Here is a 54,197-nt window from a genome sequence, read left to right on the forward strand (position 1 = left end):
GCGGGATCTACTCGCGGCAGAACCGCTTGTCAACCCCAGTCACCAGCCAATCACTCACCGTTCGCCGTTCAGCAGCGCCAACCGGCGGCGTGGAGGGGCTTATATGGGCGGGAGATACACCCGTCAAACCCCTTTTTGCGACTTTCCGTCCTCGAGACGAAACTCCGCCCCCGCCGCCCGCGTTATGCGCCCCTCCCGATCAGCTGTCGGCGCGGATGTCGTTCTCGCGGATCACCTTCCCCCATTTGGTGATCTCCGCCTGGATGAAGGCGCCGCATTCCTCGGGCGAGCTGGCGGCGACATCCGCCCCCTGCTCCTCGATCTTCCGCCGCACCGCGGGGTCGGACAGCGCCTTCACCAGCGCCGCATGCATCTTGTCGACGATCGGCTTCGGCGTGCCGGCGCGCCCCAGCACCGCCCACCAGGTCGGCGCCTCGAAATTCCCCACCCCCTGCTGGGCGAAGCTCTGCACCCCCGGCACATGGCGCGTCTCGCCCCGGGTGGTGACCCCGAGCGGCCGCAGCATCCCGGATTTGATGTGCTGGTTGATCACCACCACATTGGACATGAACAGCGGCACATGGCCGGCGACCGCGTCCTGGGTGGCAGGCCCGCCGCCGCGATAGGGCACGTGGACGATGCGGAAGCCGCCCTCGGACTGCAGCAGGGTGGTCGCCACATGCGCCAGCCCGCCGACGCCGCTGGTCGCGTAGTTCAGCGTGTCGGGCGACTTCTTGGCCGCCGCCACCACATCGGCATAGTTGCGGTAGGGCGTGCTCTGATGCGCCACCAGCGCCAGCGGCCCGGTGCCCACCAGGCAGACCGGGTCGAAGGCCTCCATGGTCTTGAAGGGCAGGCGCATCACGCTCTCGTTGGTCGCCTGGGTGTCATAGACCAGCAGCCAGGTATAGCCGTCCGGATCGGCGCGCGCCGCCTCGCCGGCGCCGATCGCCCCCGAGGCGCCGCCCCTGTTCTCGATCACCACCGGCCGGCCCAGGATCTCCTGCAGCTTCGGCTGGAAGATGCGGCCCACCGTGTCGGTGCTGCCGCCCGGCGGCCAGGGCACGATCAGCCGGATCGGCCGTTCCGGCCAGGAGAGCTGGCCGCGCGCCACATTGGGCATCGCCAGGGTGCCCAGGGCTCCCCCGAGCGTGCCGGCGGCCACGAGGCCGCGGCGTCGAATGATCATGGTTCGTCCACCCTTCCCTGCAGAAGGAGGATCGGCGGAACGCCCTCCCCCTTTCTTTACGGGAAGGTAAGCATCCGTGCCCTGGCCGGGGCAAGCCTTGCGTCACGCCTGAAGCGGCAGCCCCCCGGGTTCGTGACGGAAGCTGTCGACGATATGCTGTCCCAGCGCCCGGGCGGCCGGGGTCTCGGCCCGCTGCGCCAGGGCGATCTCGAATTCCCGCAGGCGAGGCAGGCCATCCGCCTCGCCCAGCACCCGCAGCCCGGGCGGCAGCGGCCCGGCCAGGCTGACGGTGATGGCCAGCCCGGCCAGCACCACGGCATAGGTGCCCATCTGCGCGCTGGAACTGTAGGTGACGCGCCAGGGCAGCCCGGCCTGGTCCAGCGCCCCAGTCGCCGCCCCGCGCCAGATGCAGCCCGGCTGGCCGAGCGACAGCCGCAGCGGCGTCTGCCGGTGCACCGCATGCGCCACCGGCCCCACCCATTGCAGCGGGCCCCGCCACAGCGGCAGGCCGACCACCCCCGGCCGCTCATGCCCGGCGGAGAAGATGGTCAGGTCCAGCTCGTCCTTTTCCATCCGGTCCAGCAGCTCGTGCGAGGGGGCGCAGATCACCTCGAGCTCCGCCGCCGGGTGGCTTTCGGCGAAACGCGCCAGGATCTCCGGCAGCCAGAGCATCACATAGTCGTCCGGCGTCCCCAGCCGCACCGGGCCGGAAATGTCGGGCATGCGGAAATTGGCGATGATCTCGTCATGCATGGTCAGCCAGGGCCGCGCCCGGTCCAGCAGCCAGGCGCCCTGCGGCGTCAGCGAGAAGCCTTTCGGCGCCCGCACCAGCAGCGGATGACCCAGGATCTCCTCCAGCCGCCGCATCTGCATCGAGACGGCCGACTGGGTGCGGCCGACCCGCTGGGCGGCGCGGGTGACGCTGTCGCCCTCGGCGATCAGCACGAAGGAGCGCAGCAGGTCCGGATCGAGGCCGGGCGGCAAAGCGAGCATGCGGCCATCATCAATGCCGTTGATGCCCTCCGTCAAAACAATTCGTTTTCCTTATTCCGAGGCCGGACGCAGTCTGCCGCCTGTCGACGCCTGGTCGACACTCCGCTGCACCCTCCCTTGCCCGAAAGGCCCCGCTCCGATGTCCGCCCAGCTCGGCTCCGCCTGCTCCGCCCCCGCCGTCCAGCGCGCTGCCGCGCCTGTCGCGCGCCAGGCCGGCTGGATCGCCGTCCTGGGCCATTGCCTGCGGATGATGCGAACCCGCCAGCACCTGGCCGAGCTGGACGCGCATCTGCTGCGCGACATCGGCCTCTCCCGCCCGGAGGCGGAGGCCGAGCTGCGCCGCGCCCCCTGGGACGCCGCACGCCGCCCCTGAGCGCCGCCCCCGGCCCATAAAAAAAGCCCCGCGCGAGCGGGGCTTTTCCATGCCGGAAGGCCGGAACCTTGCCGCTCAGGCGGCCCAGCGCAGCGCCGGCTGGCTGCGCAGCACGGCGGCGGCCCAGCGCGGGCCTTCCTCGATCAGCTGGTCGATCTGCCGCGGCGTCAGCGTCTCGACATGCTCGCGCGCCGTCACCACGCCGCGCTGCCAGCCGACCATGGCTTCCGGCACCGGCAGCTCGCCATCCGCCATCTCCAGCGCATGGCGCGCGGTGCCCAGCACGCGGGCGGCGGCCTCCAGGCGCAGCCGCTCGGCCAGGCCGCCCTGGGCCAGCTCGGTCAGCGCGTCCATCGTCACCCGCCGGCGCAGGCCCGGCGGCAGTTCCATCTTCTCGACAGCCATGGTGGGAATCTCCGGATGCATTCCCCGCTCTTCTTGACCTGATTCGGTGGGGGCGGGGCGTCTGCCCGCGACATGGACCCGGCCGCCGGGAACGACAAGGACAAACGCGGCCTTTGCCCCCCGCCCGCCGCATGGCGCCATGCGCGATCTGCGTGACCTCGGCCCAGCCATGCATTTTCTGCTTGAAAGCCGCCTGCTGGAAGGCCGGCGGCGGGCCGGGGCCTCCCCCTTCACGCGCCGCGCCCGCCGGGTCCCGGCGGTCCGCCCGGCGGACACCCCTGGCGCAAACGCGGAACACGCTTGACGGTTTGGCACTTCCCGAAACGGCCCGGCAGGGGCATTTGACCAGCCATGTCGCACACGCTGTCGAACCAACGCATCTCGCTCCCCAAGGACCGGATCCGCATCCTGCTGCTGGAGGGCGTGGCCGACAGTGCCGTGTCGCTCCTCGGCGCCGCCGGCTACACCAACATCCAGCGCGAGACCAAGGCGCTGGAAGGCGAGGCGCTGAAGGCCGCGCTGCAGGGGGTCCACCTGCTCGGCATCCGCTCCCGCACCCAGGTGACCGCCGAGGTGCTGGCCGCCGCCGACCGGCTGATCGCCATCGGCTGCTTCTGCATCGGCACCAACCAGGTCGACCTGGCCCAGGCCAAGCAGCTCGGCATCCCGGTGTTCAACGCCCCCTTCTCCAACACCCGCAGCGTGGCGGAGCTGGTGATGGGCGAGATCGTCATGCTGCTGCGCCGCATCCCCGACCGCTCGCGCTCGGCGCATGACGGCGGCTGGGACAAGTCGGCCACCCATTCGCGGGAAGTCCGCGGCAAGACGCTGGGCATCGTCGGCTACGGCAATATCGGCAGCCAGCTCTCGGTCCTGGCCGAGGCCTTCGGCATGCGCGTCATCTATTACGACACCATCCCCAAGCTGCCGCACGGCAACGCGGTGGCCGCCGCCAGCCTGCCCGACCTGCTCTCCGCCGCCGACGTGGTCAGCATCCACGTCCCCGAGACGGCCGAGACCACCAACATGATCGGCGCCGCCCAGATCGCCGCCATGCGGCCGGGCGCCATCCTGATCAACAATGCCCGCGGCCGCGTCGTCGACCTCGACGCCCTGGCCGCGGCGATCCGCGACGGCCATGTGCTGGGCGCCGCCGCCGACGTCTTCCCGGACGAGCCGAAGCGCAACGGCGAGCGCTTCACCTCCCCGCTGCAGGGCCTGCCCAACGTCATCCTGACGCCGCATATCGGCGGCAGCACCGAGGAGGCCCAGGACCGCATCGGCGAGGAGACGGCGCGCAAGCTCTCCGACTATTCCGACACCGGGGCGACCCTCGGCGCGGTGAACTTCCCGGAAGTCACCCTGCCGGCCAAGCCGCACGGCACCCGCTTCATGCATGTCCACCACAACGTGCCGGGCGTGCTCGCCTCGATGAACGAGGTGTTCAGCCGCTTCAGCCTGAACATCTCGGCCCAGTTCCTGCAGACCGATCCGCAGATCGGCTACGTCGTCGTCGATGCCGACGGGGTCGCCGATCCCGAGGGCGTCCTCGCGGCGCTCAAGGAGATCCCTGGCACGATGCGGGCGCGGCTGCTCTACGAGCGCCATTAAAGGAAGAAAGGCCAGGGGAATGAATTCCCCTGGACCCCTTCTTTTTTCTGTCAGTTAAGAAGAGGAGCCTGGCCGTGTCCCAGCCCAACGCCATCGTTGAATGCGGTCAGGTCCGCTTCGGCAACAGCCTGCCGCTCGCCATCATCGCCGGGCCCTGCCAGCTCGAAAGCCGCGACCACGCGCTCGAAATGGCCTCGGCACTGAAGGAGATCGCCACCCGGCAGGGCTTCGGCCTGATCTACAAGACCAGCTTCGACAAGGCCAACCGCACCAGCGCCCGCGCGCAGCGCGGCCTCGGCCTGGAAAAGTCCCTGCCGATCTTCGCCGAGATCCGCGAAAGCCTTGGCCTGCCCGTGCTCACCGACGTCCACAACGCCGAGCAATGCGCCCCCGTGGCCGAGGCCGTGGACATCCTGCAGATCCCGGCCTTCCTCTGCCGCCAGACCGACCTGCTGCTGGCCGCCGCCGCCACCGGCCGCGCGGTCAACGTCAAGAAGGGCCAGTTCCTGGCGCCCTGGGACATGGCCAATGTGGTCGACAAGCTGACCGGCGCCGGCAACCCCAATGTCCTGCTGACCGACCGCGGCACCAGCTTCGGCTACAACACCCTGGTCAGCGACTTCCGCGGCCTGCCGATCATGGCCCGCACCGGCGCCCCGGTGATCTTCGATGCCACCCATTCGGTGCAGCAGCCGGGCGGCCTCGGCGGCAGCTCGGGCGGCCAGCGCGAATTCGTCCCGGTCCTGGCGCGCGCCGCCGTCGCCGTCGGCGTCGCCGGCCTGTTCATCGAGACGCATGAGGACCCCGACCGCGCTCCCTCCGACGGCCCCAACATGGTGCCGCTGCGCGAATTCGAGGGGCTGCTGCGCGACCTGGTCGCGCTCGACCGGCTGGTGAAGGGCCAGGCCTCGGCCCAGGGCGCCGTGGCGGTGGGCGAGGTCGCGGCATGAAGCCGGTCCTGCTGATCCCCTCCCGCCTGGCCGCCACCCGCCTGCCCAACAAGCCGCTGGCCGATATCCATGGCGAGCCGATGATCGTCGCCGTCTGGCGCCGCGCCATGGAGGCCGACATCGCGCCGGTCTGGATCGCCACCGACACCCCCGCCATCGCCGACGCCGTGCGCGCTGTCGGCGGCCAGGCGGTGCTGACCCAGCCCGACCACCCCTCCGGCTCCGACCGCGTCTTCGAGGCGCTGGGCCGGATCGACCCCGACCACAAGTATGATGTGGTGATCAACGTCCAGGGCGACCTGCCGACGGTGACACCGGCCACCATCCGCGCCGCCGCCACCCCCCTGGCCGATGCCGAGGTCGCCATCGGCACCGCCGTCGCGCCGATCCTGCGCGCCGAGGAGCGCGAGGCCAGCTCCGTGGTGAAGATGGTCGGCACCCCGCTCGGCGGCGGCCGCTTCCGCGCGCTCTACTTCACCCGTGCCCAGGCGCCCTGGGGCGAGGGGCCGCTCTACCACCATATCGGCCTCTATGCCTGGCGCACCGCGGCGCTGGCCCGCTTCGTCGCCATGCCCCCCTCGCCGCTCGAGCAGCGCGAGAAGCTCGAGCAGCTGCGCGCGCTCGAGGCCGGCATGCGCATCGATGCCATGGAGGTGGCGGAGGTGCCGCTCGGCGTCGACACGCCGGAGGATCTGGAGCGCGCCCGCGTCATGCTGGCCAACAAGGTCGCCGCCGCGCACTGAACCATCGCCTCGGCAGGGAAGCCGATGCCGAGGCAACCTATGCTAAGGAATGGCGTTTTCCCTGCAAGACCGTCGCATGACGCGACGGCCCGGACGGGCGATCCCGCTCGCCGAGGACGAAAGGCAGGAACACATGGACAAGGACCGCATCGAGGGCGCCGCCAAGCAGGCCAAGGGCGCCATCAAGGAAGCCGCGGGCAAGGTGACCGGCAGCACCAGCACCGAGCTCGAGGGCAAGGCGGACAAGGTCGAGGGCAAGACCCAGGCGGCCGTCGGCAAGGCCAAGGACACCGCGCGGGACGCGGTCAAGAGCTGAGGAACCAGGCCATGGCGATCAACACCGACACGATCGAGGGCGGCGCCCGCAAGGTGGTGGGTCAGGCCCAGGAAGGCCTCGGCCGCTTCACCAATGACGAGGACCAGCGCGCCGAGGGTCTGGCCCGCCAGGTCAGCGGCAGGGCGCAGGAAGTCTATGGCGAGGCGCGTGAATACGCCCAGCATGCCGGCGAGCGCGTTGTCCGCGTCGTCGAGCAGCAGCCGGTGACCTCGCTGCTGGTGGTGGGCGCCATCGGCTATGTGCTGGGACTGCTGACCGCGCGCCGCTGAGCCGCCGTCAGTCTGCCCCGGTATCGCCGGAACGAACCGCGGGGCCCCTGGGCCCCGCGGTTTTCTTTTGCCTTCACCCCTTCTCGGCGGCCAGGGTCTCGGCGGCGTGGCGCAGCCGCTCCTGCCCGGCGGCATCCAGCGTCGGGTAGCGCGGGTCGATCGCCTCCAGCGCCTCGACCACGGCTTCCACCACCACCAGGCGGGTCAGCCATTTGCGGTCGGCCGGCACCACGTACCAGGGCGCCTGCGGCGTGGCGGTGGCGCGGATCGCCGCCTCATAGGCTTCCTGATAGGCATCCCAGTAGGGCCGCTCGGCCAGGTCGCCGGCATCCAGCTTCCAGTTCTTCGCCGGCTCCTCGATGCGGGCCAGGAAGCGCTTGCGCTGCTCGTCGCGGCTGAGATGCAGGAAGAACTTCAGCACCACATAGCCCTGCCGCGCGAGATAGCGCTCGAAGGCGGAGATGTCCTCGAGGCGCTGCTCCCAGATCTTCGGCCCGACCACCTCCTGCGGCAGGCGCTGGCGGGCCAGCACGCTGGAATGGACGCGGGCGATCAGCACCTCCTCGTACCAGGAGCGGTTGTGGATGCCGATCTGCCCGCGCGCCGGCAGCCGGGCGACGTGGCGGCGCAGGAAATCCTGGTCGAGCTCCTCCGGCCCCGGCGCCTTGAAGGCATGCACCGAGCAGCCCTGCGGGTTCAGCCCGGAGAAGACGTGCTTGATGGCGCCGTCCTTGCCGGCCGCGTCCATCGCCTGGAAGATGATGAAGACCGCGTGGCGGTCCTGTGCCGAGAGCCGGCCCTGCAGATCGGCCAGGCGCTCCACCCCCTGGCGCAGCAGCCCCTCGGCCTCGTCCCGCGTCGGCACCCGCTTCGGGCCGCGGGTTGAATGGCTGGCCAGCCGGAAGCCGCCGCCCTCGGTGACGCGGCATCCCGCCGCCAGCTGCCGGGCCATCGCGCGCGCCATGCCTGCGCTTCCTCTCTCGCTGCTCATCCGGGGGTGACGCGACAGGGGGCGGCGGGTTGCGCCGCCCCCTGCCCGGTCACTCGGGCTTGGACGGGGTCTCGGCCGGCGGGGCTTCCGCCGGCGCGGCCTGCGGCGCCGGGGCCGGTGCCACCGGCGGCGCCACCGGTGGCGTGCCCGGCGGCACCACGGCAGGCGCGCTGTTGCCCGGCACGGCATTGCCCGGAGTCTGCGGCGTCGGGGTCTGCGGCGCTGGGGTCTGCGGCGCGGGCGGCGGCGACGGGGGCGGTGCCGGGGGACGCTCGCGCGGCGCCTCGGCGGGCGGCGGCGGCTTCGGCGTCTCGGCCGGGCGCGGCGGCGCCGGCGGCGGGCTCACTGCTGCCGGCGGCGGGACGGAGGGCCGGCCCGGCGGCGTCACGGCGGGCGGGGTGACGCTCGGCGGCACTGGCGGGGTCACGACCGGCGGGGTCGGCGCCGGCACCGCCGGGGAGCGCGGCGCCTCGCCGCCCGGGCGGCGCTGCGGCGCCGGCTGGGCGGGCGGCGGCGGCGCGTCCACGGCGGCGGGCAGCACGACGATGGTCACGCTGCGCGCCTCGCGGTTCGGCGTGCGGCTGCTGAAGCCCGGATTGCGCGCCTCGGCGCGGATGCGGTCGCGCTCGATGCCCTGGCCGACCGAGAGCAGCTCCGACACCTCGCGCGCCCGGCGGGCGGCGAGCTGGGTGCTGGTCGCCTGCCCGCCCTCGCGCACCGCATGGCCGAGCACGCAGAGATTGCGCGCCGGATTCGCCTTGGCCAGCGCCGCGGCGGCGGCGACCGGGGTGCGCGCGGCCTCGGAGGGCCGGGCGCTGCGCGGCGCGAAGGGGATCTCGAAGACATCGTCCTCGAGCCGCTCGGCGCCGATGCAGTTGAAGGGCCGCGGCTGGGCCTGGGCCTCGCCGCCCGGCAGCGCCACCGCCAGCAGCGGCGCCAGAAGGAGGAGGTGCTTCATACGGCGACGAGCAGGCCGGACTCGGCCAGCCGCTGCAGCAGCGCCGCCGCATCCACCGCCGGATGCGCCTGGCGCAGCTCGGCCTCGGTGCCGTCGGGACGGGCCAGCAGCCAGTTCGCCGCCTCGGCCTCGGCCGGCTGCAGCGACAGCGCGCCGGCCGGCGCCTTGACCACCCATTCGGCGCCGCGCCGCACCGCCTTGGTGCCGGGCGCGACGATGCGGAAGGCGGCGCCCTCGGCCTCGCCCGCCTCGCCAATGGACGGCGCGGCCAGGCCGCGCGCCGCCAGCAGGTCGTTGCCGCCGCGGCGATAGCGATAATCGGCCACGAACTTGGCCAGCACTTCCATGACCTTGGGATCCCGCGTCAGCTCGGACAGGCGCTGCCCGAGCTGGGCGGCGCGGCTGGTCAACGCGAAGCGGGCGGCGGCGGTTCCATCCTGGCGCGGCAGCGGCTTGCGGAACTCGGTCTCGTAGAGCACCCGCTCGACCAGCATGTTCAGCAGGTCCATGCCCATCGGCGCATGCACGCCATAGGCGATGTGGACGGAGGCCGGCGCCTCGGCCAGGGCGTCATGGTACCAGCCGCGCGGCAGGTAGAGCAGGTCGCCCGGCTTCAGGGTGACCTTGCCGCGCAGCTTGCCCTTGGCCTGGTCATGATGCGCCTGGCCCAGGCTGCGGAACACCGGATGCGGGATCGGCCAGTCGGCGCGGCCCTCCCAGATGTTCCAGGTCTTCTCGCCCTCGACCTGCACCGCCCAGACGTCATGCGTGTCGAAATGGCTGGGGAAGGCCTTGTGGCTCTGCCAGGAGATGTAGACATTCGCCTGCGCCTTGCCGAGCCCGGCCTCCTCCAGCGCGTCCGAGACCGCGGCCAGGCCGGGCGTCAGGCTGTCGACGTCGTTCATCACGATCGAGGCGCCGCGCGCCACCCACTGGCTGACCATCCGCGCCTCGGGCTGCAGGGTCTGCGCGTTGTCGCGGCTGGTGGCGCGGCTGCAGTACTGCTCCGGCGGCACGGCATTGCCGTCCATCACCAGCTTCAGCGACTGGCTGGACCAGATATGCGTCTGGTCGAGCAGGCGGTTGATCTGCCGCCACGACAGCACCGAGGCGAACTTCGCCGCCCCGCCCTGCAGGTGCAGCGGCTGCTTGTCGTGATACTCGGCAAAGAACTGCTCCGGCGTCATCGGAGCGAGGAGGTCAGCGAGCGTGCGGATCATGCGCGCAGCTTAGCCATGCCTGCGCGCCGCGGTCATCAGGGGAAACGGCGCGGCCGGCGAAAGCGGCCAAATGATGGCCAGCTGACGCTGAATTTTTATGCAAATTGCACCGCTTATCGGCACGTCCCCGCTTGCGCCGGCCCCGTGGCGGACCGATTTTCCGGCCACCTGCCAGTCAGGACGATGGAGGAGAAAGTCATGCCCGAAGGCCAGATCCGCGAAGGAGGCCTGCGCGCCGAGTTGCTGCGCGCCGCCGCGGATGCCCTGCAGCGTCAGGCGCCGGGGCTGCCGCCCGCCGCCGCCACCCTGCTGCAGCAGCTGGCCGAGGGCCTGCCCGCCACCGAGCTCGCCGCCGAGCCGCCGGAGCGCCTGGCCGCCGCCGCCGCCAGCCTCTTCTCGCTGGCCGAGAACCGCGTCCCCGGGCAGGCGAGCATCCGCCTCCGCCCGCCCGGCCCCGGCCGCGGCGCCGGGGCGGTGGCGGAGATCGTCACCGACGACATGCCCTTCCTGGTCGACAGCGTGCTGGCGGCGCTGACCCTGTCCGGCCGCACGCCGCGCCGGCTGCTGCATCCGGTGGTGCGGGTGCGGCGCGATGCCGCCGGCCGCCTCGAGGGCTTCGACCCGGCGGGCGCCGCCGAAAGCATGATGCATGTGGAGATCGCCCCCTCCAGCGTCCGGCTGCTGGCCGAGGCCGCCGGCGGCACCGAGAGCTGGGCGGCGACCGAGGCGGCGCTGCAGCGCGCCATGGTCGAGGTGCGGCTGGCCGTCGCCGACTTCCCCGCCGTGCTCGACCGGCTGCACCAGGCCGAGGCCGAGATCGCCGCCGGCCCGAATGGCGGCGCCGATGTCGAGGCCGGCCAGGCCTTCCTGCGCTGGATGGCGGAGGAGAACTTCGTCTTCCTCGGCCACCGGGTGATCCGCTTCGCCGAGGGCGCCGCCCCGGGTGCTGCCCCCGGTTCCGCCACGGGTTCCGATTGGGCGGAAGACGGGCTCGGCCTGCTGCGCGACGAGGCTGTGCCGGTCTTCGACGCGCTGCGCGACCTCGCCGCCATCCCGGCCAATGTGCGGCAGTCGCTGCAGGGCGGCGGCGTGCTCTCCATCGCCAAGGCGAACATGCGCGCCCGGGTGCACCGGCCGCAGCATGCCGATGTGGTGGCCACCAAGATCTATGCCGCCGATGGCAGCGTCGCCGGCGTGCGGCTCTTCGTCGGCCTCTTCGCGGCGACCGCCTACAACCGCAACCCGCGCAGCATCCCCTGGCTCTCGGCCAAGGTCGCCCGCATGCTGGACCGCGACGGCGTGGCGCCCGACAGCCATGACGGCCGCGCGCTGCGCAACATCATCGACACCTGGCCGCGCGACGAGCTGTTCCAGGCCGACGAGGACGCCATCCTGGCCGGCGCCCGCCGCGCGCTCGACCTGTTCATCCGGCCGCGCCCGGCGCTCTACATCCGCCGCGATCCCTTCGAGCGCTTCGTCTCCGCCATCGCCTGGCTGCCGCGCGACAGCTTCGACACGAGGCTGCGCGAGAAGCTGGGCGGCATGCTGGCCCGCGCCTTCAACGGCCGGCTCTCGGCCTTCCACATCGCGCTGGGCGACACGCCGCTGGCCCGCGTCCACTACATCATCGGCACCGTCCCCGGCGCCGTGGGCGATGTCGATGACGACGCGCTGGAGGCCGCCCTCGCCCAGGCCGCCCGCCCCTTCGCCGACCGGCTGGGCGAGGCGCTGACCGCCGAGATGGGCGAGGCCCGCGCCGCCGCCGCCCTGGCCCGCTGGGCCGATGCCTTCCCCGCCGCCTATGCCGAACAGAGCAGCGCCGGCACCGCCGTGGCCGACCTGCAGCTGGTCGAGCAGGCGCTCTCCGCCGGCCGCCCGGCCGCGCGCCTGGAGCGCGCCCCCGGCGCCGCCCGCACCGCGCTGACCCTGCGCCTGGCGCATGCCGGCGGGCCGCTGCCGCTGGCCGATGCCCTGCCGCTGTTCGAAAGCCTGGATCTCCGCGCCATCGAGGAGCAGCCCTTCCGCCTGAAGGAAGTCACCGGCGGCACCCGCGCGGTCCTGCATATCTACACGCTGGAAGCCGGCAGCGACCTGGAGGAGGCCCGCTTCCCCGCGCTGCTCGAGGCGCTGGAGGCGCTGCAGGCCGGCCGCGCCGAGGTCGACGGCTTCAACCGCCTGGTGCCGCGGGCCGGCCTGACCTGGCGCGAGGCCTGGCTGCTGCGCGCGCTGTTCCGCTGGCTGAAGCAGGTCGGCTTCCCCTTCGCCCAGGGCTCGGTCGAGGCGGCGCTGACCGGCCAGCCGCAGGCCGCCCGCCTGCTGGTCGACCTGTTCAATGCCCGCTTCGACCCGGCCGCCGCCAGCGGCGCCGGCGTGGTCGCGGCGGAGAAGCTGGAGGCCGACTGGGCCGCGCTGATGGACGCGGTGGAGGACCCGGATGCCGACCGCATCCTGGCGCGCCTGCGCACCGCGCTCGATGCCCTGCTGCGCACCAACTTCTTCCAGGACAAGCCCTATCTCTCGCTGAAGTTCGAGAGCGCGCGGGCCGGCGAGATGCCGCAGCCCCGCCCCTGGCGGGAGATCTTCGTGCATGCCCCGCACATGGAAGGCTGCCATCTGCGCGCCGGCCCGGTGGCGCGCGGCGGCATCCGCTGGTCCGACCGCAAGGAGGATTTCCGCACCGAGATCCTCGGCCTGATGAAGGCGCAGCGGCTGAAGAACGTCGTCATCGTGCCGACCGGCGCCAAGGGCGGCTTCGTCCTCAAGGGCGCCGTGCCGCCGGCCACCGACCGCGAGGCCTTCATGGCCACCGGCATCGCCGCCTACAAGACGCTGATCCGCGGCATGCTGGACATCACCGACAACCTGCAGGGCGAGACGGTGCTGCCGCCCGCCCATGTCGTCCGCCGCGACGGCGATGATCCCTATATCGTCGCCGCCGCCGACAAGGGCACCGCCACCTTCAGCGACATCGCCAACGGGCTGGCGAAGGAATACGGCTTCTGGCTGGACGACGCCTTCGCCTCGGGCGGCAGCCAGGGCTATGACCACAAGGCCATGGGCATCACCGCCAAGGGTGCCTGGGTGATGATCGCCCGGCATTTCTCGGAGACCGGCCACGACATCCAGGCCGAGCCCTTCACCATGGTCGGCGTCGGCGACATGTCGGGCGACGTCTTCGGCAACGGCCTGCTGGTGTCGAAGCAGACCAAACTGCTGGCGGCCTTCGACCACCGCCACATCTTCATCGACCCGACGCCCGACCCGGCCGCCTCCTATGCCGAGCGCGCCCGGGTCTTCGCCCTGCCCCGCTCCTCCTGGCTCGATTACGATGCGTCGCTGATCAGCCAGGGTGGCGGCGTCTATCCGCGCAACGCCCGCACCATCCCGCTCTCGGCGGAAGCGCGCGCCCTGCTCGGCATCGAGGCGGAGAAGCCGGACCCGGCGACGGTGATGAAGGCGATCCTGCGCGCCAGGGTCGACCTGCTCTATTTCGGCGGCATCGGCACCTACATCAAAGCCTCGACCGAATCCCAGGCCGAGGCCGGCGACCGCGCCAATGACGCCATCCGCGTCGACGGCCGCGAGATCCGCGCCCGCATCATCGGCGAGGGCGCCAATCTGGGCGTCACCCAGGCCGGCCGCATCGAGGCGGCGCGGCTCGGCGCCGAGGGCGCCGGCGTGCGCCTCAACACCGATGCGCTGGACAACTCCGCCGGCGTCTCGACCTCCGACCATGAGGTGAACATCAAGATCCTGCTGGCCGACGCCATGGTCAGCGGCGCGCTGACCGAGCGCCAGCGCGACGGGCTGCTGCGCGAGATGACCGAGGAGGTCGGCGCCCTCGTCCTCCGCGACAATACCGAGCAGTCGCTCGCCGTGTCGCTGGAGGCCGAATCCGGCGCCGAGGCCCTGCCGGCCCAGGCCGCGCTGATGGTGCGGCTGGAGGCCAGCGGCCTGCTGGACCGCGCCGTCGCCGGCCTGCCCGATGCCGAGGGCATGGCCAGCCGCATCGCCGCGCAGCAGAAGCTGACCCGGCCGGAACTGACCGCGCTGCTGCCCTTCGCCAAGCTGTGGCTGGCGGAAGCCATCGAGCACAGCAGCCTGCCCGACGACCCGGCGCTGCTGCCGCTGCTGGAAGCCTATTTCCCCAGCCAGCTGCAGCGCGACTACGCGCCCTTCATCGCCCGCCACCGCCTGCGGCGCGAGCTGCTGGCGACCATCCTGGCGAATGAGGTGGCCAACCGCCTCGGCCCGGCCGGGCTGGCGCGCCTGGCCGCCGGGTCGGAGCCCGCGGATGCGGCCCGCGCCACCATCCTGGCCGACCGGCTGCTGAACCTCGGCGCCGCCATGGAAGCCGCCGACCGCGCCACCGCACCGGTCGAGGCCCGCCATGCCGCGCTGATGGCGCTGCGCCAGCTGCTGGGCGCCACCGCCCGCGAGCTGCTGGCCATGCCGGAGACCGCCCGCCCGCTGGACGAGGCGCTGGCCACGCTGCGCCCCGGCATCGAGGCGCTGCTGGCGACCGAGACCGCCGCCGCCACCCCGCCGCAGAACGGGTTGCCGGAGCCGGTGGCCCGGCTGGTCGCGGCCGCCCCGGCGCTGGAAGCCGCCCCCGCCATCGTGCGCCTGGCGGCCTCGGCCGCTGTGCCGCCGGCGGAAGCGGCCCATGCCTGGCGCGCGGTCGGCGACAGCTTCCACCTGGCCGAGCTGCGCCAGGCGACGGGCCTCGCCCCGGCCACCGGGCCCTTCGGCACCCGCGCCAAGGCGGCCCTGCTGGACGACCTGGCCGGGCTGCAGACCCGCCTGGCCCAGGCCGCCCTGCGCGGCGCCCTGCCGGAGGCGGAAGCGGCGCGCCGCACCGCGGCCGACGCGGCATCCCGCCCGGATCTGGCGGCGGTCACGGTGGCGGTGCGGGAGCTTTCCAAGGCGGTTTGATAGAGAAGACAGGAATAAGGCTGGGGGAATGAATTCCCCCAGGCCCCCATCTTCTTTCTGATCATCGGCCGTTGAGAGACCAGCGCCCCGTCGGATGCCTTACCAGGGCATCACGGCGGGGCGCTTTTTTGTCCCGCCTCGCCGCCTGCGCGCGGCAGCACTGACAGAAAAAAGAAGGGGTCCAGGGGAATTCATTCCCCTGGCCTACCCCCTGCCCTTTCCCTGTTCTTCCCTTCCAAGGCACTCTCCGCGCCATGAATGCCATCATGTCGCGGAAAGCCTGGGCCTGGGCCCTGTATGACTGGGCCAACAGCGCCTTTCCCACGGTCGTCTCCACCTTCGTCATCGCCGCCTATTTCACCCAGGGCATTGCCGCCGACGCCGCCACCGGCCAGGCGCAATGGGGCTGGATGCAGACCCTGGCGGGGGTCGCCATCGCGCTGCTGTCGCCGGTGCTGGGCGCCGTCGCCGATGCCGGCGGGCGGCGGCGGATGATGCTGCTGCTGTGTACCGTGGTCACCTCGGTGGCCACCGGGCTGATCTGGTATGCGACGCCGCATCCGGACTCCGCGCTCTGGGCGCTGGCCTGCGTCGGGATTGCCACCGTCGGCTTCGAGCTCGGCACCGTCTTCTACAATTCCATGCTGCCGCAGGTGGCGCCGCCGGAGCGGCTGGGGCGCATCTCCGGCCTGGCCTGGGGGCTGGGCTATGCCGGGGGCCTGGCCTGCCTGCTGGTCTGCCTGATGCTGCTGGTGCAGCCGAATCCTTCTCTGTTCGGGCTGGACCGGGCGGAGGCCGAGCATGTCCGCGCCAGCGCCCTGCTGGTCGCGGTCTGGATGCTGGGTTTCGGCTGGCCGGTGCTGCTGGCCCTGCCCGACCCGCCGCCGCCGCGGCCGGGCTGGGGGGAGTCGGTGCGGCACGGGCTGGCCGAGATCTGGGGCGTGCTGAAGCGCCTGCCGCATAACCCGGTGATGGGCCGCTTCCTGCTGGCGCGGCTGTTCTACACCGACGGGCTGAACACGCTCTTCGCCTTCGGCGCCATCTATGCCGCCGGCAGCTTCGGCATGGGCTTCGAGGAAATCTTGATGTTCGGCATCGCGCTGAACGTCACGGCGGGGCTCGGCGCCGCCGGCTTCGGGCTGATCGAGGACCGGCTGGGCGCGCGGGAGACGGTGCTGGTCTCGCTGGGCGCGCTGCTGCTGCTGGGCAGCGGCGTGGTGCTGACCGACGACAAGACGGTGTTCTGGGGGCTGGCCATGGCGCTCGGCCTGTTCCTCGGCCCGGCGCAATCGGCCAGCCGCAGCCTGATGGCGCATCTGGCCCCGCCGGAGGAGGTCTCGGCGCATTTCGGGCTGTTCGCGCTGTCGGGGCGGATCACCGGCTTCCTCGGGCCGGCGGTGCTGGCGCTCGTCACCACCGCCACCGCCAGCCAGCGGGCCGGGATGGCGACGGTGCTGGGCTTCATCGCGCTGGGCGCGGTGATCCTGGCGACGGTGAAGATCCCGAAGCGTTAAGCCGGAGAACCTTCAACGCCTTCGCTGCCGGCGCGCCAGCGGTGGGTGGAGGCGCCGAAGGCCACCATCTTGCCGGCCGCGTCGAAGACCTCGGTGCGGGCGAAGAAGATGTTGCGGCCGCGCGAGATCACCTGGCCGATCGCCACGATCTCGCCGCCGGCGACCTGGCCGGTGAAGCGGCAATCCAGGTCGATGGTCACCGCCTTGCGGATATTTCCTTCAATGCTGCACCAGAGGCCGGCGAAGGCGCCGGCCTGGTCGATCAGCGACAGGATGACGCCGCCATGGACGATGCCGCTGCGGTTCAGGTGGCCGGCGCCGCTGTCGCAGACGACGCGGGCATAGCCGTCCCTCCATTCGGTCAGGCGGATGCCGAGCAGCTCGTGATAGGGCGGGGGCGGCGAGGCGAGATCGGTCTTGGACATGGCACGCTGGTGCCTGCTGCGCCGCGGCAGGTCAAGCCAGCGCCAGCCGCGCCGCCAGCGCCTCGCTCAATCCGCTGCTGGGTGTCCGGCCCAGCGCCGCGGGCGTCGGGCCGGGCGGCGTCGGGATCGCGCCGGCGGCCCCGCGCAGCAGGCAGTCGAGGCTGTCCAGCACCGGCGCGTCGACCAGGGGCTGCAGGGCGGGGGCCAGCCCGGCGAGGCCGGCGCCGCCCAGCACCACGGCCTCGGCGCCCTCCGCCAGCGCGGCGGTCGCGGCCTCGGCCAGCAGGGACAGGGCGCGCTCCGGCTCGCGGGCGATCATGTCGCCGGTGGGGGCGACGGCGCGCACCAGCACCCGCTCGGCCGGCCAGCCGCGGGACAGGGAGAATTCCTCGAGCATCGGCACCCAGGCGGCGCCGCCGGTCAGCAGGGCGACGCGGCGATGCGCGGCCAGCGCCTGGCGCAGCGAGGCATCGGCCATCCCCGCCACCGGCAGGCCGGACAGTTCGCGCGCGGCATCGAGCGCGGGATCGCCGAAGCAGGCGATGGCGATGGCATCGACCTGGCCCGCCGCCTCGGCGACCCGCTCCAGCACCGCATGGCCGGCGATGGCGGCGGCGCTGCGGCTGGCGATGTAGCGGGCGCCGAAGCGTGCCGTCGCGGTGGACAGCCTGACATGGGCCAGGCCCAGCCGCGGCAGGGCCTGGCTGGCGAGCGCCGCCATGCGCGTGGTCATGGCGGCATCGGTATTGCCGTTCAGCAGCAGGATGCGCATGGCGCGCAGCCTGGGCCGGGTCGCGCCCGGCGGCAAGCTCAGTTCTGCCGGGGTACCGAAGGCGGGCGGGCGGGGGATGGCGGGGCGGATGGCGGGCCGGGCGGCGCGGTCTGCAGCCGCGCGGTCAGCCGGGCGACATCCTGCTGGCGCAGCCCGCCGGGCGCGTCGCGCAGGGCGCGGTGCGCGGCCATCAGGGCGACGAGGTTGGCGGTGCCGCAGGAGCGGTGATGGAACATGCGGGTCTCTCCTCCTGCCGGGGATGGCGGGGTGATGGCCGGCATCTAATCGATAATAAGAATAACTCGCAACTAGAAAGCGGGTCGTGCGGTGTCTCACCGGAGCACTGCCGCGAGTCGCGCCCAGGCCGCCTCGTCCGGCGGCAGGCCGAAGCGCAGCCAGCGTGGCTGCTGCGCGAAAGGCCGGGTCAGGATCCCGGCGCGGCCGAGCCGCTGGTGCCAGCCGGCGGCATCGCCCTCGGCCAGGCGGAACAGCCGGGTGCCGCCGAGGACACGCAGCCCCGCCGCCTCCAGCAGCGCGTCGAGCCGCGCGGCCTCGGCGGCCAGGCGCGCCGCCTCACCCGCCCGCCAGGGGGCATCGGCCAGGGCGGCGGTGCCGATCGCCAGGGCCGGGCCGGCGACCGCCCAGGGGCCGAGCCAGCCGCGGATCGCCGCCGCGCCGGCCGCCGACGCCAGGGCGAAGCCGAGCCGCAGCCCGGCCAGCCCATAGGTCTTGCCGAAGGAGCGCAGCACGACCAGCGCCGGATGCGGCAGCAGGGTGGCGGCGGAAACCAGCTCCGGCTCCAGATCGGCGAAGGCCTCGTCCACCACCAGCAGCCCGCCGCGCGCCGCCATGGCATCGGCCAGGGCATGCAGCGCGCGCAGGCCGACCCGCCGCCCGTCCGGGTTGTTCGGGTGGCAGAGCAGCGCGGCGGGGGCGTCGAACAGCGCCGCGAACCGCTCCACCTCGGCCACCGCGGTGCCGGCCGCGCGCCAGCAGGCGGCATGTTCGGCATAGGTCGGGCCGAGCACGGCGAGCCCGGCCTGGGGGAAGATCCGCGGCAGCAGCTGGATCAGCAGCTGGGTGCCCGGCGCGGCGGCGACCATGTCCGGCGTCGCCGCCCCGTAGGCGGCGGCGGCGGCGACGCGCAGGGCGAGTTCCGCCTCGGGTTCCGGCAGCCGCCCCCAGGAATCGGGGTCGAGCGGCGGCACCGGCCAGGGTCGCGGGTTGATGCCGGTGGAGAGGTCGATGAAGGGTTCCGGCGCCCCGGCGAAGGCCCGGCGCGCGGCGCCCAGCCGGCCGCCATGTTCCAACCCGTCCTGCGCCATGCTAGCCGACACGCCTTCCACCCCTCCCGGGATCCTCGCCCTGACCGACCTGCTGCTGATCCTCGCCGGGGCGCTGCTGATCGAGGCCGCCTTCGGCTACCCCAAAGCGCTCTTCGCCGCCATCCGCCATCCGGTGGTCTGGATGGGGACGTTTCTTTCAGCGCTGGAGCAGCGGCTGAACGATCCGGCCCGATCCGGCCGCTTCCGGCGCGGCGCCGGGGTGGTGACGCTGGCCGCGCTGCTGCTGGCGGTGGGGCTGCCCACGGCGCTGCTGCAGGCGGCCCTGACCGGCAGCCTGCCGGGGATGCTGCTGCTGGCGCTGCTGCTCGCCAGCCTGCCGGCGCAGCGCAGCCTGCATGAGCATGTCGCCGCGGTGGCCGAGGGGCTGGAGCGGGAGGGCCTTGCCGGCGGGCGGCGGGCGGTCGCCATGATCGTCGGCCGCAACCCGGAAAGCCTCGACGAGGCCGGCGTCGCCCGCGCCGCCATCGAGAGCCTGGCCGAGAATTTCTCCGACGGCATCGTCGCCCCGGCCTTCTGGGCCGCGATCGCCGGGCTGCCGGGGGCGGCGCTCTACAAGGCGGCCAATACGGCGGACAGCATGATCGGCCATCGCTCCGACCGCTACCGCGATTTCGGCTGGGCGGCGGCGCGCTTCGACGACCTGGTGAACCTGCCGGCCTCGCGGCTGGCGGCGCTCTGGCTGGTCGCCGCCGCCGCGCTGCTGCCCGGCGGCTCCGCCGCCGCCGCGGCGCGCGCCGTGGCGCGGGATGCGCGGCACCACCGCTCGCCCAATGCCGGCTGGCCGGAGGCGGCGATGGCCGGCGCGCTCGGCCTGCGGCTGGCCGGGCCGCGCGTCTATGGCGCCGAGCGGGTGGAGGATGCCTGGATGGGCGAGGGCCGCGCCGAGGCCACGGCCGCCGATCTGCGCCGCGCGCTGCGCCTCTACCGCCTGGCCTGCGCGCTGCAGCTGGGGGCGGTGCTGGCGCTGGCCGGGCTGTTCCTGGCCGCCGGCTGAGGCACCGCTGCGCGCGCATGTGATACCGCGCCGCTTGAAGCCGGGCTTGCCGGCGGCGCAAGCTTTTCCCGGTCCACGCACTGCCACAGGGAATCGCGATGCGCCGCGCCGTCGCCCTGCTGTCGCTCCTGCCGCTGCTGCCCGCCGGCGCCGCGGCCCAGGTCCTGGCGGATGCCCAGGGGATCGACAGTCGAATCGACGGCCGCACCGACAGCGGCCCCGCCCCCAGCGCCACCGAGCGCCTGGCCCGCCGCCTGCCGGCCGAGCTGCTGGGCTATCGCCGCATGGGCGAGGCGGAGTCGCTGCGCCAGGGCAGCGCGGTGCGCTACGCCCCCGCCGATGGCGAGCGCATCCTGGTCTCGGTCATGGTCTATGCCAGCGAGGACAGCGGCACGCCGGAGGAGGCGCTGCAGCGCGCCAGCGCCGAGACCGAGGCGCTGGCCGGCACCGGCCGCTACCGCGCCGTCACCGCCCAGGCGCTGCCGCCCGCCGCCACCCCGGCCCTGGCCGAGGCCGCGCCGGGGCTGCGCTGCACCAGCTTCACGCTGCAGCCGCAGCAGGGTCGGGCCAGTGCCGACGGGCTCTGCGTCGCGCTGCAATCGGGGCATCTGGTGAAGGTGCGGGTGAACAGCCTGTCGCAGGCCGATGCCGGCCGTGCCGGCCGCATGGCCGCCGAGATGGCGGAAGCCGTTGGCCAGGTCTTCGCCACCGCCCGCTGAGATTTTTTCTTCGCCATTGCTTGCTACGGCCAGGCTGACGCCGGGTTGAACGGCGCCGTCCCGAAGCGCCCCGCTTTCGCCTGAGGCGCGATGCCCACGCGATTCCGGCCCAGGTCCACCCCCGGCCAGGCGCGGCCGGCACAGCGGAGCCGAAAATCCCCGCGACAATCGTTTTTTCTTCCGCCAGCATCCCTGAATATATGCCATCAAGAAATCGGAAAAACTGATTATTCTTCATGAAGCATAGAGAGAAATATACTTTTCTTGCCGCATTTCGGTCACATTCTGGACTTGAATTTTGCGGCGCAGCAACGCAGCTTAGCCCCTCCATAACCTTCAGCGAGCATATCCGCCGCGGCCTCCTGCCGCCCATCACCTGAATCCAGCGGCCCGCGGCCGCCAAAGACGGAGGGCCCTTCCGTGCGCCACACCGGATCCGCCACCCCGAATGCCGACTTCCACGAACCCGCCCCCTATGGCCGTGTCGCCATCATCGGCGGCGGCGCCTGGGGCACCGCCCTGGCCCTGGCCGCCGAACGCGCCGGGCGCCGCACCAGCCTCTGGCTGCGCGAGGCCGAGGCGGCGGCGCAGATCGCCCGCACCCGCCACAACCCCTTCCTGCCCGGCCACCGCCTGCCCGAGTCGATCGCCGCCACCACCGACCTGGCGGCCGCGCTGCGCGGCGCCGAGCTCGCCGTGCTGGTGGTGCCCTCGCAGCATCTGCGCGGCATCGCCACCCGGGTCGAGGCGCTGCTGCCCGAAGGCGTCCCCGTCACCCTCTGCGCCAAGGGGATCGAGGCCGATACCGGCGCGCTGATGACCCAGGTCATCGCCGAGGAGATGCCGGGCCGGCCGCAGGCGGTGCTGTCCGGCCCCTCCTTCGCTGCGGAAGTCGCCGAGGATCAGCCGACCGCCGTCACCATCGCCGCCCCCGCCGGGCCGGACGGGATCTTCGCCGAGGGCCATCCGGCCGCGCGCATCGCGGTGACCTTCGCCAGCCGGCATTTCCGCCCCTATCTCTCCGACGACCCGGTCGGCGTCGAGGTCAGCGGCGCGGTGAAGAATGTCCTCGCCGTGGCCTCTGGCATCATCGACGGGCGCGGCATGGGCGCGAATCCGCGCGCCGCCCTGCTGGCGCGGGGCCTGGCCGAGATCAGCCGGCTGTCGGTGGCGCTCGGCGGCCGCGCCGAGACGGTGCTGGGCCTGTCGGGCGCCGGCGACGTGATCCTGACCTGCTCCTCGACGAAATCGCGGAACTTCTCCTTCGGCCAGGCGATCGGCGCCGGGCGCGCGCCGGACACCGCCCGCGGCGCGGTGGTGGAAGGCGTGGTGAATGCGCGTTCCGTCCTGGCGCTGGCCCAGAAGCGCGGCGTCGCCATGCCGATCTGCGAGGCGGTGGACCGCGTCGTGCATCACGGCCTGCCGGTGGAGCGCGCCATCGCCGCCCTGCTGACCGGCCCGCTGCGCGCCGAGCCGCGCGCCCTGGAGCACCGCGCCAGCATCGCCCATCCGGCGACGGAAGCGCCGCGCCAGGAAAGGGTCTTCGCATGAAGGGCCCGCTGAACCTGGTGCTGGCCACCGACCTGGACGGCACCTTCCTGGGCGGCAGCGAGGCCGAGCGCCGCGCGCTCTACCGGGAGCTCGAGGCCCGCGACGACGTGCTGCTGATCTTCGTCACCGGCCGCGACCGCGACTTCATCCGCCAGCTGGTCGAGACCCCCGGCATGCCGCGGCCGCGCTACATCATCGGCGATGTCGGCACCTCGGTCTTCGACGGCGAGACTTTCCTGCCGATTCCGACGCTGGAGGCCGAGATCGTTTCACGCTGGAACGATGCCGGCGCCCGGGTGCGGGAGATGCTGTCGGCGGAGCCCGGGCTGCGCCCGCAGCCCACCCCCTTCCGCCACCGCGTCAGCTACTACTACGACCCGGAGCAGCTGCAGCCACGCACCGTCGCGCGCATCGAGGCGGCCGGCTTCGACTGCGTCCTCTCGGCCGACACCTATCTCGACGTGCTGCCGCGCGGCATCGCCAAGGGCCCGACCCTGCTGCGGCTGGTGCATGCCCTGGGCCTGCCGGCCGACCGCGTGCTGACCGCCGGCGACACCATGAACGACCTGTCGCTGTTCCAGACCGGGCTGAAGGGCGTCGCCGTCGGCAATGCCGAGCCGCGGCTGCTCGCCGCGCTGGACGCCCTGCCGCCCGACCAGGCGCGGCTGGTCCACCGCCCCCGCGCGGATGGCGCCGCCGGCATCGCCGACGCCATCCGTCATTTTTCCCTGCTGCCGGAGGCCGTGGCATGAGCAACGCCGTCCCGAACAAGTCGTCCCTGGTCATCGTCTATCACCGCCAGCCCTATGAGGAGGTGGTGGAGAACGGCCAGACCGTGTTCCGCCCGAACCGCAGCCCGAACGGCATCGTGCCGACGCTGAAATCCTTCTTCCGCCGCACCGCCCCGGGCGCCGGCGCCTGGGTCGCCTGGAAGCTGGCCAGGCCCGGCGAGAGCTTCGAGCGCGCCGTGCATATCGACGACGTCAATGGCGGCTACACCGTCTCCCGCCTCGGGCTGACGGCGGAGGAGGTCGAGAGCTTCTACCACGTCACCTCGAAGGAGGCGCTGTGGCCGGTGCTGCATTCCTTCCCCTCGCTGTTCCACTACGACAACGCCGATTGGGATACCTTCCGCGCAGTGAACCGCAAGTTTGCGGAAGCGGCGGCGGCCCAGGCCGAGGACGACGCGGTCATCTGGGTGCATGACTACAATCTCTGGCTGGTGCCGGCCTATCTGCGCCAGCTGAAGCCGCGGGCGCGCATCGCCTTCTTCCACCACACGCCCTTCCCGGCGGCGGATGTCTTCAACATCCTGCCCTGGCGGCGCGAGATCCTGGACAGCCTGCTGGCCTGCGACCTGGTCGGCTTCCACATCCCGCGCTACGCCCGCAACTTCGCCGAGCTGGCGCGCGCCCTCGCCGGCGCCGAGATCGCCGAGACCCGGCCCGTCGACCCGGCCTTCGCCGCCCCCGGCCAGGCCCTGTCCGAGCCGGACATGCCGACGCTGCTGCGCCAGGGCGGCCGCCGCATCCGCCTGGACAGCGCCCCCGTCGGCACCGATGCCGCGCTGATCGGCAGCGTCGTCGAGCGCCCTGCGAGCCGCGCCCAGCAGCAGGAGATCCGCGAGGGGCTGTCCGGCCGCCGCATGATCATGGCGGTCGGCCGCACCGACTACACCAAGGGGATGATCGAGGCGCTGCAGGGCTTCGAGCGCCTGCTGGAACGCCGCCCCGCGCTGATCGGCGAGGTGAAGCTGGTGGCGACCTCGGTGCGCGCCGCGGCGCAGATGAAGGTCTACGAGGACACCCAGCGCGACATCGAGGCGCTGGCCGGCCGCATCAACGGCCGCTTCTCCAAGCTGGACTGGACGCCGGTGGTGCTGTTCAGCAACTCGATCCCCTTCGAGACCCTGCTGTCCTACTACAACGTCGCCGATATCTGCCTGACCACGCCGCTGCGCGACGGGCTGAACCTGGTAGCCAAGGAATTCGTCGCCGCCAAGCGCGGCAGCCCCGGCTCGCTGATCCTGTCGGAATTCGCCGGCTGCGCGGTGGAGCTGCCGCAGGCGGTGCTGACCAACCCTTACTCCAAGCGCAATCTGGACCGCGCGCTGGACGAGGCGCTGGACATGCCCGCCGCCGAGGCCGCCGCCCGCATGCAGGCGATGGAGAAGGCCGTCCACGACTGCGACATCGCCTGCTGGGCGGATCACATCTTTGGCGAGTTCGAGGCGATCGGGTTCGAGAGCCGCTCGGCGGCGGTGGCTGCCTGAAGGCAGGAACAGGCTGGGGGAATGAATTCCCCCAGACCCCCTTCTTTCTTCTGAGATGACTGCCGTGTCCAGGTGGCGACGGCAGGCGAAATGGCCAGTCGACAGCGCGACCTGCAGGGGCGCGCTGTTGTCATGTTCTGCCTTCAGGCTTTCGCGACGCTCCGGGGGAAGCGCCGGTCAGCCAGGGGCCGTTCCCTGGCCCAGCTACCGCCCTTCCTTCGCCAGCCGCAGGCATTGCACCAGCCGGGGCGCCCCGCCGCGGAGGCGCTCCTCGCGGTAGAGGCGGGCGGTGCGCTCGGCGAGGCTTTCGGGGCGCGCCAGGTTCTTCAGGCTTTGCATCAGCAGGGTCATGGCCGGGGGTCCATCGGGTTGCGCTGATGGAGAAACGCCGCGGCGGGGCTCGCAGTTTGCTGCTCCCGCAACCGTCATCTCGCTTTGGAAAGAGCCAGCAGCGAGTCGATCTTCAGATGCTGCTCGAAGTGCGCGGCCAGGGCATCGAGGGTGGCCTCGATCTCCGCCTCGTGCCGGCGCGGGGCAGCACGGGCGCCGAGTCGCGCCAGCCAGGCGGCGCGCTGGGCGTCATCGGCGAAGAAGCCGTGGACATAGGTGCCGGCGACCCGGCCATCGGCCGAACCCGCGCCATCCAGCCGGCCATCCTCGAGGCGCAGCAGCGGGCGGGCCGTGTCGGGGCCGGTGGTGCGGCCGATATGCATCTCGTAGCCGGCGAAGGGCAGATTGTCGGCGAGGCTCTGCCCGCGCGCCGGGGAGAGCTGCTTCCGGCCGGCCAGCACCGTCTCGACCTGCAGCAGGCCGAGGCCGGGGACGCTGCCCGGCGGCCCCTCGGCGCCCTCCGGGTCGTCGATGCGGGTGCCGAGCATCTGGTAGCCGCCGCAGATGCCCAGGATCCGGCCGCCACGGCGGTGATGCGCCAGGATGTCGATATCCCAGCCCTCGGCCCGCAGCGCCGCCAGGTCGGCGATGGTGGCCTTGGAGCCCGGCAGGATCACCAGGTCGGTATCACCCGGCAGCGGCATGCCGGGGCGCAGCATGATCAGCTCGACGCCCGGCTCGGCGGCCAGCGGGTCGAGGTCGTCGAAATTGGCGATTCGCGGCAGCAGGGGGACGGCGATGCGGCAACCACCCCCCGCCCGCCGTGGCAGATGGTCCAGCAGGTCCTGCGCGTCCTCGGCCGGCAGGCGGCGGGCGGCGTCGAAGAAGGGCACCAGCCCGCAATCGAGCCAGCCGGTGGCCTGGGCGATGGTCGCCATGCCCTCCGCGAACAGGCTGGCATCGCCGCGCATCCGGTTGACGATGAAGCCACGGATCAGCGCGGCATCCTCGGGCGCGACGACATGCTTCGTCCCCACCAGCGCGGCGATCACCCCGCCGCGGTCGATATCACCGACCAGCACCACCGGCGTCCCCGTCGCCCGGGCAAAGCCCATATTGGCGATGTCGCCGGCACGGAGGTTGACCTCCGACGCACTGCCGGCGCCCTCCACCAGGACGATGTCGGCCTCCGCCTGGAGCCGGGAAAAACTCTCCAGCACGAAGGGCATCAGCGACGGCTTCATCGCCTGGTAGTCGCGGGCGCGGGCCGTCGCATGCACGCGGCCCTGCACCACCACCTGGCTGCCGGTCTCGCTCTGCGGCTTCAGCAGCACCGGGTTCATGTGGACGCTGGGCGCCACGCCGGCAGCCCGCGCCTGCAGCGCCTGGGCGCGGCCGATCTCGCCGCCATCGGCGGTGACGGCGGCGTTGTTCGACATGTTCTGCGGCTTGAACGGCCGCACCACCAGCCCGCGCCGGGTCAGCGCGCGCGCCAGCCCGGCCACCAGCAGCGACTTCCCCACCGAGGAGCCGGTGCCCTGGAACATCAGCGCCGCGCCGCGCATGGTCAGAACTCGATGCCTTCCTGCGCCTTCACCCCGGCGGCGAAATGGTGCTTGCGCGGCAGCATCTCGGTGACCAGGTCGGCCGCCTCCATCAGCGCCGTCGGCGCGTTGCGGCCGGTGACCACGACATGCAGCATCGGCGGCCGGTCCATCAGCCCGTCGATCACCTCCTGCAAAGGCAGGTAGTCGTAGCGCAGCGCGATGCAGAGCTCGTCCAGCACCAGCAGGCCAAGCCCCGCCTCGGCCTTCAGAGCCATCGCCTTGTCCCAGGCGCGGCGGCAGGCGGCGACGTCGCGCGCGCGGTCCTGGGTCTCCCAGGTGAAGCCCTCGCCCATGCTGTGCCATTCGAGGCCCGGCATGGCCTCCAGCAGCGGCCGCTCGCCGGTGCTCCAGGCGCCCTTGATGAACTGCACCACGCCGACCCGGCGGCCGCGCCCCAGCATGCGCAGCGCCAGGCCGAAGGCGGCGGTCGACTTGCCCTTGCCGGCGCCGGTATGGACCATCAGCAGGCCCTTCTCGACCGTCTTGGACGCGACCTCGGCATCCTGCACGGCCTTGCGCTTCGCCATCTTGTCGCGATGGCGGTCGGCCTCCTCGGTCATGCTTCCCCCTTCATCACCAGCGGCAAGCCGGCCGCCACGAAATGCACCTGCGCCGCCCGGGCCGCCAGCCGCTGGTTCAGCAGCCCGGCCTGGTCGCGGAAGGCGCGGGCCAGCTTGTTGTCGGGCACGATGCCCAGCCCCACCTCGTTGGCCACCAGCACGGTGGGCGCGGCGCGGCGGTCCAGCGCCGCCTCCAGGGCGGCGGTCGCGGCGGCGACGTCATGCTCGCCCAGCATCAGGTTGGTCAGCCAGAGCGTCAGGCAATCCACCAGCGCCGGCCGGTCCGCCGCCTGCTCCAGGGCGCCCGGCAGGTCCAGCGGCGCGCCGATCGTCGCCCAGCGCGCATCCCGCCGCGCCTGGTGCTGCGCGATGCGCTCGCGCATCTCACCGTCCCAGGCCTCGGCGGTGGCGATATAGGCCCAGGGGGCCGGATGCCGCGCCAGCAGCGCCTCCGCATGGCGGGACTTTCCGGAACGGGCGCCGCCGAGGATCAGGGTGAAAGCCATGCGGCCGGGGTAGAAGGTCGCAAAGGCAAGCGGAAGGCCAGGGGGAACGAATTCCCCCTGGACCCCCTTCTTTTTTCTGCGGTGACTGCCGTGTCCAGGTGGCGACGAGGGGCGAAACGGCCCGGTCGCAGCGCAACCTTCGAGGATGCGCCATGGCGCCCCGCCGGGACGCCATGGTGTCGCCTGGGGTGAGGTGCTGCCGGCCAAACGGCCAACAGAACAGAAAAATCCCGGGGAATCATTCCCCTGGCCTTCAGACCGCCTTGCGCGCCTGCCCCATGAACACGCCCACCTCGGCGCTGAGGCGCTCGGCCTCCCCCGACAGCCCCACCGCCGAGTCGCGCATCTCCGTCGCGGCCCGGTCGGTCTGGCTGGCGGCGAGCCGCACCGCCTCGATGTTGCGGGCCACTTCCGCGGTGCCCTCGGCCGATTGCTGGACGCTGCGGGCGATCTCGGCGGTGGCGGCGCTCTGCTGCTCCACCGCGGCGGCGATGGCGGTGGCGACCTCGTCGGTCTCGCGCACCGTCGCGCCGATGTTGTTGATCGCCTCGATCGCCTCGGCCAGCGCCTGCTGCATGGCGCCGATCTGCTGGGTGATCTGGTCGGTCGCGCGCGCCGTCTGGTTGGCCAGGCTCTTCACCTCGCCGGCGACCACGGCGAAGCCCTTGCCCGCTTCGCCCGCACGGGCGGCTTCAATCGTGGCGTTCAGCGCCAGCAGGTTGGTCTGCGCGGCGATGCCGTTGATCAGCTGCACCACCTCGCCGACCTGCTGGGCGGCGCCGTTCAGCCCGGCCACCGTGCCATTGGTCTGCTCCACCGCGCCCACCGCCGAGCGGGCGATCTGCGAGGCGCGGCCGACCTGGCGGGTGATCTCCGCCACCGAGGAGGAGAGCTGGCGGGCGGCCACCGCCACGTTCTGCGAGCTGGCCTCGGCCTGGTGGGTGGCGGCGGCGGCGGCCTCGGCGCGGGCGCTGGTCTGCTCGGCGGTGCCCGACATCGCCTCGGCATTGCCGCGCAGCGTGGTCGCCGCCGTCGCGACATTGGCGATGACGCCGCCGACCCCGCGCTCGAAACCGTCGGCGAAGGTGCCGAACTCGGCCGCCTTGGCCTCCATCAGCCCGGCGCCGGCATTCAGGTCGCGCGCGGCGGTGCGGAAGCTGCCCGGCAGGCCGCGCAGCAGCACCTTGCGGTAGTAGCGGCCGGAGGTGGCCGCGCGCATGGCGCCGGCGGATTCGCGGACGAAGGCGTCGGTGATGTCCAGCATGGCGTTCACCGCGCCCTGCAGCCGGCCCAGCGGGCCCGGTGCGCGCAGCTCCAGCACCCGCGCCTCGAGCTCGCCCAGGGCGGCCGCCTCGCAGACCGCGGCGGCGCGCAGCATGGCCGCCTGCTGGCGCGCCAGCGCGAGGCCGGTCCAGCCGGTGGCGGCGAGCGTGGCGAGCGCGGGGGCGAGCGCCACCCAGCCGCCCTCGCCCAGGGTCAGGCCGGCCAGGGTCGCGCCGGCGCCGAGCGCGGTCGCGCCCAGCGGCAGCCGGGGATCAGAGAGAAAAGACGAAGCGTTCATAGCTCACCCCCTGCTGGGCCAGGAGCTGCTGCAGCGCCGTGCCGCCCTGCTGCATGCCCTGCTTGCGGTCGGGGCTCGCGGCCTCGGCGCGCAGCAGCTGCTGGTAGATCGGCTGGATGCGGGCCACCTGCGCCGGGTCCGGCCTGCGGCGGTTGGAATGGTAGCCGATGACGGTGCCACGGGCGTCGCGGGTCGGCGTCGCATGGGCGAAGACCCAGTAGTGGTCGCCATCCGCCGCCAGGTTCAGCACGTAGCCGAAAAATTCCTCGCCCTTCAGCAGCGTGTCCCAGAACAGCTTGAAGACGCAGCGCGGCATGTCGGGGTGGCGCACCAGGCTGTGCGGCGCCCCGATCACTTCCCGCGGCGTATATTTGGAAACACGCATAAAGACGTCGTTGGCGTAGAGGATGCGGCCCTTGGGGTCCGTCTTGGTGACGATCAGTTCTTCCTCGCCCAGCGGGGCTTCCCGACCGGTCGGGGTCACTTTTTTTCTGGACATCTGCCTGGGATGCTTTCGCGTCGTCTTTGATCTGCCGGGCGGACCATAGGCGAAGAATTGTTAACCATTTCCTAGACGGATCTTTGGCGGAGGCCCGCCCGCCGGCGGCCGGGCGGCGCGTTTGACACCCGGGCGCGCCGCCGCCTAGGACAGGATCGATGGTCCTTCCGAAGGGAAGGTGAAAAGGGAACGCGGTTCCCGGGGTGGCCCGCCAGGGCGGCTCTGCAATCCGCGGCTGCCCCCGCAACTGTGTGCGGAGAGCGCCTGGCCGACATGCCACTGGGGGTTTCCCTGGGAAGGCCGGCCCGGCGCGTTCGATCCGTGAGCCAGGAGACCTGCCATCGCCAGCGGATCGTGCCACCGGGCGGGGTGCCTCGGGACGGCAGCGGGATGCCGGGAGCGAATCCCGGCATGTCGACCCGGCTCGTCATGGCCCGGGCGGTCGATGCACCTCATGCGGTCCCCTGCGGGCCGCCGCGACAGGTGCCCGATGCGCGACGTCCCGCCGCTCCTTCCTGCCCGCTCCGCCCCGCCGGTCCGCCGGAATCGCGGCCCTGCAACCCGCAGCCGGGGCTTGGCGTTAGCGCCGGCGATGTGGCCTGCGCACGAGGTCGTGAGGGGACCGGGCGCGCGGGTCGGCTTTGGCGGGGGGATTCCGCATGGGCGGGACCATACGATTCGCGGCGGTGCTGCTGGCCGCCCTGCTGCTGGCCGGCGGCGGGCGCTGGTATGCCTATGTGACCAACAGCAGCAGCCCCTACGACGAGGTGGGCACGGCGCTGAACGGCTACATGCCGGCGCCGCTGCGCGGCTGGGGCTGCGGCAGGCTGCGCGCCAGCTTTCCGGGCGCCAACATGCCCCCGCTGGGCTGCCAGCGGCCCGACCAGCCGAACAGCTGGCGGGACGTCTGATCCTTCGGTCCGTGCTGCGCGGCGGTGCCGCGCATGGCTGACCTCCCCGTCCTGACCGCCCTCCCTGTCCTCACCGTCTGCACCAGCTGCCGCGCCGGCCAGACCCTGGCCGAGGGCCAGACGCCGCCCGGCCGGCTGCTGCACGACGCCCTGGCCGAGGCGCTGGGCGCGCATCCCGCGCCGCCGCTGGCGCTGCGCGGCGTCGCCTGCATGGCCGCCTGCAGCCGCGGCTGCACCGCCGCCATCGCCGCGCCGGGCAAGTGGACCTATCTGCTGGGCGGGCTCGGCCAGGACCAGGTGGACGACCTGCTGACCTATGCCGCCGCCTATGCCGCGCATGCCAGCGGGGCGCTGCTGCCCTCCCGCCGGCCCGAATCGCTGCGCGGCGCGGTGATCGCGCGGCTGCCCGACCTGACCGAACCCCCCGCCAAGGACACCGCCGCATGAGCGACCTGCAGAAGATCCCGGCCACCATCGTCACCGGCTTCCTCGGCGCCGGGAAGACCACCCTGGTGCGCCACCTGATGCAGCATGCCGGCGGCCGCCGCATCGCCATCATCGTCAACGAGTTCGGCAGCCTCGGCATCGACGGCGACACGCTGAAGAATTGCGGCATCCCCGGCTGCGAGGAGGAGAACATCGTCGAGCTGGCGAATGGCTGCCTCTGCTGCACCGTCGCCGACGACTTCCTGCCCACCATGCAGGCGCTGATCGAGCGGCCGAACCCGCCCGAGCACATCCTGATCGAGACCTCGGGCCTGGCCCTGCCGAAGCCGCTGATCAAGGCCTTCAACTGGCCCGGCATCCGCTCCCGCGTCACCGTCGACGGGGTGGTCACCGTGGTCGACGGCCCGGCGGTGGCCGAGGGCCGCTTCGCCGACGACCCGGAGGCGGTGGCGGCGCAGCGCGCCGAGGACCCCTCGCTCGACCACGACAACCCGCTGGCCGAGGTCTATGAGGACCAGATCAATGCCGCCGACCTGGTGGTGGTGAACAAGGCCGACCTGCTGGATGCGGCGGCGCTGGCGGCGCTGCGCCAGGAGATCGCCGCCCGGCTGCCGCGCGCGGTGAAGGTGGTGGCGACGCGCGAAGGCGCGCTGGAGCCGGCGGTGCTGCTCGGCCTCAACGCCGCCGCCGAGGACGACCTGGCCGCCCGCCCCTCGCACCACGATGCCGAGGATGGCGCGCACGAGCATGACGATTTCGATTCCATGCTGCTGGTGATGCCGGAGTTCCCCTCCCCCGAGGCGCTGATGGCCCGCCTGCAGGCGGCGGCCGAGGCGCATGACATCCTGCGCCTGAAGGGCTTCGTCCGGATCGCCGGCAAGAAGGCGCGGCTGGCGGTGCAGGGCGTCGGCCGCCGCTTCCGCCACAGCTACGACACCGACTGGGTCGACAACCGCGAAGGCCATCTGGTGGTCATCGGCGAGACCCATATGGACCGCGAGGCCATCGCCAAGATGATTCTAGGCTAAGCTGGCACGACGTCCGCCCGCCCATCGAGGCGGGCGGCCAGGACAGAAAAATGCATCTGGTGGTTCGCGAGCGGCGGGGGCTGGACGAGGTCGAGGGCGTGGTCGAGCTCGGCCAGGCCCCGGCCGACCTCATCTTCCTGTCTTTTGCCGACAGCGATCTGGGCGCGGCCGCCGTCGCCTGGCAGGGCCTTGCCGTCCCGCGGCCGAGCCTGCGCCTGGCCAATCTGGCGCAGCTGGCGCATCCCATGTCGGTCGACCTCTATGCCGAGGCGACCCTGGCAGAAAGCCGCTGCCTCGTGGTGCGGCTGCTGGGCGGCCTCGACTACTGGCGCTACGGCGCCGAGGAAGTTTCTGCTCTGGCCCGGCGCGAGGGCATCCCGCTCGCCCTGCTGCCCGGCGACGGCCGCGCCGATCCCCGGCTTGCTGCCCTGTCCACCATGCCGGAGGCGATCCTGGCGCGGCTGGACGGGCTGTTCTCGGCCGGCGGCCCGGAGAATGTCGCGGCGGCGCTGCGCCTCGCGCGGCATGCGGCGGGGCTCGGCCCGGATGACGGCGCCACACCGGCCCCGCTGCCGCTGGCCGGCGAGCACGGGCTCGGCGCCGAGGAGGCCGCCCCCAACGCGGTGATCCTGTTCTACCGCTCGCATCTGCTGGCCGGCGACATCGCGCCGGTGCTGGCGCTGGCGGCGGCGCTGCGGGCGCGCGGGCTGCGGGTGCGCGGCCTGTTCGTGGCCAGCCTGAAGGAGCCCTCCGGCGCTGGCCTGGTGTCGGATCGCCTGGCCGCCTGGCAGCCGCGCGTGGTGCTGAACGCCACCGGCTTCGCCGCCCGCCAGGACGGCGTCTCGCCGCTGGAGGCCGCCGGGGCGCCGGTGCTGCAATTGCTGCTGTCCTCCTCGCCGCGCGACCTCTGGCAGGGCTCGAGCCGCGGGCTGTCGCAGACCGACCTGGCGATGCAGGTGGTGCTGCCGGAGCTGGATGGCCGGCTGCTGACCGGCGCCATCGGCTTCAAGGCCCCCGCCGCCGCGATCGAGGGCCTCGGCTATCTTCCCCAGCGGTCGCAGCCGGATGAAGGGGGCGTGGCGCTCGCCGCCGAGCGGGCGCTGGGCTGGGCGCGGCTGGCCGGGCTGCCGCGCGGCGAGCGGCGCGTCGCGGTGCTGCTGTCCGACTATCCGGCGGTGGGCGGGCAGGCCGGCCATGCCGTCGGCCTCGATTCCTTCGCCAGCCTGTCGGCGCTGCTCGGCGATCTGCGCGAGGCCGGCTACGATCTCGGCGGGGCGCCGCTGCCCGCAAGCCTGGCGAAGCCGCTGACGGAGGCCGCGCCGGCGCCCTTCCTGTCGCTGGCCGACTACGAACGGAAATTCGCGGCACTGCCGGCGCCGCTGCGCGAGGCGGTCACCGCCGCCTGGGGCCTACCGGCCGGCGATCCTGCGCTGCACGGAGAGACATTCGTCCAGCGGCATCTGCGAATGGGAAAAACGGTCATCGCGGTGCAGCCGGATCGCGGCAGCGCGCTGGACCGCAGCGCCGGCTACCACGATCCCGACACGCCGCCGCGCCATGGCTTCATCGCCTTCTATCTCTGGCTGCGCGGCCAGGCCGATGCGCTGGTCCATCTCGGCACCCATGGCACGCTGGAATGGCTGCCCGGCAAGGCGGCGGCGCTGTCGGAAAGCTGCGCGCCGCAGGCGCTGCTGGGCGGGCTGCCGATGCTCTATCCCTTCATCGTCAACAATCCGGGCGAGGCCGCCATGGCCAAGCGCCGGCTGGGCGCGGTGACCATCGGCCATCTGACGCCGCCGCTGCGCGCCGCCGGCCACCATGGCGCGGCCTCCGAGCTGGAGCGGCTGATCGACGATTATGCCGCCGCCGACGGCCTCGACCGCCGCCGCACTGCCCTGCTCCGCCGCGACATCCTGGAGCGCGCCGCTGCCGCCGGGCTGCTGGACGAAGGAAACATCCCGCGCGACCTGCCGGAGGAGGAGACGCTGGCCCGGCTGGATGCCTGGCTCTGCGACGTGAAGGAGATGCAGATCCGCGACGGGCTGCATGTCTTCGGCCGCGCCCCTGATCCCGACCGTGCCGCGCTGCTGGAACAGACCATCGCCGCCGGCGCGCCGGGCTTCGACCGTGCCGCCCTGTCCGCCAGCCCGGCGGCCGAGCGCGATGCCGTCCTGGCGGGCCTCGATGGCCGCTTCGTCGCCCCCGGCCCGGCCGGCGCCCCCAGCCGCGGCCGCGCCGATGTGCTGCCGACGGGAAGGAATCTCTTCGCCATCGACCCGCGCGGCGTGCCGACCCGGGCCGCCCTGGTGCTGGCCGGCAAGGCCGCCGAGGAGCTGCTGCGCCGCCACCGGCAGGAGCAGGGCGACTGGCCGCGGCGCATGGTGATCGACCTCTGGGGCAGCGCGAGTTTGCGCACAGGCGGCGAGGAACTGGCGCTCGCCCTGCTGCTGCTCGGCGCCAAGCCGGTCTGGGACGAGGCCTCCGGCCGCGTCACCGGCATCGAGATCCTGCCACTGGCCGAGCTCGACCGGCCGCGCATCGACGTGACGCTGCGCATTTCCGGCCTGTTCCGCGATGCCTTCGCGGCGCAGATCTCTCTGTTCGATGAGGCTGTCCGCGCCATCGCCGCGCGCGACGAATCCGCCGAATGGAACCCGCTGGCCGAGGCGGCGCGCGGGCTGCAGGGCGCCGCCCAGCGCCTGGCCACCGCCCGCATCTTCGGCGCCGCCCCCGGCAGCTACGGCACCGGGCTGGAGGACCGGCTGGCCAGCGGCCGCTGGGACGACCGCGCCGCGCTGGGCCGCGCCTGGCTGGAAGGCTCCGCCACCGCCTTCGGCAAGGGGCTGGAGACCGCCGCCCCCGAGGCGCTGGCGGCGCGCGTCGCCGCCGCCGATGCCTTCCTGCATGCCCAGGACCATGCCGAGATCGATCTGCTCGAGAGCCCCGACTACGCCGCCCATGCGGGGGGCTTCGCCGCCGCCGCGGCGCTGCTGGGGGGTTCCCCGGTGCTCTACCACGCCGACACGGCGACGCCGGACCGGCCGAAGCTGCGGCGCGTGGAAGAAGAAATCGCCCGCACCATCCGCGGCCGCGCCGCCAACCCGGCCTGGATCGCCGGGATGCGGCGGCACGGCTATCGCGGCGCCGCCGAGATCGCCCGCTCGATCGAGGCGCTGCATGGTTTCGCCGCGACGCTGGGCCAGCGCTTCGACCGGCAGTTCGACCTGCTGTTCAGCGCCACACTGGGCGATGCCGAGACCCGCGACTTCCTGGCCCGCGAGAACCCCGCGGCCCTGGCGGCGCTGCGGAAGCGTTTTTCGGAAGCCCGCGACCGCGGGCTCTGGCATCCGCGCCGCAACGATGTCGCCGAAAGCCTGGACGGATGAGCGCGGTGAAGGGCTGGTGCCCCAGCCTCTTCGCGCCGATGCTGTCGGGCGACGGGCATCTGCTGCGGGTCCGACCGTTCTCCGCCCGCCTCTCGGCGGCGCAGGCGCGCGGCATCGCGGCGCTGGCGCCGGGCGCGATCGAGCTGACCAACCGCGGCAATCTGCAGCTGCGCGGCCTCGCCGCGGATCAGCTGGAGCCGGTGGCGCAGGCGCTGCTGGCCGCCGGCCTCGCCTGGCCCGATCCGGCGGAGGAGGGGCGGCGCAACCTCTGCACCCCGCCGCTGCCCTTCGACGATCGCGGCTGGATCGCCGTGCTGGAAGCCCTGCTGCGGGGGGCCACCGGCCTGGCGGCGAAGTTCGGCATCGCGCTGGACAGGCCGGACCAGCCCGGGCCTGATTCGGATATCCGCGTGACGCTGGGGGATGGCGCCGTCTGCCGGCTGCAGTCCGGCGATGCCGCCGCCCCCGCCACGCCGGCCAGCGTCGCGGCGCTGGTCCGGAACTTCGCCGCCACCGGCCACAAGCGGATGCGCGACGCGGTGGCGGCGCAGGGCGCCGGCTTCCTGCTGGCCGCCGCCGGGATGACGCCCTGCCCCGACGCCGCCCCGCCCGGCCCGCCGCGCGCCCTGCTGGGGCCGCTGGAGCAGGCCTTCGGCATGGCGCCCCGCTTCGGCGTGCTGGCGCCGGCCGATCTCGTCACCCTGGCGGCGCTCGCCGAACGGCATGGCGATGGCTGGATCCGCGTCGCCCCCACCCGCTCGCTGCTGATCGCCGGGGTGTCCAATCCCGAGGCCATCGCCCTGCCCCCACCCTGGATCACAACCGAACAGAATCCATGGCGGCGGGTGGTGGCCTGCCCCGGCCTCGACGGCTGCGCCAGCGGCGAGGCGGCGACGCGGCGCGATGCCGAAACCCTGATGGCCCAGGGCTGGCAGCCGCCGCCGGGCTTGCTGCATCTCTCGGGTTGCGCCAAAGGCTGCGCCCATCCCGCGGCTGCCGCGGCGGTGCTGGTCGGCCAGGCGGGGCGCTATGCGCTGGTCCGCCAGGGCCGCGCCGGCGACCCGCCGCTACGCCAGGGATTGACCCTGGCCGAGGCGGCGGCGGAGCTGGACCAGCGATGAGCTACGACTACATCCGCGACGGCGCGGCCATCTACGAGAAGTCCTTCGCCACCATCCGGGCGGAGGCCGAGCTTTCCTCCTTCACCCCGGCCGAGGCGCGGGTCGCGGTCCGCGTCATCCATGCCTGCGGCCAGGTCGAGGTGGCGCGCCACATCCGCTTCCACCCGGGCTTCGTCGCGGCGGCCGAGGCGGCGCTGCGGCGCGGCGCGCCGATCCTCTGCGACGCCAAGATGGTGGCCCAGGGCATCACCCGCCCGCGCCTGCCCGCCACCAACGAGATTCTCTGCACGCTGGACGCGCCGGGGGTGCCGGAACGCGCCAGGGAAATCGGCAATACCCGCTCCGCCGCCGCCATGGATCTCTGGGGCGACAGGATGGGTGGCGCGGTGGTGGCCATCGGCAATGCGCCGACCGCGCTGTTCCACCTGCTGGAGCTGCTCGATGCGGGGGCGCCGCCGCCGGCCGCCGTCATCGGGGTGCCGGTCGGCTTCGTCGGCGCGGCCGAATCCAAACAGGCCCTGGCCGAGGACAACCGCATCCCCTGGATGATCGTCGAAGGCCGGCTGGGCGGCAGCGCCATGGCGGTGGCCGCCATCAACGCCCTGGCGCAGGAGAAGGAATGAGCGGCACGCTGCATATCCTGGGCGTCGGCCCGGGCGATCCGGAGCTGGTGACGCTGCGCGCCGCGCGCCTGCTGGGCGCGACCGGGACTTACGCCTTCTTCGCCAAGCGCGGCCGCCTCGGCCATGCGCGCCGCATCGCCGCGCCGCACCTGAACCCGGCGGCCGAGGAGCTGCGCTTCGACTACCCCTTCACCACCGACCTTTCCGTGGACGACCCGCGCTATGCCGAGGGGATGGCGCGCTTCTACGACGGCTGCGCCGCGACGGTGGCGACCCGGCTGGCCGCCGGCCAGGATGTGGCGCTGCTCTGCGAGGGCGATCCCTTCCTCTACGGCTCGGCGATGTATCTGTTCGACCGGCTGCGGGCCGCGCACCGGGTGGAGGTGACGCCGGGCATCACCGCCATGGCCGGCTGCTGGTCGCGCGCCGGGGTGCCGATGGTGCATGGCGATGATTCCCTGTCGGTGCTGCCGGCGACGATGCCGCTCGACGAACTGACCGCGGCGCTGCGGCGTTGCGACGCGGCGGTGGTGATGAAGCTCGGCCGCAACCTGCCGAAGCTGCGTGCCGCCCTGGCGGCCAGCGGCCGTGGCGAGGGCGCCGTCTATGCCGAGCGCGGCACCATGGAAGACGAGATCATCCTGCCGCTGGCCGCGCGCGACGACAGCCCCGCCCCCTATTTCTCCCTGGTGCTGATCCCCGGCCGGCGGGGCGTGCGATGAGCGGCTGGCTGCGCGTCATCGGCCTGGGCCCCGGCGCGGCGGGGCTGCGCACGCCGGAGGCCGAGGCGGCGCTGGCCGAGGCCACCGATATCCTCGGCTACGGCCCCTATGTCGGCCGGGTGAAGCCGCGCCCCGGCCAGCGCCGGCACGAGACCGACAACCGCCAGGAACTGGACCGCGCCCGCCACGCGCTGTTCCTGGCCGAGGAAGGGGCGAAGGTCGCGGTCGTCTCCTCCGGCGATGCCGGCGTCTTCGCCATGGCCAGCGCCATCTTCGAAGCGGTGGAGGCCGGACCTGCGGAATGGCGGTCGCTCGACATCGCCGTGCTGCCCGGCATTTCCGCGATGTTCGCCGCCGCCGCCCGGCTGGGCGCGCCGCTCGGCCATGATTTCTGCGCGATTTCCCTGTCGGACAATTTGAAGCCCTGGGAGCTGGTGGAACAGCGGCTGGCGGCGGCGGCCGGGGCGGGCTTCGTCATCGCGCTGTACAACCCGATCTCGAAAGCACGCCCCTGGCAGCTCGGGCGCGCCTTCGAGCTTTTGAAAAAGATCCTGCCGGGGACGGCGCCGGTCGCCTTCGCCACCGCGGTGTCGCGGCCGGAGGAAAAGCTGCTGCTGACGACGCTGGCCGAGGCCAATGCAGAAAACGCCGACATGCGCACCCTGGTGATGGTGGGCAGCGCCGCCAGCCGGCTGATCGCGCGCGGCGCGGGCGCGCGGCCCTGGCTCTACGCGCCGCGCTCGGCCAGGCCGTGAAGCCAGGCCAGCGCGCCCGCGACGTCGCCCACCACGGCCAGGCCCGCTGGCCGGGCGGGACGCGCCAGCAGCCGCAGCGGCAGGCCGAGGCGCCGCGCGGCCTCCAGCTTGGCGGCCGTCGCCGCGCCGCCGGAATTCTTGGTGGCGAGCAGGTCGATGCGGTGGTCGCGCAGCAGGGCCAGCTCGTCGTCGAGCGCGAAGGGGCCGGTCGCGGTGACCAGGGTGGCGTCGGGCGGCAGCAGCTCGGGCGGCGGCGGGTCGACGCTGCGGATGACGTAGTGGTGCCAGGGCGCGGCCCGGAACGGCGCCAGCTCCTTGCGGCCGATGGTCAGGAAGATTCTTTTTGGCGTCTCGCCCAGGGATTCCACGAGGGCCGGCATGTCCGCGTATTCCCGCCAGTCGTCGCCGGGCTGCGCGCACCAGGCCGGGCGGTCGAGGCGCAGCAGCGGCGTGGCCGTCGCCTGCGCCGCCGCCGCGGCGTGGCGGGTCATCTGCGCGGCGAAGGGATGCGTGGCATCCAGCAGCGCTTCGATGCCCGCCTCGTGCAGATAGCGGACAAGACCCTCGACCCCGCCGAAGCCGCCGATGCGGGTCGGCAAGGGCTGCGGGCGCGGCGACCGGGTGACGCCGGCCAGCGACAGGGTCGCCTGAAAACGCGCATCCCCGGCCAGGGCGCGGGCGAGCGCCGCGCCCTCGGTCGTCCCTCCCAGCAGCAGAACCCGCATAGACCCCCGCCATGACCACACCCTGGCTGACCATCCTGGGCATCGGCGAGGACGGCGTCGAGGGCCTGTCCCCGCTGGCCGCCCGCCTGCTGCGCGAGGCGCCGCAGGTCTTCGGCGCGGCGCGGCAGCTCGCCCTGGCGGCACCGCTGATCCGGGGGGCGACCACCGCCTGGCCGTCGCCGATGTCCGAGGGGATTTCGGCGTTGCTGGCGCGGCGGGGTCAGCCGACGCTGGTGCTGGCCTCGGGCGATCCCTTCTGCTTCGGGCTGGGGGCGACGCTGTCCCGCCATCTGGCGCCGGGCGAGTTCCTGTCGGTTCCGGCGCCCTCCGCCTTCGCGCTGGCGGCGGGGCGGCTGGGCTGGGCGCTGCAGGACTGCTCCACCATCTCCTTCTGCGGCCGGCCGCTGGCGCCGCTGCGGCTGCTGCTGCAGCCGGGGGCGCGGATCCTGGCGCTGTCGGCCGATGCCGCGACGCCGGCGGCGGTGGCGGCGATGGTCACCGGCCTCGGCTTCGGGCCGTCGCGGATGGTGGTGCTGGATGCGATGGGCGGCCCGCGCGAGACCCGCTGGGAGGGCGTCGCCGAGCATTTCGATGGCACGCCCGACGCGCTGAACCTGGTGGCGCTGGAGGTGGTGGCGGGGCCAGGGGCTGCCGTGCTGCCGCTGGCCGCCGGGCTGCCGGAAGAATGTTTCGAGCATGACGGGCAGATCACCAAGCGGGAGGTGCGGGCGGTGACGCTGGCCGCCCTGGCGCCGCGGCAGGGCGAGCTGCTGTGGGACATCGGCTGCGGCAGCGGGTCGGTCGCCATCGAATGGCTGCTGCGGCATCCGTCGATGCGGGCCATCGGGGTGGAGCCGCGCGCCGACCGTGCGGCGCGGGCCGCGCGCAACGCGCTGGCGCTGGGCGTGCCCGGGCTGCGGCTGGTCGAGGCTGCCGCGCCTGACGGGCTGGCCGGGCTGGAGGCGCCGGATGCGGTCTTCGTCGGCGGCGGCGGCGGTCGCGCGGGCGTGCTGGAGGCGGCCTGGGCTGCGCTGCGGCCCGGGGGACGCCTGGTCGTCAATGCCGTGACGATCGAGACCGAGGCGGTGCTGCTGGCCGCGCATGCGCGCTGGGGCGGCAGCCTGGTGCGGCTGGGTGTCGAGCGGCTGGATCGCGTGGGGGCGCTGCACGGTTATCGCCCGGCGATGACGGTGGTGCAGTATGTGGTGGAAAAGCCGGCGGGGTCCGGGGGGATACAATCCCCCCGGCGGGGAGGTCCAGGAGGGGCGGCGCCCCTCCTGGCCACCGCCGGCCTGGGCTTGCGCCCCTCTGCCGATGCCGCTGCTTTGGTCGCCATCGTCCGCCGCGCCGAGGGGTTGAGCGGCTGTCGCGTGGTGTCCCTCTCCGTTCCCGATTTCCGCGACCTGCCGGTGGTGGCCGAGGCCGCCGACCGGCTGGGGGTTTCCCTGCAGCTGGTCTCCAGGGCGCGGCTGATGGCGGTGCAGGACCGCTGTCCCACGAAGTCGGAGGCGGCGCAGCGGGCGATCGGCATCGCCTCGGTGGCCGAGGGCTGCGCGCTGGCGGCGGGCGGCGCGCTGCTGCTGAAGCGGATCGATGGCGAGGGGGTGAGCTGCGCGCTCGCCAGCACGGAGGAGCCGGCATGACGGTGCATTTCATCGGCGCCGGCCCGGGGGCGGCGGATCTGATCACCCTGCGCGGGCGGGACCTGCTGGCGGCCTGCCCGGTCTGCCTCTATGCGGGCTCGATCGTGCCGGCGGCGCTGCTGGCGCATTGCCCGGCGGGGGCGCGGCTGGTCGACACGGCGCCGCTGGACCTGGACGCCATCGAGGCCGAATACGTGGCCGCCCATGCGGCGGGCCAGGACGTGGCGCGGCTGCATTCCGGCGACCTGTCGATCTGGTCGGCGGTGGCCGAGCAGATCCGCCGGCTGCAGCGGCACGGCATCCCCTATACGCTGACGCCGGGGGTGCCGGCGTTTTCCGCCGCCGCCGCCGCGCTGGGGCGGGAGCTGACGGTGCCGGGCGTGGCGCAGAGCCTGGTGCTGACGCGGGTCTCGGGCCGCGCCTCGCCGATGCCGGCGGGCGAGACGCTCGAAGGTTTTTCGGCAACCGGCGCGACGCTGGCCATCCACCTGGCGATCCATGCGCTGCCGTCGATCATGGCGCGGCTGACGCCCTTCTATGGCGCCGACTGCCCGGTCGCCATCGTGGTGCGCGCCTCCTGGCCGGATGAGCGGGTGCTGCGCGGTTCTCTGTCGGATATCGAGGCGAAGCTGGCCGCGGAGCCCGCCGAGCGGACCGCGCTGATCCTGGTCGGGCGCTCGCTGGAGGCAGCGGATTTCCGCGAGAGCGCGCTCTACAGCCAGGACTACCAGCGGCGGTTCCGCGGCGCGTGAGGCGGTCAGGCCCGGGCCAGCAGGGCCCCATCGCGGTCGAAGAGCGCGATGTCCACGGCGATGCCGGTGCCCTCGACGGCGGCGGCCGCGGTCGCCCGGGCGGCGGTCGCCACGGCCTGGGGCAGCGCGACGCCTTCCGCGGCGGCGAGCGAGAAAGCCTCGAGCGCCGTGTTGGCGCGAGCGATGCGGGCGGCGAGCGCCGCGTCGGCGCCGTGCTGCTGCGCCAGGCCAGCGAGCGCCGCGAGATCGACGGCGCCGCGGCGCGAATGCAGGTCGAGCCGGCCCTGCGCCAGCTTGGTCAGCTTGGCGAGCCCCCCGGCCACGGTGACGCGCGGCACCGGATGGGCGCGGAGATATTTGAGCATGCCGCCGACGAAATCGCCCATGTCGATCAGCGCCTGCTCGGGCAGGCCGTAGAGCGCCTGGACGGCGGATTCGGAGGTCGCGCCGGTCGCCCCGGCCAGATGCGGCAGGCCGGCCGCGCGCGCCACGTCGATGCCGCGATGGATCGAATGGATCCAGGCGCTGCAGGAATAGGGCATGACGATGCCGGTGGTGCCCAGCACCGACAACCCGCCGAGGATGCCGAGGCGCGGATTCATGGTGCGCTCGGCCAGCCCTTCGCCGCCGGGGATGGCGATCTCCACCTCGGCATCGGCCGCGCCGCCGGCGAGCTCGGCCAGGGCGGCGGCGATCATGGCGCGCGGCACCGGGTTGATGGCGGGCTCGCCGGGCGGCAGCGGCAGGCCAGGCAGGGTGACGGTGCCGACGCCCTCGCCGGCGCGGAACACCAGGCCGGCGCCGGGCGGCAGCTTGCGCACCGTGGCGCGGATCAGCGCGCCATGGGTAACGTCCGGGTCGTCGCCGGCATCCTTCACCACGCCGGCCGTGGCGCGGCCATCGGCCAGGAAGCCGGCTTCGGCCAGGGCGAAGGCCGGGCGCTCGCCGCGCGGCAGGATGATCTCGACCGGGTCGGGGAAGTCGCCATGCAGCAGCGCGGCATAGGCGGCCTTGGCCGCCGCCGTGGCACAGGCGCCGGTGGTCCAGCCCCGGCGCAGCGGTTGATCGGGCTGCGGCACAAGGTGAGCTTTATCCCCCTGCCCGGCCGCTGTCATCCGCGGGCTCGGCCATGACCCGGCTGGAGGCGCTGACGCTGCTGACCGGCCGGCCGCCGCCGGTGCTGGCGCCCGGCCATGTCTGGCTGGTCGGCGCCGGCCCGGGCGATCCGGGGATGCTGACGCTGGACGCGCTGGCGGCGCTGGCCCAGGCCGAGCTGCTGCTGCACGACGCGCTGATCGACCCGCGCATCCTGGCGCTGGCCCCCGATGGCGCCGAGCGGCTGGTGATGGGCAAGCGCGGCGGCCGGCCCTCGGCGCGGCAGGACGACATCACGCAGCGGCTGATCGACGAGGCGCGCGCCGGGCGGCGGGTGGTGCGGCTGAAGGGCGGCGACCCCTATGTCTTCGGCCGCGGCGCGGAGGAGGTCTTCGCGCTCGCCGAGGCGGGCATTCCCTGGCGGGTGATCCCCGGGCTGACGGCGGGGCTGGCCGGGCTGGCGGCGGCGGGTATTCCGGCGACGCTGCGCGGGGTGAACCAGGCGGTGACGCTGGCCACCGCGCATGCGGCCGAGGGGGCCGAGGATGCGCTGGACTGGGCGGCGCTGGCCCGCAGCGGCCAGCCGATCGTGCTCTACATGGCGCTGCGGCGGCTCCCGGCGGTGACCGCCGCGCTGCTGGCGGGCGGGCTGCCGGGCGACACGCCGGCGGCGGCCGTGGCCGAGGCCACCACGCCGCGGCAGCAGGTGCTGGAGGCGACGCTGGCGACCATCGCCGCGCGCGTCGCGGCGGCGGGCTGGACGGTGCCGGCGGTGATCGCCATCGGCGGGATCGTCCCGGCGCGGCGGACACTCGGATGAAAAAAGCCCGGCGGGATCGCTCCCGCCGGGCCCTGGTCTCGAACTGATCGAAAAATCAGCGCGTGGTGGTGGTGCGGCGCGCCGGGGTGGTCGCGGCCGGGCGCGCCGGCGTGGCGGTGCTGCGGGCCGGGGTGGTGCTGGTCGCCGGCGGCGCGCTGACGCGCGGCGTGATGGCGGCCGGCGTCGCGGCGGCCGGGGCGGCGACGCCCTGGACGGTCACGTTCACCTTGACCGAGGTCGAGCCCGGCAGCAGGCGGACGACGAAGCTGTCGGCGCCGACGAAGCCGCTATCGGCCATGTAGTCGATGCGGGTGTAGTCGCCGACGCTCTGCACGCGGACGCGGCCATTCGACGGGCGGGCGGTCAGCAGCCCGGCATCGAAGGGCTCGGGGCCGGGCTTGGCGACGCGCAGGCCGCAGAAGCCGCCGTCATTGCCGACGGTCATCGGCACTTCGGTCTGCTGCGCATCGGTCAGCTTCGGCGCGTCCGGCACGGTGCAGAGGCTGGAGGCGCCCTGCAGGTCGGCCGCGTAGATCGGCAGGCGCGACGACACGGCGGCAGGCCCGGTGGCGGGCTTGGCGCAGGCGGCGAGCAGCGCCGGCAGGGCGATCACCGCCATCAGGGCGGTGGAGCGGGTAGCGATCATCAACGGGCGGCCCTGGTGGCAGGCTTGGCACCGGCGGTCGGCCGGGCGGCGGCCCGGGCCGGCGCCGGGGCGGAGGCGGCGGTGACGCAGCTGCCCAGCGAGGCGGGCAGCAGATCCTTCGAGGCGGCGTAGGGGGCCAGCTCGGCGGCCGACGGCAGCGCCATCACCTCCTTGAACAGCCGGGCGTTGCGGGCGCAGTAGTCGGCGCCGATGCGGTTGGCCTCCTGCGCGCGGGCATTCGCCAGGTTGGTGATGAAGGTGTCGTTGGCGCGCTGGCCGGCGCGGCGGTCGCGGCCGGTGAAGTGCTCGATCACCGCGCGGTCATTGCCGGAGAGCTGCGACTGGTAACGACGGATGAAGTCGTTGTAGGGCGCCTCGGTGTCGCAGGTGGTGGCGACGACCATCAGCTCGGTCTTCAGCGCCGAGAGCTCGAACATCCGCTGCTGGTCCTCGTTGGCACAGCGGAAGGGCGCGGCCATCGCGGCGGAAGAGGCGAACAGGGTGCTGACCGTCAGCACCCCCGCCAGAACCTGGCGAAGCCGGCGGCGGCCGGGCTGCTTGGCAGGACGCATCTCTGAAAGCGGGTGGTGCTGCACCATGCCCCTTTCCTCTCCGTGTTGTTCGGCGCGCGGACGCGGCGAGACGACCCGACCGGGCCACAATAGACATTCGGAAGGCTGAAAGCCGGCGTCACCCCCCCGGGCAGGCGCACGGCCCGGGCCTTGCCTGCGCCCCCGATGCGGCGGTGGATCGGCCGGGGCCGAACGACTGGGCATCGGATCCCCGGCAGGCAGCGACCCAGCGCCCGAATACCGTGTGAGACCAGGGCTGGGCAAGGGAGAGTTAAGGAAAACCGGCCAAATCTGTTTACAAGAAATCAACTTGTTATGCCGAATTGCTTAGGTGCCGTCTGCACTGGCGGCGCGGCAGCCCCGCGCAGCCGGCAGGCCGCATCCGTGCTAGACCGCGGCCGGAGCAAGGCAGGCGGGGCAGGATCCTATGCAGGGGCTGGTGGTGGGGGCGCCGCGCTCGGGCGCGGGCAAGACGACGCTGATGCTGGCGCTGCTGGCCGCCTTCCGGCGCCGCGGGCTGCGGGTGGGCGCCGCCAAGTCGGGCCCCGACTATATCGACCCCGCCTTCCACGAAGCGGCCAGCGCGCGCCCCAGCGGCAATCTGGACAGCTGGGCGATGCCGCCCCGCCTGCTCGAGTCGCGGGCGGCGGCGGCCGGCCAGGGCCTCGACCTGCTGCTGGTCGAATCGGCGATGGGGCTGTTCGACGGGGCCGGCGCCGAGCCGGGCCGCCAGGGCAGCGCGGCCGATCTGGCGGCGCGCTTCGGCCTGCCGGTGCTGCTGCTGCTCGACGTCTCCGGCCAGTCGCAGACGGCCGCCGCCCTGGCCCGCGGCTTCGCCACGCATCGCGACGGCGTGCGGCTGGCGGGGGTGGTGCTGAACCGGGTGGCCAGCCCGCGCCACCGCGCCGGCGCGGCGGAGGCGATCGGCGCCATCGGCCTGCCGGTGCTGGGGGCGCTGCCGCGGGATGCCGCGCTGTCGCTGCCGGAGCGGCATCTCGGCCTGGTGCAGGCGCGCGAGCAGCAGGAACTGCCGGCGCTGCTGGAGCGGCTGGCGACGCTGGCCGAGACGGCGCTGGACCTCGACGCCATCCTGGCCGCCGCCGCCCCCCTGCCGGCCACCCCTGCCCTGTCCGGCGGCCTGCCGGGGGCGCCCGCCCTGCCGCCGCCCGGGCAGCGCATCGCGCTGGCCGACGATGCCGCCTTCTCCTTCCTCTACCCGCATGTGGCCGAGGGCTGGCGGGCGGCGGGCGCCACGCTGCACCCCTTCTCGCCGCTGGCCGACGAGCCGCCGCCGCCCGGCTGCGATGCCTGCTGGCTGCCCGGCGGCTATCCGGAGCTGCATGCCGGCCGGCTGGCCGCCGCCGGGCGGTTCCTCGACGGGCTGCGGCGCTTCGCGGAAGACCACCCGGTGCATGGCGAATGCGGCGGCTACATGCTGCTGGGCCAGGGGCTGGAGGATGCCAGCGGGCAGCGCCATGCCATGGCCGGGCTGCTGAGCCATGCCACCAGCTTTGCCCGGCGCCGGATGAACCTGGGCTATCGCCAGGCGGTGCTGCTGGCGGAGGGGCCGCTCGGCCGCGCCGGGACGGTGCTGCGCGGCCACGAGTTCCACTACGCCACCGTCACCGAGGCCGGGGATGATGCGCCGCTGGCCACGCTCAGCGACGCCAGGGGCCAGGCGCTGGGTGCGGGGGGCGGACAGCGCGGGCGGGTCTCCGGCAGCTTCTTCCACGCCATCGCGCAGCAGGAGGCCTGACATGTCTTTTCCGGATCTGGCGGCGCTGCGGGCTGCCCTGGCCAGCCTGCCGCCCGGGGACGAGGCCGCCGCCGCCACGGTCGCCGCCCGCCAGGCGCGGCTGACCAAGCCGCCCGGCAGCCTGGGCCGGCTGGAGGCGCTGGCCGCCTGGCTGGCGCGCTGGCAGGGCCGCGCCCAGCCGCGGCTGGAGCATGTCCAGGTGCTGGTCTTCGCCGGCAACCATGGCGTCACCGCCCAGGGGGTTTCCCCGTATTCGCCCGCGGTCACCGCGCAGATGGTGGAGAATTTCTCTGCCGGTGGCGCGGCGATCAACCAGCTCTGCGCGGTGGCCGGTGCGGCGCTGCAGGTGGTTCCCCTGGCGCTGGAGACGCCCACCGCCGACTTCACCGCCAGCCCCGCCATGACCGAGGCCGCGTTCCTGCAGGCGGTGAACCAGGGCGCGGCGGCGCTGCCGGCGCGGCTGGACCTGCTGTGCCTGGGCGAGATGGGAATCGGCAACACCACCGCCGCGGCGGCGATGGCGGCGGCGCTGTTCGGCGGCGTCGGTGCCGACTGGGCCGGGCGCGGCACCGGCGTCGACGATGCCGGGCTGGCGCGCAAGGTTGCCGTCATCGAGGCCGGGCTGACGCGGCATCCCGGGGCGCGGGCCGATCCGCTGGAGGCGGCGCGCTGCCTCGGCGGGCGCGAGCTGGCGGCGATCCTGGGGGCCACGCTGGCCGCCCGGCTGCGTGGCGTGCCGGTGCTGCTGGACGGCTTCGCCAGCTGCGTCGCGGCGGCGCCGCTGGCGGTGCTGGCGCCGGGCGGGCTGGACCATGCCGAGGTGGCGCATCGCTCGGCCGAGGCCGGGCATGCGCGGCTGCTGGAGCGGCTGGGCAGGACGGCGCTGCTGGATCTCGGGATGCGATTGGGAGAAGCCTCGGGGGCGGCGCTGGCGGTGCCGCTGCTGCGGGCGGCGCTGGCCTGCCACCAGGGGATGGCGACCTTCGCCGAGGCCGGGGTGGCGGAAGCGCCATGAGGGAACGCCTGGCCGAGCTGGGCGCCGCCTTCGGGCTGCTGACGCGGCTGCCGGTGGGGTGGCTGCCGCAGCCTGGCGACCCGGCCGGCTATGCGCGGGCGGTCTGGGCCTATCCGCTGGCGGGGGCCTTGCTGGGCGCGCTGGCGGGCGGGGTGCAGGCGGGGCTGGCGGGGCTGGGCGTCGCACCGGCGATGGCCGCGCCCTGGGCGATCGCGGTGCTGCTGCTGGCCAGCGGGGCGCTGCACGAGGACGGTCTGGCCGACATGGCCGACGGCTTCGGCGGCGGGCGCGACCGGGAGCGGAAGCTGGCCATCATGCGCGACAGCCGGATCGGCAGCTTCGGCGCGCTGGCCCTGGTGCTGGCGCTGGGTTGCCGCGGAGTGGCGTTGAGCGAGGCCGTTTCGCCAGTGGCGCTGATGGCGGGGGCCGGGGCGCTGGGCCGGGGGGCGATGCTGGTGCCACTTGTGCTTCTGAGGCCCGCCCGCAGCGACGGGCTGGGGGCGGGGCTGGGGCGACCGCCGGTCTGGGCCTTCGGGCTGGGCGGCGTGCTGGCTGTGGCGCTTGGCATGGTGTTGCTGCCATGGTGGGCGGCGGTGGTGGCCCTGGGTGCAGGCGGGGTGGTGGCGCTGCTGGCGTGGCGCCAGGTGGGGGGCCATACCGGCGATGTGCTGGGCGCCTCGGCCGTGCTGGCGGAGCTGGCCGTGTTGAGCGTGGCCTGATGAATGTGGGGGTCCGGGGGAACTCAGTTCCCCCGGCGGGGTCAGGGGCAGCGCCCCTGGTGCCTAGACGGCCGCTTCCTCGAAGATCCGGGAGACATCCTGCCCCCAGGCTTCGTGGTAGCGCCGCAGCCAATGATCCGCCTGGGTCTCACCGCTGGCGATGACCGCATCGACCGCGTCGAGGTGGCGTTCCTCGCCGAGGCCGCGGGCGCGGAGGCCGTCGCGGCTGATGGCGAGGACCTCGCGGGCCAGCTCGCGCAGGGGACGGTTCCGGAAGGGGGTGGTCAGTCCGCCTTCGGGGACGGCGACGCGCAGCGCCTGCAGCGAGTCCACTGCCCAGGGCCGGACCAGGGCGGCGGCGGCCTTCTGCGCCGCGTCGTCATAGAGCAGGCCGGTCCAGAAGGCGGAGAGGCCCACCATCATCGCCGGGCTGCCGGCATCCGCCCCGCGCATCTCCAGGAAGCGCTTCAGCCGGACATCGGTGAAGACCGTGGTGACGTGGTCGGCCCAGTCGCCCATGGTGGCCTCCACCCCCGGATGGCCGGGCAGGCCGCGCGCCATGAAGTCGCGGAAGGTCGAGCCGGTGGCGTCGATCCAGGCGCCGTCGCGCATGATGAAATACATCGGCACGTCGAGCACGTGCTGGACGAAGCGCTCGAAGCCGAAGCCTTCCTCGAAGGCGACGGCCGGGATGCCGGTGCGGTCCGGGTCGGTCTCGGTCCAGACGCGGCCGCGCAGCGTGCGCAGCCCGGTGGGCCGGCCCTCGCGGAAGGGGGAATTGGCGAAGAGCGCGGTGGCCAGCGGCTGCAGCGCCAGGCTGACGCGCAGCTTCTCGACCATGTCGGCCTCGTCGCCGAAGTCGAGATTCACCTGCACGGTGCAGGTGCGCAGCATCATGTCGAGGCCCATGGCGCCGACCCGCGGCATGTATTGCCGCATGATGGCGTAGCGGCCTTTCGGCATCCAGGGCATGTCCTCCCGCTTCGCCAGCGGGTGGAAGCCGAGCGGGGCGAAGCCGATGCCCATCGGCCCGGCGACCGCGCGGGTCTCGGCCAGGTGGTCGGCGAGCTCGGCCGCGGTGCCGTGCAGGTCTTCCAGCGGCGCGCCGGAGAGCTCGAACTGGCCGCCCGGCTCCAGGCTGATCGAGGCGCCGCCGCGCTTCAGCCCGATCGGGTTGCCGCGGTCGAGGATCGGCTCCCAGCCGCGCGCGACGAGGCCTTCGAGCAGGGCGCGGATGCCCTCGGGCTCATAGGCCGGGGCTGCCAGGCCGGCATGGCGGAAGCCGAACTTCTCGTGCTCGGTGCCGATGCGCCAGTCGGCGCGCGGCTTGCTGCCGGCGGCGAACCATTCGGCCAGCTGACGCAGGGAGGTGATCGGCGTGAGATCGGCCTCGCCGGGATTGGACATGCATACCTTCCATGCGCCCCCCGCGCGGGGCACCGCCCGGGCGTGAACTGGCTTGATCGAGAAAAACACTCAGGAGGGAACGGCCCAGTCCCCCGCCAGTGCCTGCAGCACGGCGAGTCCCGACACCGCTGCCGTCTCCGCCCGAAGAATCCGCGGGCCGAGCGCAGCCGGTGAAACAAAGGGACGCCGGCGCACGGCGTCAAGCTCCTGGTCGGTGAAACCACCCTCCGGCCCGACGAGAAGTCCGAGCGGCGGGCGGCGGCCATCGAGAACCACGCTGAGCGGTCGTGCATTGCCGCGTGCATCGCCGACCAGCAGCGGCGCGCCGTCCCAGGCATCCAGCGCGCGGTGCAGGTCGAGCGGCTCGGCGATGGCGGGCAGGTCGAGGCGCTCGCACTGCTCGGCGGCCTCGCGGGCGATGGCCTGCAGGCGCTCGCGATTGACCCGGCCGATGACGCAGCGGGCGGTAAAGACCGGCTGGATGGTCCGCACGCCGAGCTCGGTCGCCTTCTCGACGATCCAGTCCATAGCGTCGCGCTTCACCGGGGCCAGCAGCAGCCGCAGGTCGGGGCCGGACGCCTGGGGGCGCAGCAGGGTCTCCGGCGTGAAGACGGCGCGGTCCTTCTTGATGGAAGAAATCCGCGCCTGCCACTCGCCGTCGCGGCCGTTGAACAGGGTGACGGCGTCACCCGGACCCTTGCGCATGACCTGGCCAAGATAGTGGCCCTGGCCCGGCAGGGCCGGCGCTTCCTGGCCCGCCGCCAGATCGGCGTCGACATAGAGGCGTGGGGTGGACATGGGAGGCTCCGGCGGGGCTAATGACGATCGTGATTCCGCATACCGATATCCGCGCGCTCGGCTGGGTCGCGCAACTCCCCCCGGGGCTGCGCCCCTATGCGCTGCTGATGCGGCTGGACCGGCCGATCGGCTCCTGGCTGCTGTTCCTGCCGGCGCTCTGGGCCTTCGCCCTGGCGGCGCCCGACCTGCGGACCGGGCTCTGGCTGGCGCTGCTGTTCGGCCTCGGCTCGGTCGTCATGCGCGGCGCCGGCTGCGTGGTCAACGACCTGTGGGATCGCGACCTGGACCGCCAGGTGACGCGCACCGCCGGACGGCCGCTGGCCTCGGGCGCGGTGCGGCCGCGCCAGGCGCTGGCCTTCCTCGGCCTGCTGCTGGCGATCGGGCTCGGCATCCTGCTGCAGCTGAATACCCTGTGCTGGCTGCTGGGCGTGGTCTCGCTGGTGCCGGTCGCGCTCTATCCGCTGGCCAAGCGGGTCACCGACTTCCCGCAGGCGGTGCTGGGGCTGACCTTCTCCTGGGGCGCGCCGATGGGCTATGCGGCGGCCACCGGGCGCCTCGATGCGCCGGGGCTGCTGCTCTACGCCGCGGCCTTCCTCTGGATCCTCGGCTACGACACCATCTACGCCCACCAGGACCGCGAGGATGACGCGCTGGTCGGCGTGCGCAGCACCGCCCGCCGCTTCGGCGAGAAGACCCGCCCCTTCCTGATCGCCTGCTATGCCGGCGCCGTCGCGCTGCTGCTGGCGGCCGGCCTTGCCGCCGGGCTGGGCCTCGCCTTCTTCGCCGCCATGCTCGCCCCCGCCGCCCTGCTGGCCTGGCAGATCGGCCGGCTCGACATCCACGACCCTGCCCTGTGCCTGAAGCTGTTCCAGCGCAACCGCGAGGTCGGGCTGCTGGTCGGCCTGGCCTTCCTGCTCGGGCGGGCCTGACCCTGCAGACCCCCGAGGACGACGCCGCCGGCTTCATCGCGGCGCATACGGCGCTGGCCCGCCCGGCCCTGGTGCCGGAGGTCGAGCTCTACCTCGCCACCGAGATCACGCCGATCTGGCAGGCCAGCGAAGCCTGGCTGCAGAGCCGCAACATCGAGCCGCCCTTCTGGGCCTTCGCCTGGCCGGGCAGCCAGGTGCTGGCACGGCTGATCCTGGACGGCACCATCGAGGTCGCCGGGCAGCGCGTGCTGGACTTCGCCGCCGGCGGCGGGCTGGCCGCCATCGCCGCCGCCCGCGCCGGGGCCGCGCGGGTCGAGGCGGCCGAGATCGACCCGCTGGCCATCGCCGCCACCCGGTTGAACGCGGCGCATAACGGCGTGGTGGTCGTGGCCGATACCGGCGACGTGGTCGGCGCGGCGCGGCGCTGGGACATCGTGATGGCCGGCGACGTCTGCTACGAGGCACCGATGACCGGGCATATCATGCCCTGGCTGCGGCGGCTGGCGGCCGAGGGCGCCAGCGTGCTGATCGCCGATCCGGGGCGGGCCTATCTGCCGAAGCAGGGGCTCCGGCCGATCGCCACAATGCGGGTGCCGACGACGCGCGAGCTGGAGGACCGGGACTTCCGCGACGTCACCATCTTCAGGGTCGAGGGCTAGACAGGAAAAGGCGGGGGAAAGAAATCTCCCCCGCCCCTCCCTTGGCTGTGCCGGCCTGTCTCAGACGGGTTGCAGGGCCTGACGCTCGGGCGGGGTCAGGTCGATCCACTTCAGCTCCTCGTCCAGCGGGAAGACCAGCGGCTCGGCGGCGCCGGCCTGGTCCAGCGGCGTCACCGCGAGAATATGCGCACCATCCGCCGTGAAGAAGGGGCGCGCCTTGGCGGGCACGGTCCAGCTGTGCTGCCTTCCCTGCTCGTCGGCAACCACCCAGCGGCCGTTCTCGGCCTGCAGCAGCTTCGCCTCGACCGGGCGCATCCGCCGCCCGGCCAGCTGGTCGCGCAGGCGCCGGCGCATCGCGGCATGCGACATCCAGGAGCGCAGGCCGCTGACCAGGATGGTCAGCGCGATGAGCACCAGCACCGCGGCGCAGATGATGCGGTTCCACAGCATGTCGAGGCCGAGCGAGGTGCTGACCCATTCCGGATGCGCCGCGTCATACATGACCTCCACGTCATAATTGCCGCTGTGGGCATCGACGAAGAAGTAATGCGCGCTGCGCTGCACCGGCGTGATGCCATCCGGGCGGATGGTCAGCGTGACGTCGCAGGTGGTCAGCACGATCTTGGTGCGGCACCGACCCTCCGTCACCCGCCCGGTGTTGGAGGGCTGCGCGGTGTCGCGGATCAGATAGTCGGTGTGCAGGCTGGGCGCGATGCCCAGACCGATCCAGGCGCCGATCCCCGCCGCGCCCGCCAGGCACAGCAGCAGAATCATCAACGCCCGCAGGGTGGTGACCGGCGGCTTCACGGTGAGCGGCCGGTCCGGGAGAGAAATGGCTTGTGTCATCGCTGCCCGGTTAATCCGGTTGCGGGCTGCGAGGAATGGCTCCGACCCGGTTCTCACCGCCTCGTGTCGCGCCGCAAAAGCGCCTCACGCAAGCGTGGCCGGCGCGGTGGCCGGACGGGTGGGGAGACGGGTCGCGGACGGCGGCAAGCGCCGCCCGCGGGCCGGGTTCAGGCCGCCTCGGTCAGCCCGGATTCGGCGACCAGGCGCAGATGCTGGTCGGTCTCGCCGAACTGGCTGCCCAGCATGGTCAGCCGCTTGAAGTAGTGGCCGGCCTTGTACTCCATGGTCATGGCGATGCCGCCATGCAGCTGGATCGCCTCCTTGCCGATCAGCTCGGCCGAGCGGTTGACCAGCGCCTTGGCGGCCGCGATCGCCGGGCGGCGGGTGGCGGCGTCCGGGTGCTCGGCCATCATGGCGGCATACATCGCCATCGAGCGCGCCTGCTCCAGCGCCACCAGCATGTCGGCCGCCCGGTGCTGCACCGCCTGGAAGCTGCCGATCGTCGTGTTGAACTGCTTCCTCTGCTTCAGGTAGTCGAGGGTCAGCTCGTGCAGGGCACCCATGGCGCCGACCGCCTCGGCGCAGAGCGCGGCCAGCGCGGCATCCACCACCCGCTCCATCAGCGGCAGGCCGGCGCCGGCCTCGCCCAGCAGCGCGTCCTGCGGCAGCAGCACGCTGTCGAAGGCGATCTCGGCGGCGCGCAGATCGTCCTGCGTCGCATAGCCGCGGCGCGAGACGCCCGCCGCCTTGGCCGGGACAACGAACAGCGAGATGCCGTCGCGGTCGCGGCGGTTGCCGGCGGTGCGGGCGGAGACGATCAGGTGGTCGGCGCTGTCGCCATGCAGCACCAGGCTCTTGGCGCCGTTCAGCAGCCAGCTGGAGCCGACGCGGCGGGCGGTGGTGGCGACGTCGAACAGGTCGTAGCGCGACTGCGCCTCGATCTGGGCGAAGGCGAGCGTCGTGCTGCCATCGACGATGCCCGGGATCAGCGCCTGCTGCTGCGCCGCGCTGCCGCCCGCGCGCAGGAAGCCGCCACCCAGCACGACGGTGGCCAGGTAGGGTTCCAGCACCAGGCCGCGGCCGAAGGTCTCCATGACGTTCATGGTGTCGACCGCCGAGCCGCCGAAGCCGCCCTGCTCCTCGGGGAAGGGCAGGCCGAGCAGGCCGAGCTCGGCATACTTGGCCCAGAGCG

At 73.3% G+C, this 54,197-nt stretch carries 53 protein-coding genes, 1 pseudogene and 1 riboswitch (1 of these 55 running past the window's edge); of the genes and pseudogenes, 30 read left to right on the plus strand and 24 right to left on the minus strand.

From position 1 onward, the window contains the following. Nucleotides 1-199: 199 nt before the first annotated feature. Together WFI16_RS22020 and WFI16_RS22025 are read right to left on the minus strand one after the other, a co-directional pair. On the minus strand, nt 200-1,189 hold the full coding sequence (locus tag WFI16_RS22020) for a tripartite tricarboxylate transporter substrate binding protein (protein WP_419900005.1): 990 nt from the start codon (nt 1,187-1,189) through the stop codon (nt 200-202). Between the two features lie 102 nt (nt 1,190-1,291). Continuing rightward, a complete protein-coding gene (locus WFI16_RS22025; protein ID WP_419900006.1) occupies nt 1,292-2,182 on the minus strand; it encodes a LysR substrate-binding domain-containing protein in 891 nt (296 codons plus the stop codon). A 139-nt stretch (nt 2,183-2,321) separates the two neighbouring features. Between WFI16_RS22025 and WFI16_RS22030 the strand changes: the two genes are divergently transcribed. After that, nucleotides 2,322-2,555 (plus strand): DUF1127 domain-containing protein, encoded by a 234-nt coding sequence (locus WFI16_RS22030; protein WP_419900007.1) that lies wholly within the window; start codon nt 2,322-2,324, stop codon nt 2,553-2,555. Nucleotides 2,556-2,630: 75 nt separating this feature from the next. Here the strand turns inward: WFI16_RS22030 and WFI16_RS22035 are convergent, their stop codons facing one another. Then, on the minus strand, nt 2,631-2,960 hold the full coding sequence (locus tag WFI16_RS22035; RefSeq protein WP_419900008.1) for a hypothetical protein: 330 nt from the start codon (nt 2,958-2,960) through the stop codon (nt 2,631-2,633). Between the two features lie 351 nt (nt 2,961-3,311). Here WFI16_RS22035 and serA point away from each other — a divergent pair, with 351 nt between their 5' ends. The 5 genes from serA (at nt 3,312) to WFI16_RS22060 (ending at nt 6,870) form a co-directional block, all read left to right on the plus strand. Continuing rightward, nucleotides 3,312-4,571, plus strand: coding sequence for a phosphoglycerate dehydrogenase (gene serA / locus WFI16_RS22040; protein WP_419900009.1), 1,260 nt, complete (start codon nt 3,312-3,314; stop codon nt 4,569-4,571). A 74-nt stretch (nt 4,572-4,645) separates the two neighbouring features. Continuing rightward, nucleotides 4,646-5,521 (plus strand): 3-deoxy-8-phosphooctulonate synthase, encoded by an 876-nt coding sequence (gene kdsA / locus WFI16_RS22045; protein ID WP_442970722.1) that lies wholly within the window; start codon nt 4,646-4,648, stop codon nt 5,519-5,521. Beyond that, nucleotides 5,518-6,264 carry a 3-deoxy-manno-octulosonate cytidylyltransferase gene (locus WFI16_RS22050; protein WP_419900010.1) on the plus strand — a complete coding sequence of 249 codons (747 nt, stop codon included), beginning with the start codon at nt 5,518-5,520 and terminating at the stop codon, nt 6,262-6,264. Before kdsA ends, WFI16_RS22050 begins: the two co-directional genes overlap by 4 nt. A gap of 76 nt (nt 6,265-6,340) precedes the next feature. Then, nucleotides 6,341-6,580 carry a CsbD family protein gene (locus WFI16_RS22055; protein ID WP_419900011.1) on the plus strand — a complete coding sequence of 80 codons (240 nt, stop codon included), beginning with the start codon at nt 6,341-6,343 and terminating at the stop codon, nt 6,578-6,580. An 11-nt stretch (nt 6,581-6,591) separates the two neighbouring features. Next, on the plus strand, nt 6,592-6,870 hold the full coding sequence (locus WFI16_RS22060) for a CsbD family protein (RefSeq protein WP_419900012.1): 279 nt from the start codon (nt 6,592-6,594) through the stop codon (nt 6,868-6,870). 73 nt (nt 6,871-6,943) lie between these two features. On the opposite strand, the gene WFI16_RS22065 is transcribed toward WFI16_RS22060, so the two are convergent. The 3 genes from WFI16_RS22065 to WFI16_RS22075 all read right to left on the minus strand — a co-directional run bounded on the left by WFI16_RS22065 (nt 6,944) and on the right by WFI16_RS22075 (nt 10,039). Beyond that, entirely contained in the window at nt 6,944-7,834 is an 891-nt protein-coding gene (locus WFI16_RS22065) for a PPK2 family polyphosphate kinase (protein ID WP_419900013.1), read from the minus strand. A 76-nt stretch (nt 7,835-7,910) separates the two neighbouring features. Then, a complete protein-coding gene (locus tag WFI16_RS22070) occupies nt 7,911-8,819 on the minus strand; it encodes an OmpA family protein (protein WP_419900014.1) in 909 nt (302 codons plus the stop codon). Further along, nucleotides 8,816-10,039 (minus strand): cupin domain-containing protein, encoded by a 1,224-nt coding sequence (locus WFI16_RS22075; RefSeq protein ID WP_419900015.1) that lies wholly within the window; start codon nt 10,037-10,039, stop codon nt 8,816-8,818. The genes WFI16_RS22070 and WFI16_RS22075 overlap by 4 nt, the downstream gene beginning before the upstream one ends. 198 nt (nt 10,040-10,237) lie before the next feature. Here WFI16_RS22075 and WFI16_RS22080 point away from each other — a divergent pair, with 198 nt between their 5' ends. Continuing rightward, a complete protein-coding gene (locus WFI16_RS22080; RefSeq protein ID WP_419900016.1) occupies nt 10,238-14,974 on the plus strand; it encodes an NAD-glutamate dehydrogenase in 4,737 nt (1,578 codons plus the stop codon). 266 nt (nt 14,975-15,240) lie between these two features. Then, complete coding sequence (locus WFI16_RS22085; RefSeq protein ID WP_419900017.1) at nt 15,241-16,488, plus strand: MFS transporter; 1,248 nt, start codon at nt 15,241-15,243, stop codon at nt 16,486-16,488. Here the strand turns inward: WFI16_RS22085 and WFI16_RS22090 are convergent. The 4 genes from WFI16_RS22090 to cobD all read right to left on the minus strand — a co-directional run bounded on the left by WFI16_RS22090 (nt 16,485) and on the right by cobD (nt 19,022). Then, nucleotides 16,485-16,913: a PaaI family thioesterase gene (locus tag WFI16_RS22090; RefSeq protein WP_419900018.1), complete on the minus strand. Its 429-nt coding sequence runs from the start codon at nt 16,911-16,913 to the stop codon at nt 16,485-16,487. The two genes, WFI16_RS22085 and WFI16_RS22090, sit on opposite strands and share 4 nt — an antisense overlap. Before the next feature lie 31 nt (nt 16,914-16,944). Next, nucleotides 16,945-17,685 (minus strand): aspartate/glutamate racemase family protein, encoded by a 741-nt coding sequence (locus WFI16_RS22095; protein WP_419900019.1) that lies wholly within the window; start codon nt 17,683-17,685, stop codon nt 16,945-16,947. A 38-nt stretch (nt 17,686-17,723) separates the two neighbouring features. Further along, a complete protein-coding gene (locus WFI16_RS22100; protein ID WP_419900020.1) occupies nt 17,724-17,921 on the minus strand; it encodes a hypothetical protein in 198 nt (65 codons plus the stop codon). Between the two features lie 96 nt (nt 17,922-18,017). Continuing rightward, complete coding sequence (gene cobD, locus WFI16_RS22105; protein ID WP_419900021.1) at nt 18,018-19,022, minus strand: threonine-phosphate decarboxylase CobD; 1,005 nt, start codon at nt 19,020-19,022, stop codon at nt 18,018-18,020. Between cobD and cbiB the strand changes: the two genes are divergently transcribed. The 5 genes from cbiB to ggpS all read left to right on the plus strand — a co-directional run bounded on the left by cbiB (nt 19,009) and on the right by ggpS (nt 24,567). Next, entirely contained in the window at nt 19,009-20,025 is a 1,017-nt protein-coding gene (gene cbiB, locus WFI16_RS22110; RefSeq protein WP_419900022.1) for an adenosylcobinamide-phosphate synthase CbiB, read from the plus strand. The two genes, cobD and cbiB, sit on opposite strands and share 14 nt — an antisense overlap. 98 nt (nt 20,026-20,123) lie before the next feature. Beyond that, a complete protein-coding gene (locus WFI16_RS22115; protein ID WP_419900023.1) occupies nt 20,124-20,744 on the plus strand; it encodes a hypothetical protein in 621 nt (206 codons plus the stop codon). A gap of 420 nt (nt 20,745-21,164) precedes the next feature. Beyond that, nucleotides 21,165-22,295, plus strand: coding sequence for an NAD(P)H-dependent glycerol-3-phosphate dehydrogenase (locus tag WFI16_RS22120; RefSeq protein WP_442970723.1), 1,131 nt, complete (start codon nt 21,165-21,167; stop codon nt 22,293-22,295). Continuing rightward, on the plus strand, nt 22,292-23,047 hold the full coding sequence (locus WFI16_RS22125; RefSeq protein ID WP_419900024.1) for an HAD-IIB family hydrolase: 756 nt from the start codon (nt 22,292-22,294) through the stop codon (nt 23,045-23,047). The genes WFI16_RS22120 and WFI16_RS22125 overlap by 4 nt, the downstream gene beginning before the upstream one ends. Next, a complete protein-coding gene (gene ggpS, locus WFI16_RS22130) occupies nt 23,044-24,567 on the plus strand; it encodes a glucosylglycerol-phosphate synthase (RefSeq protein ID WP_419900025.1) in 1,524 nt (507 codons plus the stop codon). The genes WFI16_RS22125 and ggpS overlap by 4 nt, the downstream gene beginning before the upstream one ends. Nucleotides 24,568-24,771: 204 nt before the next feature. On the opposite strand, the gene WFI16_RS22135 is transcribed toward ggpS, so the two are convergent. The 6 genes from WFI16_RS22135 to WFI16_RS22160 form a co-directional block, all read right to left on the minus strand. After that, entirely contained in the window at nt 24,772-24,918 is a 147-nt protein-coding gene (locus WFI16_RS22135) for a hypothetical protein (protein WP_419900026.1), read from the minus strand. Nucleotides 24,919-24,992: 74 nt separating this feature from the next. Further along, a complete protein-coding gene (locus WFI16_RS22140; protein WP_419900027.1) occupies nt 24,993-26,462 on the minus strand; it encodes a cobyric acid synthase in 1,470 nt (489 codons plus the stop codon). A 2-nt stretch (nt 26,463-26,464) separates the two neighbouring features. Beyond that, a complete protein-coding gene (gene cobO, locus WFI16_RS22145) occupies nt 26,465-27,064 on the minus strand; it encodes a cob(I)yrinic acid a,c-diamide adenosyltransferase (RefSeq protein ID WP_419900028.1) in 600 nt (199 codons plus the stop codon). After that, nucleotides 27,061-27,570, minus strand: coding sequence for a bifunctional adenosylcobinamide kinase/adenosylcobinamide-phosphate guanylyltransferase (cobU, locus tag WFI16_RS22150; protein ID WP_419900029.1), 510 nt, complete (start codon nt 27,568-27,570; stop codon nt 27,061-27,063). The genes cobO and cobU overlap by 4 nt, the downstream gene beginning before the upstream one ends. A gap of 253 nt (nt 27,571-27,823) precedes the next feature. After that, nucleotides 27,824-29,131, minus strand: a complete 1,308-nt coding sequence (locus WFI16_RS22155) for a methyl-accepting chemotaxis protein (RefSeq protein ID WP_419900030.1) — start codon at nt 29,129-29,131, stop codon at nt 27,824-27,826. Continuing rightward, a complete protein-coding gene (locus WFI16_RS22160; RefSeq protein ID WP_419900031.1) occupies nt 29,106-29,615 on the minus strand; it encodes a PAS domain-containing protein in 510 nt (169 codons plus the stop codon). The genes WFI16_RS22155 and WFI16_RS22160 overlap by 26 nt, the downstream gene beginning before the upstream one ends. Nucleotides 29,616-29,772: 157 nt before the next feature. Beyond that, a riboswitch (cobalamin riboswitch) is annotated at nt 29,773-29,987 on the plus strand. A gap of 302 nt (nt 29,988-30,289) precedes the next feature. On the opposite strand from WFI16_RS22160, the gene WFI16_RS22165 reads away from it, so the two are divergent. The 8 genes from WFI16_RS22165 to cobJ are packed head-to-tail and all read left to right on the plus strand — an operon-like array spanning nt 30,290 to nt 38,623. After that, nucleotides 30,290-30,541, plus strand: a complete 252-nt coding sequence (locus WFI16_RS22165; protein WP_419900032.1) for a hypothetical protein — start codon at nt 30,290-30,292, stop codon at nt 30,539-30,541. A 33-nt stretch (nt 30,542-30,574) separates the two neighbouring features. Further along, the gene (locus WFI16_RS22170) at nt 30,575-30,988 is read left to right on the plus strand and encodes a DUF1636 domain-containing protein (protein WP_419900033.1); all 414 of its coding nucleotides are present in this window, start codon (nt 30,575-30,577) and stop codon (nt 30,986-30,988) included. Then, the gene (gene cobW, locus WFI16_RS22175) at nt 30,985-32,016 is read left to right on the plus strand and encodes a cobalamin biosynthesis protein CobW (protein WP_419900034.1); all 1,032 of its coding nucleotides are present in this window, start codon (nt 30,985-30,987) and stop codon (nt 32,014-32,016) included. The genes WFI16_RS22170 and cobW overlap by 4 nt, the downstream gene beginning before the upstream one ends. A gap of 50 nt (nt 32,017-32,066) precedes the next feature. Further along, entirely contained in the window at nt 32,067-35,402 is a 3,336-nt protein-coding gene (cobN, locus tag WFI16_RS22180; RefSeq protein WP_419900035.1) for a cobaltochelatase subunit CobN, read from the plus strand. Further along, nucleotides 35,399-36,523: a hypothetical protein gene (locus WFI16_RS22185; protein WP_419900036.1), complete on the plus strand. Its 1,125-nt coding sequence runs from the start codon at nt 35,399-35,401 to the stop codon at nt 36,521-36,523. The genes cobN and WFI16_RS22185 overlap by 4 nt, the downstream gene beginning before the upstream one ends. After that, nucleotides 36,520-37,146 carry a precorrin-8X methylmutase gene (locus tag WFI16_RS22190; protein WP_419900037.1) on the plus strand — a complete coding sequence of 209 codons (627 nt, stop codon included), beginning with the start codon at nt 36,520-36,522 and terminating at the stop codon, nt 37,144-37,146. The genes WFI16_RS22185 and WFI16_RS22190 overlap by 4 nt, the downstream gene beginning before the upstream one ends. Next, complete coding sequence (locus WFI16_RS22195; protein WP_419900038.1) at nt 37,143-37,868, plus strand: precorrin-2 C(20)-methyltransferase; 726 nt, start codon at nt 37,143-37,145, stop codon at nt 37,866-37,868. The genes WFI16_RS22190 and WFI16_RS22195 overlap by 4 nt, the downstream gene beginning before the upstream one ends. Beyond that, nucleotides 37,865-38,623, plus strand: a complete 759-nt coding sequence (cobJ, locus tag WFI16_RS22200) for a precorrin-3B C(17)-methyltransferase (RefSeq protein ID WP_419900039.1) — start codon at nt 37,865-37,867, stop codon at nt 38,621-38,623. Before WFI16_RS22195 ends, cobJ begins: the two co-directional genes overlap by 4 nt. Here the strand turns inward: cobJ and WFI16_RS22205 are convergent. Next, on the minus strand, nt 38,596-39,348 hold the full coding sequence (locus tag WFI16_RS22205) for a cobalt-precorrin-6A reductase (RefSeq protein ID WP_419900040.1): 753 nt from the start codon (nt 39,346-39,348) through the stop codon (nt 38,596-38,598). The two genes, cobJ and WFI16_RS22205, sit on opposite strands and share 28 nt — an antisense overlap. Before the next feature lie 11 nt (nt 39,349-39,359). Here WFI16_RS22205 and cbiE point away from each other — a divergent pair. From cbiE to cobM, 3 genes and pseudogenes are all read left to right on the plus strand, one after another. Beyond that, a pseudogene (cbiE, locus tag WFI16_RS22210) lies at nt 39,360-40,574 on the plus strand (precorrin-6y C5,15-methyltransferase (decarboxylating) subunit CbiE); the annotation flags it as partial. Beyond that, nucleotides 40,554-40,991 (plus strand): cobalamin biosynthesis protein, encoded by a 438-nt coding sequence (locus WFI16_RS22215; protein WP_419900130.1) that lies wholly within the window; start codon nt 40,554-40,556, stop codon nt 40,989-40,991. The pseudogene cbiE and the gene WFI16_RS22215, both read left to right, overlap by 21 nt. Next, complete coding sequence (gene cobM / locus WFI16_RS22220; protein ID WP_419900041.1) at nt 40,988-41,743, plus strand: precorrin-4 C(11)-methyltransferase; 756 nt, start codon at nt 40,988-40,990, stop codon at nt 41,741-41,743. The genes WFI16_RS22215 and cobM overlap by 4 nt, the downstream gene beginning before the upstream one ends. Before the next feature lie 5 nt (nt 41,744-41,748). On the opposite strand, the gene WFI16_RS22225 is transcribed toward cobM, so the two are convergent. After that, nucleotides 41,749-42,858, minus strand: a complete 1,110-nt coding sequence (locus tag WFI16_RS22225; RefSeq protein ID WP_419900042.1) for a cobalt-precorrin-5B (C(1))-methyltransferase — start codon at nt 42,856-42,858, stop codon at nt 41,749-41,751. Between the two features lie 14 nt (nt 42,859-42,872). Here WFI16_RS22225 and cobA point away from each other — a divergent pair, with 14 nt between their 5' ends. Beyond that, entirely contained in the window at nt 42,873-43,658 is a 786-nt protein-coding gene (gene cobA, locus WFI16_RS22230) for a uroporphyrinogen-III C-methyltransferase (protein ID WP_419900043.1), read from the plus strand. Nucleotides 43,659-43,713: 55 nt separating this feature from the next. Here the strand turns inward: cobA and WFI16_RS22235 are convergent, their stop codons facing one another. Further along, the gene (locus WFI16_RS22235; RefSeq protein ID WP_419900044.1) at nt 43,714-44,304 is read right to left on the minus strand and encodes a hypothetical protein; all 591 of its coding nucleotides are present in this window, start codon (nt 44,302-44,304) and stop codon (nt 43,714-43,716) included. Further along, nucleotides 44,304-44,903: a hypothetical protein gene (locus WFI16_RS22240; RefSeq protein ID WP_419900045.1), complete on the minus strand. Its 600-nt coding sequence runs from the start codon at nt 44,901-44,903 to the stop codon at nt 44,304-44,306. Before WFI16_RS22240 ends, WFI16_RS22235 begins: the two co-directional genes overlap by 1 nt. Nucleotides 44,904-45,303: 400 nt before the next feature. Between WFI16_RS22240 and WFI16_RS22245 the strand changes: the two genes are divergently transcribed. The 3 genes from WFI16_RS22245 to WFI16_RS22255 are packed head-to-tail and all read left to right on the plus strand — an operon-like array spanning nt 45,304 to nt 48,366. After that, nucleotides 45,304-46,632: a cobyrinate a,c-diamide synthase gene (locus tag WFI16_RS22245; RefSeq protein WP_419900046.1), complete on the plus strand. Its 1,329-nt coding sequence runs from the start codon at nt 45,304-45,306 to the stop codon at nt 46,630-46,632. Between the two features lies 1 nt (nt 46,633). Next, nucleotides 46,634-47,647: a nicotinate-nucleotide--dimethylbenzimidazole phosphoribosyltransferase gene (gene cobT / locus WFI16_RS22250; protein ID WP_419900047.1), complete on the plus strand. Its 1,014-nt coding sequence runs from the start codon at nt 46,634-46,636 to the stop codon at nt 47,645-47,647. Continuing rightward, a complete protein-coding gene (locus WFI16_RS22255; RefSeq protein ID WP_419900048.1) occupies nt 47,644-48,366 on the plus strand; it encodes an adenosylcobinamide-GDP ribazoletransferase in 723 nt (240 codons plus the stop codon). Before cobT ends, WFI16_RS22255 begins: the two co-directional genes overlap by 4 nt. 63 nt (nt 48,367-48,429) lie before the next feature. Here WFI16_RS22255 and WFI16_RS22260 read toward each other — a convergent pair whose 3' ends face one another. Together WFI16_RS22260 and WFI16_RS22265 are read right to left on the minus strand one after the other, a co-directional pair. Beyond that, nucleotides 48,430-49,773: a glutamate--cysteine ligase gene (locus WFI16_RS22260; protein ID WP_419900049.1), complete on the minus strand. Its 1,344-nt coding sequence runs from the start codon at nt 49,771-49,773 to the stop codon at nt 48,430-48,432. 69 nt (nt 49,774-49,842) lie between these two features. Further along, nucleotides 49,843-50,571: a 16S rRNA (uracil(1498)-N(3))-methyltransferase gene (locus WFI16_RS22265; RefSeq protein WP_419900050.1), complete on the minus strand. Its 729-nt coding sequence runs from the start codon at nt 50,569-50,571 to the stop codon at nt 49,843-49,845. A gap of 20 nt (nt 50,572-50,591) precedes the next feature. Between WFI16_RS22265 and ubiA the strand changes: the two genes are divergently transcribed. Next, the gene (gene ubiA / locus WFI16_RS22270; protein WP_419900051.1) at nt 50,592-51,500 is read left to right on the plus strand and encodes a 4-hydroxybenzoate octaprenyltransferase; all 909 of its coding nucleotides are present in this window, start codon (nt 50,592-50,594) and stop codon (nt 51,498-51,500) included. Between the two features lie 68 nt (nt 51,501-51,568). Then, entirely contained in the window at nt 51,569-52,159 is a 591-nt protein-coding gene (locus tag WFI16_RS22275) for a class I SAM-dependent methyltransferase (protein WP_442970724.1), read from the plus strand. Between the two features lie 60 nt (nt 52,160-52,219). Here WFI16_RS22275 and WFI16_RS22280 read toward each other — a convergent pair whose 3' ends face one another. Together WFI16_RS22280 and WFI16_RS22285 are read right to left on the minus strand one after the other, a co-directional pair. Then, on the minus strand, nt 52,220-53,005 hold the full coding sequence (locus tag WFI16_RS22280; RefSeq protein ID WP_419900052.1) for a hypothetical protein: 786 nt from the start codon (nt 53,003-53,005) through the stop codon (nt 52,220-52,222). Between the two features lie 167 nt (nt 53,006-53,172). After that, nucleotides 53,173-54,197, minus strand: partial view of an acyl-CoA dehydrogenase family protein gene (locus tag WFI16_RS22285; RefSeq protein WP_419900053.1) — the 3' portion only. Its footprint extends 127 nt past the window's final position; the window shows 1,025 of its 1,152 coding nt (coding positions 128-1,152); its start codon lies off the right edge, out of view; its stop codon occupies nt 53,173-53,175.

The sequence above is a fragment of the Roseomonas sp. USHLN139 genome, from assembly GCF_037145735.1.
In the GTDB taxonomy this organism is placed as follows: Bacteria; Pseudomonadota; Alphaproteobacteria; order Acetobacterales; family Acetobacteraceae; genus Pseudoroseomonas.

Bases quoted from the DNA above. Each gene is read 5' to 3' on its own strand.
- WFI16_RS22020 (WP_419900005.1), bottom strand. From the start codon at position 1,189: ATGATCATTCGACGCCGCGGCCTCGTGGCCGCCGGCACGCTCGGGGGA.
- WFI16_RS22025 (WP_419900006.1), bottom strand. From the start codon at position 2,182: ATGCTCGCTTTGCCGCCCGGCCTCGATCCGGACCTGCTGCGCTCCTTC.
- WFI16_RS22030 (WP_419900007.1), top strand. From the start codon at position 2,322: ATGTCCGCCCAGCTCGGCTCCGCCTGCTCCGCCCCCGCCGTCCAGCGC.
- WFI16_RS22035 (WP_419900008.1), bottom strand. From the start codon at position 2,960: ATGGCTGTCGAGAAGATGGAACTGCCGCCGGGCCTGCGCCGGCGGGTG.
- serA (WP_419900009.1), top strand. From the start codon at position 3,312: ATGTCGCACACGCTGTCGAACCAACGCATCTCGCTCCCCAAGGACCGG.
- WFI16_RS22050 (WP_419900010.1), top strand. From the start codon at position 5,518: ATGAAGCCGGTCCTGCTGATCCCCTCCCGCCTGGCCGCCACCCGCCTG.
- WFI16_RS22055 (WP_419900011.1), top strand. From the start codon at position 6,341: ATGACGCGACGGCCCGGACGGGCGATCCCGCTCGCCGAGGACGAAAGG.
- WFI16_RS22060 (WP_419900012.1), top strand. From the start codon at position 6,592: ATGGCGATCAACACCGACACGATCGAGGGCGGCGCCCGCAAGGTGGTG.
- WFI16_RS22065 (WP_419900013.1), bottom strand. From the start codon at position 7,834: ATGGCGCGCGCGATGGCCCGGCAGCTGGCGGCGGGATGCCGCGTCACC.
- WFI16_RS22070 (WP_419900014.1), bottom strand. From the start codon at position 8,819: ATGAAGCACCTCCTCCTTCTGGCGCCGCTGCTGGCGGTGGCGCTGCCG.
- WFI16_RS22075 (WP_419900015.1), bottom strand. From the start codon at position 10,039: ATGATCCGCACGCTCGCTGACCTCCTCGCTCCGATGACGCCGGAGCAG.
- WFI16_RS22080 (WP_419900016.1), top strand. From the start codon at position 10,238: ATGCCCGAAGGCCAGATCCGCGAAGGAGGCCTGCGCGCCGAGTTGCTG.
- WFI16_RS22085 (WP_419900017.1), top strand. From the start codon at position 15,241: ATGTCGCGGAAAGCCTGGGCCTGGGCCCTGTATGACTGGGCCAACAGC.
- WFI16_RS22090 (WP_419900018.1), bottom strand. From the start codon at position 16,913: ATGTCCAAGACCGATCTCGCCTCGCCGCCCCCGCCCTATCACGAGCTG.
- WFI16_RS22095 (WP_419900019.1), bottom strand. From the start codon at position 17,685: ATGCGCATCCTGCTGCTGAACGGCAATACCGATGCCGCCATGACCACG.
- WFI16_RS22100 (WP_419900020.1), bottom strand. From the start codon at position 17,921: ATGTTCCATCACCGCTCCTGCGGCACCGCCAACCTCGTCGCCCTGATG.
- cbiB (WP_419900022.1), top strand. From the start codon at position 19,009: ATGCTAGCCGACACGCCTTCCACCCCTCCCGGGATCCTCGCCCTGACC.
- WFI16_RS22115 (WP_419900023.1), top strand. From the start codon at position 20,124: ATGCGCCGCGCCGTCGCCCTGCTGTCGCTCCTGCCGCTGCTGCCCGCC.
- WFI16_RS22125 (WP_419900024.1), top strand. From the start codon at position 22,292: ATGAAGGGCCCGCTGAACCTGGTGCTGGCCACCGACCTGGACGGCACC.
- ggpS (WP_419900025.1), top strand. From the start codon at position 23,044: ATGAGCAACGCCGTCCCGAACAAGTCGTCCCTGGTCATCGTCTATCAC.
- WFI16_RS22135 (WP_419900026.1), bottom strand. From the start codon at position 24,918: ATGACCCTGCTGATGCAAAGCCTGAAGAACCTGGCGCGCCCCGAAAGC.
- WFI16_RS22140 (WP_419900027.1), bottom strand. From the start codon at position 26,462: ATGCGCGGCGCGGCGCTGATGTTCCAGGGCACCGGCTCCTCGGTGGGG.
- cobO (WP_419900028.1), bottom strand. From the start codon at position 27,064: ATGACCGAGGAGGCCGACCGCCATCGCGACAAGATGGCGAAGCGCAAG.
- cobU (WP_419900029.1), bottom strand. From the start codon at position 27,570: ATGGCTTTCACCCTGATCCTCGGCGGCGCCCGTTCCGGAAAGTCCCGC.
- WFI16_RS22155 (WP_419900030.1), bottom strand. From the start codon at position 29,131: ATGAACGCTTCGTCTTTTCTCTCTGATCCCCGGCTGCCGCTGGGCGCG.
- WFI16_RS22165 (WP_419900032.1), top strand. From the start codon at position 30,290: ATGGGCGGGACCATACGATTCGCGGCGGTGCTGCTGGCCGCCCTGCTG.
- WFI16_RS22170 (WP_419900033.1), top strand. From the start codon at position 30,575: ATGGCTGACCTCCCCGTCCTGACCGCCCTCCCTGTCCTCACCGTCTGC.
- cobW (WP_419900034.1), top strand. From the start codon at position 30,985: ATGAGCGACCTGCAGAAGATCCCGGCCACCATCGTCACCGGCTTCCTC.
- cobN (WP_419900035.1), top strand. From the start codon at position 32,067: ATGCATCTGGTGGTTCGCGAGCGGCGGGGGCTGGACGAGGTCGAGGGC.
- WFI16_RS22185 (WP_419900036.1), top strand. From the start codon at position 35,399: ATGAGCGCGGTGAAGGGCTGGTGCCCCAGCCTCTTCGCGCCGATGCTG.
- WFI16_RS22190 (WP_419900037.1), top strand. From the start codon at position 36,520: ATGAGCTACGACTACATCCGCGACGGCGCGGCCATCTACGAGAAGTCC.
- WFI16_RS22195 (WP_419900038.1), top strand. From the start codon at position 37,143: ATGAGCGGCACGCTGCATATCCTGGGCGTCGGCCCGGGCGATCCGGAG.
- cobJ (WP_419900039.1), top strand. From the start codon at position 37,865: ATGAGCGGCTGGCTGCGCGTCATCGGCCTGGGCCCCGGCGCGGCGGGG.
- WFI16_RS22205 (WP_419900040.1), bottom strand. From the start codon at position 39,348: ATGCGGGTTCTGCTGCTGGGAGGGACGACCGAGGGCGCGGCGCTCGCC.
- cobM (WP_419900041.1), top strand. From the start codon at position 40,988: ATGACGGTGCATTTCATCGGCGCCGGCCCGGGGGCGGCGGATCTGATC.
- WFI16_RS22225 (WP_419900042.1), bottom strand. From the start codon at position 42,858: ATGACAGCGGCCGGGCAGGGGGATAAAGCTCACCTTGTGCCGCAGCCC.
- cobA (WP_419900043.1), top strand. From the start codon at position 42,873: ATGACCCGGCTGGAGGCGCTGACGCTGCTGACCGGCCGGCCGCCGCCG.
- WFI16_RS22235 (WP_419900044.1), bottom strand. From the start codon at position 44,304: ATGATCGCTACCCGCTCCACCGCCCTGATGGCGGTGATCGCCCTGCCG.
- WFI16_RS22240 (WP_419900045.1), bottom strand. From the start codon at position 44,903: ATGGTGCAGCACCACCCGCTTTCAGAGATGCGTCCTGCCAAGCAGCCC.
- WFI16_RS22245 (WP_419900046.1), top strand. From the start codon at position 45,304: ATGCAGGGGCTGGTGGTGGGGGCGCCGCGCTCGGGCGCGGGCAAGACG.
- cobT (WP_419900047.1), top strand. From the start codon at position 46,634: ATGTCTTTTCCGGATCTGGCGGCGCTGCGGGCTGCCCTGGCCAGCCTG.
- WFI16_RS22255 (WP_419900048.1), top strand. From the start codon at position 47,644: ATGAGGGAACGCCTGGCCGAGCTGGGCGCCGCCTTCGGGCTGCTGACG.
- WFI16_RS22260 (WP_419900049.1), bottom strand. From the start codon at position 49,773: ATGTCCAATCCCGGCGAGGCCGATCTCACGCCGATCACCTCCCTGCGT.
- WFI16_RS22265 (WP_419900050.1), bottom strand. From the start codon at position 50,571: ATGTCCACCCCACGCCTCTATGTCGACGCCGATCTGGCGGCGGGCCAG.
- ubiA (WP_419900051.1), top strand. From the start codon at position 50,592: ATGACGATCGTGATTCCGCATACCGATATCCGCGCGCTCGGCTGGGTC.
- WFI16_RS22280 (WP_419900052.1), bottom strand. From the start codon at position 53,005: ATGACACAAGCCATTTCTCTCCCGGACCGGCCGCTCACCGTGAAGCCG.